The 45,124-nt window shown below is 62.3% G+C and carries 39 protein-coding genes (1 of these 39 only partly in view); 25 read left to right on the forward strand and 14 right to left on the reverse strand.

The genetic code is table 11. The features are described from left to right. The 8 genes from pheT to yidD all read left to right on the forward strand — a co-directional run. Positions 1-608, forward strand: the end of a protein-coding gene (gene pheT, locus ACR65W_RS06695; protein WP_434497883.1) for a phenylalanine--tRNA ligase subunit beta. 1,807 nt of this gene lie to the left of the window's left edge; only the last 608 of its 2,415 coding nucleotides appear in the window; its start codon lies beyond the left edge, outside the window; it ends in the stop codon at positions 606-608. After that, positions 584-997 (forward strand): hypothetical protein, encoded by a 414-nt coding sequence (locus ACR65W_RS06700; protein WP_434497884.1) that lies wholly within the window; start codon positions 584-586, stop codon positions 995-997. Before pheT ends, ACR65W_RS06700 begins: the two co-directional genes overlap by 25 nt. Positions 998-1,496: 499 nt before the next feature. After that, on the forward strand, positions 1,497-2,012 hold the full coding sequence (gene rplJ, locus ACR65W_RS06705; protein WP_018407366.1) for a 50S ribosomal protein L10: 516 nt from the start codon (positions 1,497-1,499) through the stop codon (positions 2,010-2,012). Positions 2,013-2,054: 42 nt separating this feature from the next. Then, positions 2,055-2,432, forward strand: a complete 378-nt coding sequence (gene rplL, locus ACR65W_RS06710; protein WP_196401499.1) for a 50S ribosomal protein L7/L12 — start codon at positions 2,055-2,057, stop codon at positions 2,430-2,432. 180 nt (positions 2,433-2,612) lie between these two features. Further along, on the forward strand, positions 2,613-6,752 hold the full coding sequence (gene rpoB, locus ACR65W_RS06715) for a DNA-directed RNA polymerase subunit beta (RefSeq protein WP_434502407.1): 4,140 nt from the start codon (positions 2,613-2,615) through the stop codon (positions 6,750-6,752). Positions 6,753-6,909: 157 nt separating this feature from the next. Further along, positions 6,910-11,091, forward strand: a complete 4,182-nt coding sequence (gene rpoC / locus ACR65W_RS06720) for a DNA-directed RNA polymerase subunit beta' (protein WP_434500215.1) — start codon at positions 6,910-6,912, stop codon at positions 11,089-11,091. Positions 11,092-11,192: 101 nt separating this feature from the next. Continuing rightward, positions 11,193-11,690 (forward strand): AAA family ATPase, encoded by a 498-nt coding sequence (locus ACR65W_RS06725; protein WP_434500214.1) that lies wholly within the window; start codon positions 11,193-11,195, stop codon positions 11,688-11,690. A 127-nt stretch (positions 11,691-11,817) separates the two neighbouring features. Then, positions 11,818-12,174 carry a membrane protein insertion efficiency factor YidD gene (gene yidD / locus ACR65W_RS06730; protein ID WP_434500213.1) on the forward strand — a complete coding sequence of 119 codons (357 nt, stop codon included), beginning with the start codon at positions 11,818-11,820 and terminating at the stop codon, positions 12,172-12,174. On the opposite strand, the gene ACR65W_RS06735 is transcribed toward yidD, so the two are convergent. The 6 genes from ACR65W_RS06735 to ACR65W_RS06760 form a co-directional block, all read right to left on the reverse strand. Then, positions 12,171-12,740 (reverse strand): L,D-transpeptidase, encoded by a 570-nt coding sequence (locus tag ACR65W_RS06735; protein WP_434500212.1) that lies wholly within the window; start codon positions 12,738-12,740, stop codon positions 12,171-12,173. The genes yidD and ACR65W_RS06735 overlap by 4 nt on opposite strands. A 102-nt stretch (positions 12,741-12,842) precedes the next feature. Beyond that, positions 12,843-13,514: a phosphoribosyltransferase gene (locus tag ACR65W_RS06740; protein WP_434500211.1), complete on the reverse strand. Its 672-nt coding sequence runs from the start codon at positions 13,512-13,514 to the stop codon at positions 12,843-12,845. Positions 13,515-13,521: 7 nt separating this feature from the next. Further along, positions 13,522-14,586, reverse strand: coding sequence for a hypothetical protein (locus ACR65W_RS06745; protein WP_434500210.1), 1,065 nt, complete (start codon positions 14,584-14,586; stop codon positions 13,522-13,524). 15 nt (positions 14,587-14,601) lie between these two features. Then, positions 14,602-16,032, reverse strand: a complete 1,431-nt coding sequence (locus ACR65W_RS06750) for an RtcB family protein (protein WP_434500209.1) — start codon at positions 16,030-16,032, stop codon at positions 14,602-14,604. Between the two features lie 15 nt (positions 16,033-16,047). Further along, positions 16,048-16,491: an archease gene (locus tag ACR65W_RS06755; RefSeq protein ID WP_434500208.1), complete on the reverse strand. Its 444-nt coding sequence runs from the start codon at positions 16,489-16,491 to the stop codon at positions 16,048-16,050. A gap of 10 nt (positions 16,492-16,501) precedes the next feature. Further along, a complete protein-coding gene (locus ACR65W_RS06760) occupies positions 16,502-17,065 on the reverse strand; it encodes a cold shock domain-containing protein (RefSeq protein WP_434500207.1) in 564 nt (187 codons plus the stop codon). A 147-nt stretch (positions 17,066-17,212) separates the two neighbouring features. Here ACR65W_RS06760 and ACR65W_RS06765 point away from each other — a divergent pair, with 147 nt between their 5' ends. From ACR65W_RS06765 to ACR65W_RS06775, 3 genes are read left to right on the forward strand one after another with little or no spacing between them, the layout of a single operon-like run. Continuing rightward, positions 17,213-17,869, forward strand: a complete 657-nt coding sequence (locus tag ACR65W_RS06765; RefSeq protein WP_434500206.1) for a dienelactone hydrolase family protein — start codon at positions 17,213-17,215, stop codon at positions 17,867-17,869. A 39-nt stretch (positions 17,870-17,908) separates the two neighbouring features. Next, the gene (gene prs / locus ACR65W_RS06770) at positions 17,909-19,420 is read left to right on the forward strand and encodes a ribose-phosphate diphosphokinase (protein ID WP_434502409.1); all 1,512 of its coding nucleotides are present in this window, start codon (positions 17,909-17,911) and stop codon (positions 19,418-19,420) included. A gap of 51 nt (positions 19,421-19,471) precedes the next feature. Then, positions 19,472-20,314: a GNAT family N-acetyltransferase gene (locus ACR65W_RS06775; protein WP_434500204.1), complete on the forward strand. Its 843-nt coding sequence runs from the start codon at positions 19,472-19,474 to the stop codon at positions 20,312-20,314. On the opposite strand, the gene ACR65W_RS06780 is transcribed toward ACR65W_RS06775, so the two are convergent. Together ACR65W_RS06780 and ACR65W_RS06785 are read right to left on the reverse strand one after the other, a co-directional pair. Beyond that, the gene (locus ACR65W_RS06780; protein WP_434500203.1) at positions 20,284-21,027 is read right to left on the reverse strand and encodes an SOS response-associated peptidase; all 744 of its coding nucleotides are present in this window, start codon (positions 21,025-21,027) and stop codon (positions 20,284-20,286) included. The two genes, ACR65W_RS06775 and ACR65W_RS06780, sit on opposite strands and share 31 nt — an antisense overlap. Before the next feature lie 18 nt (positions 21,028-21,045). Next, positions 21,046-21,348, reverse strand: coding sequence for a hypothetical protein (locus ACR65W_RS06785; RefSeq protein ID WP_434500202.1), 303 nt, complete (start codon positions 21,346-21,348; stop codon positions 21,046-21,048). A gap of 352 nt (positions 21,349-21,700) precedes the next feature. Here ACR65W_RS06785 and ACR65W_RS06790 point away from each other — a divergent pair, with 352 nt between their 5' ends. Genes ACR65W_RS06790 through ACR65W_RS06800 form a run of 3 tightly spaced genes read left to right on the forward strand, consistent with a single transcriptional unit; the run spans position 21,701 to position 22,868 of the window. Beyond that, positions 21,701-21,943, forward strand: a complete 243-nt coding sequence (locus ACR65W_RS06790) for a hypothetical protein (protein ID WP_434502411.1) — start codon at positions 21,701-21,703, stop codon at positions 21,941-21,943. A gap of 32 nt (positions 21,944-21,975) precedes the next feature. Next, complete coding sequence (locus tag ACR65W_RS06795; protein ID WP_434500200.1) at positions 21,976-22,281, forward strand: antibiotic biosynthesis monooxygenase family protein; 306 nt, start codon at positions 21,976-21,978, stop codon at positions 22,279-22,281. Positions 22,282-22,310: 29 nt separating this feature from the next. Beyond that, on the forward strand, positions 22,311-22,868 hold the full coding sequence (locus ACR65W_RS06800) for a peroxiredoxin (RefSeq protein WP_434500199.1): 558 nt from the start codon (positions 22,311-22,313) through the stop codon (positions 22,866-22,868). Here ACR65W_RS06800 and ACR65W_RS06805 read toward each other — a convergent pair. Next, positions 22,852-23,808 carry a dimethylarginine dimethylaminohydrolase family protein gene (locus ACR65W_RS06805; protein WP_434500198.1) on the reverse strand — a complete coding sequence of 319 codons (957 nt, stop codon included), beginning with the start codon at positions 23,806-23,808 and terminating at the stop codon, positions 22,852-22,854. The two genes, ACR65W_RS06800 and ACR65W_RS06805, sit on opposite strands and share 17 nt — an antisense overlap. Further along, entirely contained in the window at positions 23,805-24,869 is a 1,065-nt protein-coding gene (locus ACR65W_RS06810; RefSeq protein WP_434500197.1) for an ornithine cyclodeaminase, read from the reverse strand. Before ACR65W_RS06810 ends, ACR65W_RS06805 begins: the two co-directional genes overlap by 4 nt. Before the next feature lie 134 nt (positions 24,870-25,003). On the opposite strand from ACR65W_RS06810, the gene ACR65W_RS06815 reads away from it, so the two are divergent. Continuing rightward, on the forward strand, positions 25,004-25,420 hold the full coding sequence (locus ACR65W_RS06815; protein WP_018407344.1) for an Lrp/AsnC family transcriptional regulator: 417 nt from the start codon (positions 25,004-25,006) through the stop codon (positions 25,418-25,420). A 96-nt stretch (positions 25,421-25,516) separates the two neighbouring features. On the opposite strand, the gene ACR65W_RS06820 is transcribed toward ACR65W_RS06815, so the two are convergent. After that, the gene (locus ACR65W_RS06820; protein WP_434500196.1) at positions 25,517-26,956 is read right to left on the reverse strand and encodes an ATP-binding protein; all 1,440 of its coding nucleotides are present in this window, start codon (positions 26,954-26,956) and stop codon (positions 25,517-25,519) included. Beyond that, on the reverse strand, positions 26,953-27,672 hold the full coding sequence (locus tag ACR65W_RS06825) for a response regulator (protein ID WP_434500195.1): 720 nt from the start codon (positions 27,670-27,672) through the stop codon (positions 26,953-26,955). The genes ACR65W_RS06820 and ACR65W_RS06825 overlap by 4 nt, the downstream gene beginning before the upstream one ends. 275 nt (positions 27,673-27,947) lie before the next feature. Here ACR65W_RS06825 and ACR65W_RS06830 point away from each other — a divergent pair, with 275 nt between their 5' ends. The 8 genes from ACR65W_RS06830 (at position 27,948) to ACR65W_RS06865 (ending at position 38,923) form a co-directional block, all read left to right on the forward strand. Further along, the gene (locus tag ACR65W_RS06830; protein WP_434500194.1) at positions 27,948-29,738 is read left to right on the forward strand and encodes a SulP family inorganic anion transporter; all 1,791 of its coding nucleotides are present in this window, start codon (positions 27,948-27,950) and stop codon (positions 29,736-29,738) included. Positions 29,739-29,800: 62 nt separating this feature from the next. Next, complete coding sequence (gene hyfB, locus ACR65W_RS06835) at positions 29,801-31,798, forward strand: hydrogenase 4 subunit B (RefSeq protein WP_434500193.1); 1,998 nt, start codon at positions 29,801-29,803, stop codon at positions 31,796-31,798. Further along, positions 31,795-32,748: a respiratory chain complex I subunit 1 family protein gene (locus ACR65W_RS06840; RefSeq protein ID WP_434500192.1), complete on the forward strand. Its 954-nt coding sequence runs from the start codon at positions 31,795-31,797 to the stop codon at positions 32,746-32,748. The genes hyfB and ACR65W_RS06840 overlap by 4 nt, the downstream gene beginning before the upstream one ends. Beyond that, the gene (locus ACR65W_RS06845) at positions 32,748-33,410 is read left to right on the forward strand and encodes a hydrogenase-4 component E (RefSeq protein WP_434500191.1); all 663 of its coding nucleotides are present in this window, start codon (positions 32,748-32,750) and stop codon (positions 33,408-33,410) included. Before ACR65W_RS06840 ends, ACR65W_RS06845 begins: the two co-directional genes overlap by 1 nt. After that, positions 33,407-34,855 (forward strand): hydrogenase 4 subunit F, encoded by a 1,449-nt coding sequence (locus ACR65W_RS06850; RefSeq protein WP_434500190.1) that lies wholly within the window; start codon positions 33,407-33,409, stop codon positions 34,853-34,855. The genes ACR65W_RS06845 and ACR65W_RS06850 overlap by 4 nt, the downstream gene beginning before the upstream one ends. A gap of 17 nt (positions 34,856-34,872) precedes the next feature. Further along, the gene (locus ACR65W_RS06855) at positions 34,873-36,390 is read left to right on the forward strand and encodes an NADH-quinone oxidoreductase subunit C (protein ID WP_434500189.1); all 1,518 of its coding nucleotides are present in this window, start codon (positions 34,873-34,875) and stop codon (positions 36,388-36,390) included. A 12-nt stretch (positions 36,391-36,402) separates the two neighbouring features. Beyond that, a complete protein-coding gene (locus ACR65W_RS06860) occupies positions 36,403-36,918 on the forward strand; it encodes an NADH-quinone oxidoreductase subunit B family protein (RefSeq protein WP_434500188.1) in 516 nt (171 codons plus the stop codon). A 256-nt stretch (positions 36,919-37,174) separates the two neighbouring features. Beyond that, a complete protein-coding gene (locus ACR65W_RS06865; RefSeq protein ID WP_434500187.1) occupies positions 37,175-38,923 on the forward strand; it encodes an OprO/OprP family phosphate-selective porin in 1,749 nt (582 codons plus the stop codon). A gap of 950 nt (positions 38,924-39,873) precedes the next feature. Here ACR65W_RS06865 and ACR65W_RS06870 read toward each other — a convergent pair. Further along, on the reverse strand, positions 39,874-42,156 hold the full coding sequence (locus tag ACR65W_RS06870) for an HWE histidine kinase domain-containing protein (protein WP_434500186.1): 2,283 nt from the start codon (positions 42,154-42,156) through the stop codon (positions 39,874-39,876). A gap of 165 nt (positions 42,157-42,321) precedes the next feature. Between ACR65W_RS06870 and ACR65W_RS06875 the strand changes: the two genes are divergently transcribed. Continuing rightward, the gene (locus ACR65W_RS06875; protein ID WP_434500185.1) at positions 42,322-43,092 is read left to right on the forward strand and encodes a hypothetical protein; all 771 of its coding nucleotides are present in this window, start codon (positions 42,322-42,324) and stop codon (positions 43,090-43,092) included. 91 nt (positions 43,093-43,183) lie between these two features. Beyond that, positions 43,184-44,014, forward strand: coding sequence for a class I SAM-dependent methyltransferase (locus ACR65W_RS06880; RefSeq protein ID WP_434500184.1), 831 nt, complete (start codon positions 43,184-43,186; stop codon positions 44,012-44,014). 482 nt (positions 44,015-44,496) lie between these two features. Here the strand turns inward: ACR65W_RS06880 and ACR65W_RS06885 are convergent. Next, on the reverse strand, positions 44,497-45,124 hold a 628-nt coding region (locus ACR65W_RS06885), incomplete at its 5' end, for a beta-eliminating lyase-related protein (RefSeq protein WP_434502413.1).

Raw genomic sequence — 45,124 nt, forward strand, 5'->3', positions numbered from 1 at the left:
CCGGGCGTCACTGGTCAGCGCCGGCGCGCGCGGCCGGCGCCTTCGACGCCAAGGCCGACGCCATGGCGCTGTTGAATGCGCTCGGCGTCGCGACCGGCGGCCTGCAGATCGTTTCCGGCGGGCCGGCATGGTTTCATCCTGGCCGCTCGGCGACGCTGCAATTCGGGCCGAAGACGATCGTCGGCCATTTCGGCGAATTGCATCCGCGCGCGCTGAAAATCATGGACGTCGAGGGACCCATCGCGGCTTTCGAGATTATTCTCGACGCGCTCCCCGCCCCCAAGGCGAAGCCGACGAAGATCAAGCCGAAGCTGGACATTTCCGATCTCCAGCCGGTTTCGCGCGATTTCGCCTTTATCGTCGATCGCTTAGCGGCGGCCGGCGATCTGGTGAAGGCGGCGCAGGGCGCCGACCGAACGCTGATCGCCGATGTCGCCGTCTTCGACGTCTATGAGGGCAAGGGCGTCCCGGAGGGCAAAAAATCGATCGGCCTCGCCGTCACGCTGCAGCCGCGCGAAAAGACCCTGACGGACGCGGAGATCGAGGCGGTGGCGCAGAAGATCGTGGCGGAGGCGCAAAAGAAATGCGGCGCGACGCTGAGGGGATGAGGGGCCGCCATCTCCAGCGACAGGAAGCCGTGCAGAGCCGTGAAGCGGCCGCTGGATGGCTATTTCGCGAAGCCCCTCGTCACGGCTTGACCGTGGCGATTGCGGCATTCCTTGCTGTCCTCGCTGCTCCGGCGCTCGCCGCGCCGCGAAGCATCGACGACTGCGAAGCGATCAAGGAAGCCGACGCCTACAACCGCTGCCTCGCCTCCTTCGGACCGACGCGCGGCCAGCACGGGGCGACCTATCCCGGCGTCGCCGCCGAGGGCGGCCACAGCGGGAAAGCTTCGGGCCGCGGCGCCTCTCGTCCCGCGTCGCGCTCGGGGCGCGCCGAGCTTTCGCGCGGGCGCGGCGGCCGCGTTCGGATGGAGTTCACGCCGGGGCGGCGGTAACGCCGCTGAACTGGGTGAGAAACATCGTTTTTCCCCTTGGCAAACTCCTCTACTCCCCTTAAATAGACGATCCGGGGCTGGCCAATCGACCTGCGGCCCCGTTTTCAGTTTTGAGCTTCCGCCTGACCCAAGTCCCTACAGGACCTAGGAAAAGGCGGTGGATAGGCCGGCGGACCCGGGGGTTCTCCCTCGTGTCCCGTCCGGCCATGTCCTGTCCGAGACTGCCGGCGCACGCAAGGGGTTTCAACCCTGTAGCGGCTCAATCGGCCCAAGGGAAGGCGGAGCGATCCGTCGTCTTGAAGGCGGCCTGCACAGACGGGGAAACCGGAATTTTAAAGGCCGCAAACGGGCTCCCCGCGAGCGTCCTTCGAATTTGGTTCGCGCCCCTTCAACCGCCGCGGCGTTGCGCCGTGACGGGGACAGGATCTACGGCGCCGCTCGCCTCAAGCGAGCGGCATGTCGCAACCGGCGGGATTCCCGCCAGTTAGAGAGAGCAACCGTGGACAGAGCGGAGAAAAAGGAAGCGGTCGCGGCGTTACGCGAAGTCTTTTCGAAGACCGGCGTCGTCGTCGTCGCTCACTACTCCGGCCTGACCGTGGCCCAGCTGCAAAACCTGCGCAAGCAGGCCCGCAATGCTGGCGCGACGGTCCAGGTCGCGAAAAACCGCCTCGCCAAGATCGCTCTCGATGGCGCCGACGTCGCCTCTATCGCGCCCCTGCTCAAGGGGCCGACCCTGATCGCCTATTCGGACGATCCGGTGGCGGCGCCGAAAGTCGCCGTGGCCTTCGCTAAGGACAACAACAAGTTTGTCATCCTCGGCGGCGCCATGGGCAAGACTGCTCTGAATCCGGACAGCGTCAAGTCGCTTGCGACGATGCCGTCCCTCGACGAACTGCGCGCCAAGCTCGTGGGCCTCATCCAGGCGCCCGCGACCAAGATCGCCCAGCTCTCGACCGCGCCAGCCGCCAAGCTCGCGCGCGTCTTCGGAGCCTACGCCAATCGAGACGCGGCCTAAGAGGCCGAGAACCAGACAAACCAAATTCAAAGGACGCAACAAATGGCAAATCTCGAAAAGATCGTCGAAGACCTCTCGGCGCTGACCGTCCTCGAGGCGGCTGAACTCGCGAAGCTCCTCGAAGAGAAGTGGGGCGTTTCCGCCGCCGCCGCCGTCGCCGTCGCCGCCGCTCCGGGCGCCGCCGCCGCCGCGCCGGTCGCGGAGGAGAAGACCGAGTTCAACGTGATCCTGGCCGCGACCGGCGAGAAGAAGATCGAGGTCATCAAGGAGGTCCGCGCGATCACCGGCCTCGGCCTGAAGGAAGCCAAGGACCTGGTCGAAGGCGCGCCCAAGCCCATCAAGGAAGGCGTGGGCAAGGACGAGGCCGAGAAGATCAAGGCCGCTCTCGAAAAGGTCGGCGCCAAGATCGAACTCAAGTAATTACTGCCGCCTCTGGCGGCGTCGAGATCGTCGCAGCCCCGGCGCGCCGGGGCTGCGACCAATGAAAAAAGAAGGCGCTCACGGACGCGGGACTCACGCCGCAATGACGAGCGCTTGACGGGCAAGGACCTCTCGCAGCGGGACGGTCGGCTCAACGAAGAAAGAGGCTCGAAAAGCGACATGGCTCAGACGTCGGCGAGAAAGTTCACCGGTCGCAAGCGCATCCGCAAATTCTTCGGACATATCCGCGAAGCGGCGGAAATGCCGAATCTGATCGAGGTCCAAAAGGCCTCCTACGATCAGTTCCTCCTTGTCGACGAGCCCAAAGGCGGCCGTCCCGACGAGGGGTTGCAGTCCGTCTTCAAGTCCGTCTTTCCGATCTCCGACTTCTCGCAGGTCTCCCTGCTCGAATTCGTGCGCTACGAGTTCGAACAGCCCAAATATGACGTCGACGAATGCCGCCAGCGCGGCATGACCTACGCTGCGCCGCTCAAAGTGACGCTGCGCCTCATCGTATTCGACGTCGATCCCGATACGCAGGCGAAGTCGGTCAAGGACATCAAGGAGCAGGACGTCTACATGGGCGACATGCCCTTCATGACGTCGAACGGCACCTTCGTCGTCAACGGCACCGAGCGCGTCATCGTCTCGCAGATGCATCGCTCGCCGGGCGTGTTCTTCGACCACGACAAGGGCAAGAGCCATTCTTCGGGCAAGCTGCTGTTCGCCGCCCGCATCATTCCCTATCGCGGATCCTGGCTCGACATCGAGTTCGACGCCAAGGACATCGTCTATGCGCGCATCGACCGCCGGCGCAAGATTCCGGTGACGTCGCTCCTGTTCGCGCTCGGCCTCGATGGCGAAGAGATTCTGTCGACGTTCTACAAGACGATCCTTTACACGCAGGACGGCGAGAACTGGCGCATGCCGTTCGACGCCGAGCGCATCAAGGGCGTGAAGGCCGTCGCCGATATGGTCGACGCCGACACGGGCCAGGTGATTCTCGAAGCCGGCAAGAAGCTCGCCGTGCGCGCCGCGCGCCAACTCGCCGAGAAGGGCGTGAAGGCGATTCGCGTCGCGCCCGAAGAGCTCTACGGCCAATATCTCGCGCAGGACCTCTTCGACCCCGCCACCGGCGAGATCTTCGCCGAAGCGGGCGACGAGATCACTGTGAAGACGCTGCCGTTGCTGATGGAAAAGGGCTTCGACGAGCTGCCGGTGCTCGACATCGACCACATCAATATCGGCCCCTACATCCGCAATACGCTCGCCGTCGACAAGAACTCGATCCGCGAAGAGGCGCTGTTCGACATCTATCGCGTCATGCGCCCGGGCGAGCCGCCGACGATGGACACGGCGGAAAACATGTTCCACTCGCTGTTCTTCGATCCGGAGCGCTATGACCTCTCGGCCGTGGGCCGCGTGAAGATGAACATGCGCCTAGATCTCGACGCTCCGGACACGACGCGGACGCTCCGCCGCGAGGATATCCTCGCGGTCGTCAAGGCGCTCGTCGATCTGCGCGATGGTCGCGGCGAAATCGACGACATCGACCATCTCGGCAACCGCCGGGTGCGCTCGGTCGGCGAGCTGATGGAGAATCAGTATCGCCTCGGCCTGCTGCGCATGGAGCGCGCCATCAAGGAGCGCATGTCTTCGGTCGACATCGACACGGTCATGCCGCAGGACCTGATCAACGCCAAGCCGGCGGCGGCCGCCGTGCGCGAATTCTTCGGTTCGTCGCAGCTGTCGCAGTTCATGGATCAGACCAATCCGCTGTCGGAGATCACGCATAAGCGTCGTCTCTCGGCGCTTGGTCCGGGCGGACTGACCCGTGAAAGAGCGGGCTTCGAGGTGCGCGACGTGCATCCGACGCATTACGGCCGCATCTGTCCGATCGAGACGCCGGAAGGTCCGAACATCGGCCTGATCAATTCGCTCGCGACATTCGCCCGCGTCAACAAATACGGCTTCATCGAAGCGCCGTATCGCCGCGTGCGCGACAGCAAGGTGACCGGCGAAGTCGCCTATCTGTCGGCGATGGAGGAGGCGAAATATCACGTCGCTCAGGCCAACGCGCAAGTCGACAAGGACGGCAATCTGACGGAAGACCTCGTGCTCTGCCGTCACGCCGGCGACGTCATGCTCGTGCCGCGCGAGAAAGTCGACGCGATGGACGTGTCGCCCAAGCAGCTCGTGTCGGTGGCCGCGGCGCTCATTCCGTTCCTTGAGAACGATGACGCCAACCGGGCGCTGATGGGTTCGAACATGCAGCGTCAGGCCGTGCCGCTCGTCAAGGCCGACGCGCCGCTCGTCGGCACCGGCATGGAGGCGATCGTGGCGCGCGACTCCGGCGCCGCCATCTCGGCGCGCCGCACCGGCGTGGTCGACCAGATCGACGCGACCCGTATCGTCATTCGCGCGACCGAAGAACTTGATCCGGGCAAGCCCGGCGTCGACATCTATCGGCTGATGAAGTTCCAGCGCTCGAACCAGTCGACCTGCATCAACCAGAAGCCGCTCGTTCGCGTCGGCGATCTTGTGGTGAAGGGCGACATCATCGCCGACGGTCCGTCGACCGACCTTGGCGATCTGGCGCTCGGGCGCAATGTGCTCGTCGCCTTCATGCCTTGGAACGGCTACAACTTCGAGGACTCGATCCTCCTCAACGAGCGCATCGTCAAGGACGACGTGTTCACCTCCATTCACATCGATGAATTCGAGGTGATGGCGCGCGACACGAAGCTCGGTCCGGAAGAAATCACCCGCGATATTCCCAACGTCTCGGAAGAGACGCTGAAGAATCTCGACGAGGCGGGGATCGTCTATATCGGCGCCGAAGTGCAGGCGGGCGACATTCTCGTCGGCAAGATCACGCCAAAGGGCGAAAGCCCGATGACGCCGGAAGAGAAGCTCCTGCGCGCCATCTTTGGCGAAAAGGCCTCCGACGTGCGCGACACGTCGCTGCGCGTGCCGCCGGGCGTTCAGGGAACGATCGTCGAGGTGCGCGTCTTCAACCGCCACGGCGTTGAGAAGGACGAGCGCGCCCAGGCGATCGAACGCGAGGAGATCGAGCGTCTCGCCAAGGACCGCGACGACGAACTCGCGATCCTGGACCGCAACGTCTATACGCGTCTCTGTGAAACGCTGATCGGCAAGGTCGGCATCGCCGGCCCGAAGTCGTTCAGGAAGGGCGAGAAGCTGACTCAGGCGATCCTCGACGAATATCCCCGCTCGCAGTGGTGGACCTTCGTCGTCGAGGACGACGCGCTGATGGGGTCGATCGAAGCCGTGCGCAAGCAATATGACGAGTCGAAGAAGGGGCTTGAAAACCGCTTCCTCGACAAGGTCGAGAAATTGCAGCGCGGCGACGAACTGCCGCCCGGCGTGATGAAGATGGTCAAAGTCTTCGTCGCGGTGAAGCGCAAGATCCAGCCCGGCGACAAAATGGCCGGCCGTCACGGCAACAAGGGCGTCGTTTCGCGCATTGTGCCGCAGGAAGACATGCCGTTCCTCGAGGACGGCACGCCTGTCGACATCGTGCTCAATCCGCTCGGCGTGCCGAGCCGGATGAACGTCGGACAGATTCTCGAGACGCATCTCGGCTGGGCCTGCGCCGGTCTCGGCAAGCAGGTCGGCCAGGCCGTCGACGCTTACTATCGCAGCAGAGACAGCAAGCCTTTGCGCAAAGCGTTGACGGAAATCTACGGCGACGATCCGGAACTCGCCTCGCTCAGCGAGACGAGTCTTGTGGAAGTCGGCAAGGATTTGAAGCGCGGGGTTCCGATCGCGACGCCGGTGTTCGACGGCGCGCGCGAGAAGGACATCGTCGAAATGCTGGAGAAGGCGGGACTGGCCTCGTCAGGTCAGGTGAGGCTCTTCGACGGACGCACCGGCGAGACCTTCGACCGCAAGGTGACCGTCGGCTACATCTATATGCTGAAGCTGCACCATCTCGTCGACGATAAGATCCACGCGCGCTCCATCGGTCCCTACTCGCTGGTCACCCAGCAGCCGCTGGGCGGCAAGGCGCAGTTCGGCGGTCAGCGCTTCGGCGAAATGGAGGTCTGGGCGCTCGAAGCCTATGGCGCCGCGTATACGCTGCAGGAGATGCTGACCGTGAAGTCGGACGACGTCGCCGGCCGCACCAAGGTCTATGAGTCGATCGTGCGCGGCGACGACACGTTCGAATCAGGCATTCCGGAAAGCTTCAACGTGCTCATCAAGGAGATGCGCTCGCTGGCGCTGAACGTCGAACTGACCAACGCGGAGCCGGAAGACGAAGAAGCGCCGCCGACGGCAGTCGAGGCGGCGGAGTAATCCCTGCCGATGAAGCTGCAGAACGTCATTGCGAGCGAAGCGAAGCAATCCTGGATTGCTTCGCCGTTTCGCTTCTCGCGGTGACGGCCTGAATAAGGATTTCACGGCGCGCGGAAAAAGGCTCGAAGCCGCATTCGCAGCGCCCTAGGAGAAGACCATGAATCAGCAAGAGGTCATGAATCTCTTCAATCCGGTCGTGGCGACGCAGGCCTTCGACCAGATTCAGATTTCGATCGCAAGCCCGGAGAAGATCCTTTCCTGGTCTTACGGCGAGATCAAAAAGCCCGAGACGATCAACTACCGCACGTTCAAACCCGAGCGCGACGGTCTGTTCTGCGCGCGCATCTTCGGTCCGATCAAGGACTATGAGTGCCTGTGCGGCAAATATAAGCGGATGAAATACAAGGGCGTCATTTGCGAGAAGTGCGGCGTCGAGGTCACCCTCGCGCGCGTGCGGCGTGACCGCATGGGCCACATCTCGCTCGCCGCGCCCGTCGCCCACATCTGGTTTCTGAAGTCGCTGCCCTCGCGCATCGGCCTGTTGCTCGACATGACGCTCAAGGATCTTGAGCGAATCCTCTATTTCGAGTCGTACATCGTCCTCGACGCGGGCCTGACGCCGCTCAAAGAGCGTCAGTTGCTGTCGGAAGACGAATATATGCGCGCGCAAGACGAATATGGCCAAGACACGTTCACGGCCATGATCGGCGCGGAAGCGATCCGCAAACTTCTTGAGTCGATGGACCTGGAAGCCATCGCGGCGTCGCTGCGCATCGAGATCTCCGAAGCGAAGACCGAGCTCAAGCCCAAGAAGCTGGCGAAGCGCCTCAAGATCATCGAGGCTTTCCTGCAGTCGGGCAACCGACCCGAATGGATGATCCTCAAGGAAGTTCCGGTCATTCCGCCGGATTTGCGTCCGCTCGTGCCGCTGGACGGCGGCCGCTTCGCGACCTCGGATCTGAACGATCTCTACCGCCGCGTCATCAACCGCAACAATCGTCTGAAGCGGCTGATCGAATTGCGCGCGCCGGACATCATCATCCGTAACGAGAAGCGCATGTTGCAGGAAGCCGTCGACGCGCTGTTCGACAACGGCCGCCGCGGACGGGTGATCACGGGCGCCAACAAGCGTCCGCTGAAGTCGCTCGCCGACATGCTGAAAGGCAAGCAGGGCCGCTTCCGTCAGAACCTGCTCGGCAAGCGCGTCGATTATTCCGGCCGCTCGGTGATCGTCGTCGGTCCGGAGCTGAAGCTGCATCAGTGCGGCCTACCCAAGAAGATGGCGCTCGAACTGTTCAAGCCCTTCATCTATTCGCGTCTCGACGCCAAGGGCTATTCGGCGACCGTGAAGCAGGCGAAGAAGCTCGTCGAAAAGGAAAAGCCGGAAGTCTGGGACATCCTCGACGAGGTCATTCGCGAGCATCCGGTGCTGCTGAATCGCGCGCCCACTCTGCACCGTCTCGGCATTCAGGCGTTCGAGCCGGTGCTGATCGAGGGCAAGGCGATCCAGCTGCATCCGCTCGTCTGCGCCGCCTTCAACGCCGACTTCGACGGCGATCAGATGGCCGTTCACGTGCCGCTGTCGCTTGAAGCGCAGCTTGAAGCGCGCGTGCTGATGATGTCGACGAACAACATCTTGCACCCGGCCAATGGTCAGCCGATCATCGTGCCGTCGCAGGATATCGTTCTCGGCCTCTATTATCTCACGCTCGAGCGCGACGGCGAACCCGGACAGGGCATGGCGTTCGCGAGCCAGGGCGAGATCGAGCACGCGATCGCCGCCAAGGCGGTCACGCTCCACACCAAGATCAAGGGCCGCGCCTGGACCTATGATGAGAAGGGCAAGCGCGTGTCGAAGATTTTCGACACGACGCCCGGCCGCATGATGCTCGGCCAGCTCATGCCCAGGCACGACAAGATTCCCTTCGACGTCGTCAACAAACTGATGACCAAGAAGGAAATCTCGAACATGATCGACACCGTCTACCGCAACTGCGGTCAGAAGGAGACGGTCATCTTCTGCGACCGCATCATGTCGCTTGGCTTCCGCGAAGCCTTCAAGGCGGGAATCTCCTTCGGCAAGGACGACATGGTCGTGCCGGAAAACAAGGAGGCGATCGTCTCCGAGACGCGCGCGGCGGCCAAGGAGTATGAGCAGCAATATAACGACGGCCTGATCACCCAGGGCGAAAAATACAACAAGGTCGTCGACGCCTGGATGAAGTGCACCGACAAGCTCGCCGAGGAGATGATGCAGCGCATCTCGTCGGTGAGCAAAGACGAGCATGGCCGCGACATGCCGATCAACTCGATCTATATGATGTCGCATTCCGGCGCGCGCGGCTCGCCGCAGCAGATGAAGCAGCTCGCGGCGATGCGCGGACTGATGGCCAAGCCCTCGGGCGAGATCATCGAGAGCCCGATCATCTCGAACTTCAAGGAAGGCCTCACCGTCCTTGAATACTTCAACTCCACGCATGGCGCCCGCAAGGGTCTCGCCGACACGGCGTTGAAGACCGCGAACTCGGGCTATCTCACGCGCCGCCTCGTTGACGTCGCGCAGGATTCCATCATCTCGTCGACCGACTGCGGCTCCCAGAACGGCATCCGCATGCGCGCGATCATCGACGCGGGACAGGTCGTCGCCTCGCTGACGTCGCGAATCCTCGGCCGCACCGCGGCGGAGGCTCTGATGTCGCAGGACGGCAAGACCGTGATCGTGCCGGCCGGCGAGATGATCCAGGAGCAGCACATCGACGCGATCAACGCCGCCGGCATTCAGGAGGTGAAGATTCGCTCGGTCCTGACCTGCGAGGCCAAGAACGGCGTCTGCGGCAAGTGCTATGGACGCGATCTGGCGCGCGGCACGCCCGTCAATATGGGCGAAGCCGTCGGCGTCATCGCGGCGCAGTCGATCGGGGAGCCGGGCACGCAGCTCACCATGCGCACCTTCCATATCGGCGGCGCGGCGCAGCTGGCTGACCAGTCCTTCATCGAGTCGAACTTCGAGGGCAAGGTGCATGTGCGCAACCGCCATCTCGCTCGCAACTCGGACGGCGATCTCATCGTCATGGCGCGTAACGTCGCCATCGTGATCCTCGGCCCGAACGGCGAAGAGCGGGCGGTGAACCGCCTCCTCTATGGCGCCAAGATGAAGGTCGACGAGGGCGACAAGGTGAAGCGCGGCCAGCGACTGGCCGAGTGGGACCCTTACACGCGTCCGATCATCAGCGAAGTCGACGGCGTCATCGGCTTCGAGGAACTCGTCGAAGGGCAATCGATGTCGGAGACGGTCGACGAATCGACCGGCATCACCAAGCGCATGGTCATGGACTACCGCCTCAACCTGCGTTCGGCGAGCCTGAAGCCCTCGATCCTCATCAAGGGCGCCGACGGCAAGATCGTCAAGCTGGCCCGCGGCGGCGACGCTCGCTACTTGCTGCCCGTCGACTCGATCATCGCCGTCGAACCCGGCGGCACGGTGAAGGCCGGCGACATTGTCGCGCGTATTTCGGTGGAGAGCGCCAAGACCCGCGACATCACCGGCGGTCTGCCGCGCGTCGCGGAGCTTTTCGAGGCGCGCCGTCCGAAAGATCACGCGATCATCGCGGAAATCTCCGGCACGGTCGCCTTCGGCAAGGACTACAAGAATAAGCAGCGCATCACCATCACGCCGACCGAGGAAGGCGCGGATCCGGTCGAATATCTGATCCCGAAGGGCAAGCATATCCATCTTCAGGATGGCGACGTCGTCGAGAAGGGCGATTACATCGTCGACGGCAATCCGGCGCCGCATGACATTCTGGCGATCAAGGGCGTGGAGGAGCTTGCGGCTTACCTCGTCAACGAGATCCAGGAGGTCTACCGGCTGCAGGGCGTCAACATCAACGACAAGCACATCGAAGTGATCGTGCGTCAGATGTTGCAGAAGATCGACATCGTCGATCCGGGCGACACCGGCTTCCTCGAAGGCGAGCAGGTCGACAAGCTGGAGCTCGAGGAGGCGAACGCCAAGGCGCTCGAGAATGGCGGCAAACCTGCGTCGGGCACGCCGGTGCTGCTCGGCATCACCAAGGCCTCGCTGCAGACGCGCTCCTTCTTCTCGGCCGCCTCCTTCCAGGAGACGACCCGCGTCCTCACCGAGGCCGCCGTCAACGGCAAGATCGACCCGCTCGTCGGCCTCAAGGAGAACGTCATCGTTGGCCGGCTCATTCCGGCCGGCACCGGCGCTGCGATGTCCAAGTTCCGCGCCGTCGCGGGCGGGCGCGACGAACTCATCATCGAGCAGCGCGGCGCCGAAGCGGCCGAGCCTGCGCCGGCGCTGCCGCCTGCGGAGTAAAGCCGCACACGATTGAAATTGAAAAGGCCGCCCTCGCCGGGCGGCCTTTTTTAATATAACGCCGAGTTTCGTTTTCGAATTCCGACTGGCGGATGATGATCGTGACTACGCATCAACCCACCCTCCATTTGGTCTGCGGCAAGATCGCAGCCGGCAAATCGACGCTCTGCAATCGCCTCGCCGCGGCGCCAGCGACCTTGCTGGTCAGCGAAGATAGGTGGATGAAACGCCTTTACGGTCCCGAGATGCATTCGGTAGAGGATTATATGCGTTACTCGGCGCGCTTCCGCGATGTGATGGGCCCGCATATAGAGGATGTGCTGCGCGCGGGACTATCGGTCGTTCTCGATTTCCCGGCGAACACCGTCGCTACTCGGCAATGGATGCACGGCATTTTCGAGAACGCCGGCGTCGCGCATCAGCTTCATTATCTAAAAGTTTCAGACGCTCTTTGCAGAGCGCGCATGCATGCGCGTTACGCTCGCGGCGAGCACGAGTTTCTTGTAACAGACGAACAGTTCGATTTAATCACGAGCTATTTTTCGCCTCCGGCGCAGTCTGAGGGTTTCAACACCATCGTCTATCGAGAATCGGACTGATGCATACCCGCCCAATTCCCAAGACACACGATCCTTCCCAATTCCTCCTGCGCGGCCGTCTCGCTCAGGCTCGGGAAATGTATCGCGCGCCCTTCAGATTCACGTCCGGCGTAAATAGATTGTGTTTGTGCCGACCCTCCCTTCCCTGCTGCGATCCCTCCCCGCTCGCGCCGCGCGCGCGCTGATCTTCGTCTATCGCGTCACCTTCTCGGCCTTCGCGGGGCGCTTCTGCCGCTATGCGCCCACCTGCTCCGAATACGCCGACGAAGCCATCGCGAAACATGGCTTATGGGCCGGAGGCTGGATGGGGTTCGCACGGATCTGCCGCTGCCGTCCGGGCGGCGGCGCGGGGTTCGACCCCGTGCCCGAGACTCCGCGCGCCGACGCAAGCCCGCTTACGCCATGGCGCTATGGCGTTTGGCGCCAGCGCTTGGTCTGCGAAGCCGTCGCGCCCGAAGACAGGATGAACGCCGGCCGCCCTTAATTGAGCACGACGACTTTCGTCCCGACCTTAACGCGACTGTAGAGATCGACGACGTCCTTGTTGGTCATGCGGATGCAGCCCGATGACACGGCGGCGCCGATCGTGTCCGGCTCGTTGGAGCCATGAATGCGATATTGGCTCGAGCCGAGATAGAGCGCGCGCGCGCCAAGCGGATTTTCCATGCCGCCGGCCATATGGCGCGGCAAATCCGGTCTGCGCTTGAGCATCTGCGGCGGCGGACTCCAGTCCGGCCACTCGCGCTTGCGCGAAATCGTTTTCACGCCGGACCAGGTGAAGCCCATTCGGCCGACGCCGACGCCATATTCGATCGCGCGTCCATCTCCGAGCACATAATAGAGCCGACGGTCCTTGGTCGAGATGACGACCGTGCCGCGCTTGAATTGCGGATGGCGCCAATAGACGGCCTGCCTCGGTATCGCCTGCTCGCGAAATACATTGAGGAAGTCGGCGAGCGGACCGCGATTGATCGGACTGTCGAACGCCTGCGCCGGGGCCGCCGAGAAGAGAAGCGCGGCAAAAAGGATCGATCCGCTGTTTTGGCGCATGGTTGATCTCCCAAAAGCCGCGGAAAGAGCTTTTTGGGCGATTGCGGCTGATTTCGGGTCGCTGCTATGACGAGAAAGATCCAATACGCTCCGTTCGGCCGCTCAGATCGCCTCGTTCGACGCGCCCCCGGCCTTTTTCGCGCAACGGTTGAGGATTTCGATCACTTCATCATCGCTGATCTGGCGAAAATCACGGTAGAAAAAGCCGATCGCGCCGAACGCGCGATGCGTCTCAAGACAGACAATCTCATCGACTTCAGCGCTAAGAGACTCCAGCGTATCTGGAGGCGCGACCGGCACGGCCAGCACAAGCTTCTTCGGCGCACGCGCGCGGACGGCGCGCAAGGCCGCGCGCGTCGTCGCGCCGGTGGCGACGCCGTCGTCGACGACAATGGCGATGCGCCCTTTCGCCTCCGGTCGCTCGCGGCGGCCAAGATAGAGCTGCCGGCGCCGCTCGATCTCCTCGAGTTCGCGCGCGCACACTCTCTCAAACTCTTGTTCGCTCACATCCGCCATGGCGATCACGTCCGCATTGCGCACGATCACCGGAGCGCCGCCATCCGCCACGGCGCCCATCGCCAGCTCCGGCTGGAAGGGCACGCCGATTTTCCTGACGAGCACGAGATCGAGAGGCGCCTTCAGTAAAACCGCGATCGGCTCGGCGACCGGCGCTCCGCCGCGCGGCAGGGCGAAGACGACAACATCCTCGCCCTTGAATTTCTCAAGCTCGGCGGCAAGGCGACGTCCAGCGTCGGTTCGGTCGTAAAAGGACATGGCGCCCTCACTTCCCCATCCGATTGTCGGCGGCGAGCGCCGATTGCGCAAGATTCAGATAGCGCGTCGCCAGCGGCTCCCACTTCCTTGGCTCCCGTGGCGATTCATCGAGAAGATGCGCCACAGACTGCCGCGCGCGCAGCACCGCGCGCCAAGCCGCGTAAAGCGACACCAGGCGTCGCGGGGGTTCGCAGGAGAGTCGCTGCGCCACTTTGTCGACGAGTTCGACGCCAAGCGCATTCGCGCCAAGCAGCGCACATTCGACGCCAAGATAGGCAAGCTCGTCGAAGGGATCGACCTGGCGCAGTTCGGCGTTGAACTCCAGACAGTCGAATATGGCGATGGGGTCGCGAAAGCAGATATGCTCCGGGCGCAAGTCGCCATGCCCGTCGACGACCTGGCCCTGAAAGACGCGCTCCCGCAACTCTGATCGGCTGGCCGCCAGTCTTGCGTCGAGAAGGTCGAGCAGAACGGGCGTGCGCCCATGATCGAGCGCGAAGTCCCGCCGCGTCAGAACGTCTCGATTCTTTTCCTGCTCGCGAAAAAACCGCAGCGCATAATCCTCGGCGCCGATCGAGGAGCGGTCCACGCCGCGATAGAACGCCGCCAAGGTGTCGCAGAGCGCGTCAATCTGCGCCGCGCTCAAGCGCTCTTCGGCGATCAGCCGATCGAGCATCGCGTCGCGCGGCAGGCGGCGCATTTCGACAAGCCAGTCGATGACCGCGCCATCGCCGCCAAGCGCCATGCGGCGCATCGGACCACAGGTCAACGGCGTGACGCCCAAATACACATCGGCCGCGAGCCGGCGGTTAAGGCGCACCTCCTCGCGACAATTGTGTTCGCGCGCATCGATCGTCGAGAAGTCGAGAAATGGATAGCGAACGGGCTTCTTGAGCTTGTAGACCTTATCGCCTGCCAGAAAGACATAGGACATATGCGTTTCCCGCACCGCCACCGACGCCGGAGCGTGCGGATAGGCGCCGGGCGCACTGAGAAATCGAACCTTCTCGGCAATTGAGGGCGAGTCCGCGTCGCCAATGGCGCTCGCTCCGCTATGGGGGATCGACTCCATCGTCGCGCTGCTTTCTCAGCCCTTGACGCAGATGAGCGGCTTCAGAAAGGCGACCTTTCGCGCCAATCCTGCCGCCTCGGCGGAATCGACCACCGCGCGAACGTCCTTGTAGGCGCCAGGCGCCTCTTCAGCGACGCCGCGCAGCGACGGACTCTTGACGGTGATCCCCTGTGCGCGAAGATCGTCAACGACTTGGCGTCCGCCCCAGGTCCGCGTCGCCGCATGGCGGCTCATGCGTCGGCCCGCGCCGTGACAGGCGGATGAAAACGCCTGGGGCTCGCTCGTCTTCACGCCGGCGAGAACATAGGAGCCCGCGCCCATGCTGCCGCCGATCAGCACCGGCTGTCCATAAGGCCGCAGCGCCTCCGGCAAACTTTCATGGCCGGGACCGAACGCGCGCGTCGCGCCCTTGCGATGAACGAAAAGCTGGCGCGTCTCGCCGTCGATCGCATGGCGCTCGACCTTGCATGTGTTGTGGGAAACATCAAACATGAGCGGCAAGTCTTCCTGCGCGAAAAATCTGGCGAAGACCTGTCGCGCCAGATGGCCGATGATCTCGCGATTGGCGAGCGCGCAATTGATCGCCGCTCGCATGGCGCCGAGATATTTCAGGCCGAGTTCCGATTTGATCGGCGCGCAGGCCAATTCGCGATCGGGCAACTCAATCCCGTAATTTGGCGCGGACAGCACCATCTCGCGCAAATATTCCGTGCCGATCTGATGGCCGAGGCCGCGCGAGCCGCAGTGGATCGTCACAACGCACTCGCCTTTGACGAGGCCATATGCGGCGGCGATTTTATCATCGAAGATTTCGGCGACTTCTTGCACCTCCAGATAATGATTGCCCGACCCCAGCGTGCCCATTTCGCGCCGCTGGCGCTTTCGCGCATGTTCCGACACGGCGGCGGGGTCGGCGCCCGACGCGCATCCTCTCTCTTCGATGCGATCGAGATCCTCGGGCCGCCCGAAGCCGCGCTCGATCGCCCATTGCGCGCCGCCGAGAAGCATGGCGTTCATGCCCTGCGCATCGAGGGCGATCTCGCCCTCTGAACCGACGCCAGCCGGGACATGCTCAAAGAGCGCGTCGGCGAGTTCCTGCTGAACGGAAACGACCTGCTCGCGCGTCAGATGCGTCAGATGCGTGCGTACGCCGCAGGAGACGTCGAACCCGACGCCGCCAGCGGACACCACGCCGCCTTCGTCTGCATCAAAAGCCGCAACGCCGCCGATCGGAAAGCCATAGCCCCAATGCGCGTCGGGCATGGCGTAGGAAGCGCGCACGATGCCCGGCAATTTCGCGACGTTGGTCACCTGATCGAAGACCTTGTCGTCCATCTCCGTCATGAGGTCTTCAGTCGCGTAAACGATCGCCGGCACGCGCATGCCCCCGAAGGGCGCAATTCGCCACGCCGTCTCCGAGAGTTTTTCGAAACGTGAAACGTCCATCGCATCCTCCCGCGCCTAAACGTCGATGACGCACTGCGCGCGCCAAAGTCCTGGCCTATCCTCGACAAAGGCAAGTTCGGTATAGGTCGCGCCTTTCACTTCCACGGCGGGCGCGTGTCGCGCGCGCGACACCGCCTCGCCAAGAGCGCGGCCCTTGAGACGATCGTTCTCGATCTTTACATGGAACGCGCCAAACACCATTCGACGCTCCGCCATCTCGTATATGAGCGCGTTAAGCCAGTCGACGAGCAGCAAGTCGAGGTGGGGCGCTTCGAGCGCAAAGTCCACCGTCTGCTGGAGCCGAACGGTCGCGGGATCGAGAATGGCCGCCATCATCGCGAGCGTGGCCTGCTCACAGGCTTCGTCCGGCGTCGCGCCATAGCCGCGCACGCCGATGTCGGCGTCGTGCGGGAAATGCTCCCAGCGCCCGGTCGGGACGTGATCGCCCGCAGCGGCCATCGCCGGCAGTTCAGGCGGCGTCGCGGCCGAGCGCCGTCACGCGGCTTGCTTGCGGGCCCTCTCTGCCCTCCTCCTCGCTATAGCGAACACGCACGCCGGGCTTCAACGCGTCAAATTCGGAACCTTCAACGCTGTTGCGATGGAAGTAGATCTCGCGACCGTCGGGCGCTGCGATGAAGCCGTAGCCATCCTCGGCCACCATTTTCTTCACGACGCCCGTCGGCGCGGTCTCGTGATGTTTCACCTCGCCGCGCATGCGCCGCACCTGATCTTGCAAACGGCGTCGCGCCCGCTTGAACGCGTCATTGAGTGCGAAATCGAAATCCTGGAACCGCTCATCCTGATGGGGCGTGCGCTCGATCACGACCTCGCGCTTGTTTGGAAGGACGAGATGCAGCTTGATCTCATAGAGCCCGCCCGTGTGATGATGCGCGCCCGGACCCTTCACGACGACGCGACAGGCTGTCGCACGTCCGTAGCGATCCTCGAGCTTGTCTATCTGCCACATGATTTGTTCTTGCTGGCGGGATGACGGCTCAACGCCCTGGAAATCAATCTTCGGCTGCGTTTGCATGCGAACCTCCCTCTCAGCTGAGGCGGACGAACGAGCGTCCTTAAGGGAATATGGCGAGGGCTGAGCGGTTTCTCCAGAAGAAGATTCATACTGCGACGCCATGTAGGACGCCATGTAGGCCGAAACGACTAATTGCACGAGGTCCCGATGACGAGCGACTTCACGACCGCCGACGTCGCAGTCGGCCCCCATCGATTGGAGGGATCGCTGTACCTGCCTCAATCGCCACAAGGGCTCATCATTTTCGCGCATGGCAGCGGCTCCTCGCGCTTCAGTCCGCGCAATAGATATGTCGCCGAGCGACTTGTCGCGCAGGGATTCGCCTGTTTGTTGTTCGATCTCCTCACCGCCGAGGAAGGCGAATTCCGGCGCAATGTTTTCGACATTGAACTGCTCGGCGCGCGCGTCGGGGAGGCGATCGCCTGGACGGCGGAAAGTGACGCCGCTCGCTTGCCCATCGGGCTGTTCGGGGCGAGCACGGGCGCCGCCGCCGCGCTCGTCGCCGCGGCCGACGAACCACGCGTCGCCGCCGTCGTCTCGCGCGGCGGTCGGCCAGATCTTGCAGGCGACGCGCTGCGGCGGGTGCAAGCGCCGACTTTGCTGATCGTCGGCGGACTGGACTATGGCGTGATTGAACTCAATCGCAGCGCGCAGCAGCTGCTCAGATGCCGGAACCGTCTCGACATTGTTCCCGGCGCCACCCATCTCTTCGAGGAGCCCGGCACATTGGAAAGCGCCGTCGAGCGCGCGACCCAATGGTTTGTCGAGAATCTTTGCGCGAGTCGCGGCGCGGTGGACGAATAACGTCATTGCAACGACAGAAGGTTTCAAGAAATGACGACGATGGCGCAGACCGAACCGCCGCTCAAGCGGCTTTTCGAACGTCTGGACTTCGCGCCTCAGCCGAAACGACTGGAACTCGATCTCTTACATGAGCGCTGGGAGGCGGCGCGCGCCGGCGCTGTCGCGCCTCGGCGAAGCGCGATCAGCTTCGCGCCGGAAGAGCGCGGCGCCGCTGAAACCTTGTTCGTTCATCGATTCGAGGGACCGGACGACGACGGCGTCCTGACCGAAGGCGCATCGGCCGCGGCGATGTTGCTTGGTCCCTACCGGATCGGCGACAGGCTGAGCGAAGCGGGAAATCGCCGCGGCGCGGTGCGGCTGCGTCGTCTGTTCAAGGAGGTGCGACGAACCGGCCAACCCGTGCTCGCGCAATACACCAGCGCGGAACGTGGACGCGATCGCGCCATTGTGGAAATTCTGGTGGCGCCGCTTTCGGAAGACGGACGCACGATCGACTCGGCGCTCACCGCGATTTCGGCGCATGTTCTGGACAGCGCGCCCAGACGGGCGGCGCGCGAAACAGCGGACAGCAGCCTTGCGCTATTCGCGCTCGGCGCCAGCATATCCGTTGGCGAAGACCTCGCACAGGCGCTTGGCGCTGAACTCGCGGCGCTGGAAGACCGCGAGTTCGAAGACGGCGAATATAAGATCAGGCCGCTCGAAAATGTGCGCGGCCGCGACTGCTACATCATCTTCACCCTGAATGGCGATCACATCGCGAGCAGCGCCGACAAGCTCTGCAAACTGCTGTTCTTCGTTGGCGCGCTGAAGGACGCGGGCGCTCAGCGCGTCACGGCCGTCACGCCCTATCTGTGCTTCGCGCGCAAGGACCGGCGCACCAAGCCCCGCGATCCGGTCACCACGCGCTATGTCGCGCAGCTGTTTGAAGCGCTTGGAACGGATCGTGTGGTCTGCGTCGACGTACACAACATCGCCGCTTTTCAGAACGCCTTTCGTTGCGAGACGGTTCACCTTGACGCTCAGGCGCTGTTTGCGCGTCATGTCGTGGCCAACATCGGGGACAGGCCTGTCGCCGTCGTCTCTCCTGATCTTGGCGGCGAGAAGCGCGCGGAGCTTTTTCGGCTGCGGCTTGAACGCATGCTGAAGCGACCCGTGGCCAAGGCCTTCATGGATAAATACCGAAGCGAGGGCCACGTCGTCGGCGATATTTTCGCGGGCGACGTCAAGGATCGCACCGCGATCATCATCGACGACCTCATCGCCGGCGGCGGCACGGTGGCGCGCACCGCCGCGGCCTGCCGCGCCAATGGCGCGGCGCATGTCTGGGTCGCGGCGACCCACGGCGTCTTTTCCGAAAAGGCTGCGTCCGCGCTAAAGAACGCGCCGATCGACCAGCTCATCATCACCGATTCAGTGCGGCTGCAACCATCCATGGCGGCCGCGCTTGGCGATCGGTTGATTGTGATCAGCGTCGCCGGTCTCCTGGCCGAGGCGATCAGACGCCTGCACGCAAATGGCTCCATCACGCAGCTTCTGGAGGACGAGCCCTAGCCGCCGGGCGCTCTGGTTGCGTCCTGCAGCGACTCGCGCCACAAGCCTCGCATGAACTTGGAAGACATCGTCATTCGCCGAATGTCCAAGAGCGAAGTTGATCGCGCGCTCGATTGGGCCGCGGCCGAGGGCTGGAATCCCGGACTTTATGACGCGGAGAGTTTCTACGCTGTCGATCCGAAAGGATTCTTCATCGCCGAACGCGCGGGCGAGCCACTGGGCTGCGTCTCCGCCGTCGCCTATGACGAGTCCTTCGGCTATGTCGGGCTTTTCATCGTTCGTCCGGCTCATCGTGGACAGGGCGTCGGCCTTCGGCTCTTGAACGTCGCGCTGCGGCATGTGCAGGGGCGCAATGTCGGGCTCGACGCGGCGATCGACCTTCAGCAGACTTATGCGCGCTACGGATTCACATTCGCCTATCGCAACATACGTCATCGATGCGGCGGCGGCGGCGAAGCGCCTCCCGACGTGACTGAATTGGCTGAAGTCCCCTTCGACGAGATCGTGCAATATGACCACACCGTCTTTCCGACGTCGCGACCGACTTTTCTTTCGCGCTGGATCGCTCAGCCGCGGAGCGCTGCGCTCGCCGTGGTGAAGCAAGGCCGGCTTGCCGGCTATGGCGTGCTGCGCGCGTGTCGCGACGGCTACAAGATCGGGCCGCTGTTCGCGGATGATTTACAAATCGCCGACGCGCTGTTTCAAGGCTTATGCGCGCGAGCCGCAGGCGCGCCGGTGTTTCTCGACACGCCCGAAGCAAACGCCGCCGCCATCGCGCTGGCGCAGCGACGCCGGATGACCGCCGTGTTCGACACGGCGCGCATGTATACGGAAGGACCGCCGCCAGGACGCATCGACCGCTGCTACGGCGTCACGACCTTCGAACTCGGGTGATTCGCTTCGCCGGACAGGGCGCCGAGGCGATCGATAAGATCCGAGTCCGCGACGCTCGGCGCGATCAGCGTCGGATCGTCGTCGGCGTCGCCCGAACGGTTGACGCGCGGCGACACGATCCATTCCTGCAGAGCCTCTTCGGGCGGCGCGCGAAGCAACGCCCCGGGATCCTCGCCTGTCATCCACGCGTTGGCGTCGCGCCAGTCGAGGATGACCGGCATGCGATCATGGAAGCGGCGCATCCAGCCATTCGCTGGACCGACGATGATCGTCGCGGACTCGATCTTCGCATCGCTCTCGACGTCGCGACAGCTCTCGCACAAGCCGGCGAATGCGAGCGGGCGGCCGTCGGGCGCCGTGAAATAATGCGCAGTCCTGGCGCCTTTCGCCCCGGTCCATTCATAGAAGCCCGACGCGGGGATGATGCAGCGCCGAGATGCGAAGGCCGAGCGAAACATCGGCTTTTCGGCGATCGTCTCGGCGCGCGCATTGAAGGTTGCAGGCAGTTCGCGCAGGGGCTTCTTCCACCAGGAGGGCGCGAAACCCCAACGCATCTGGACAAGCTCATGTCCCGCCGACGTCGGTCTGATGACCTCGATCATCGTCGTCGGCGCCACATTGTAGCGCGGCTGCAGATTGCGCGGCTGGCCGATCAAATCGGCAAGCCGCTGGAGCTCCTCCCAGGAAAGATGCTGCGTAAAGCGCCCGCACATAGGCGAGACCGTCCTGTCTCAGTAGTAGTAGCGCCGATGACGGCGGTAATATGGGCGCGGCGCCGTCGCGGCGCCAATGATCGCGCCGCCTGCTGCGCCGACCGCCGCCGTGGCGAGCGTCGGGCCGGCGAGTCCGCCCGAGGCAAGCGCGCCGATTCCGGCGCCGCCCAGACCGCCGATGACGCCGCCGCCGAGAGCGCGCTCCGCCGGCGTGTAGCAGCCATAAAGCGGCACTGAGGCCGTCAGAAGCGTCGCAAGGACGAGGGCTTTCTTGACCCGGCGGGGCGTGGCGATGCTGTGCATTTTCATTCCCTTATTCATTTGTCTCGCCGCGTTGGCGCTGAAGCCAAGCCTTCGCGGCGCATCGCCGAATGAACCCAGATTTGCGCCAGAACGATGGCCCCGTCGTGATGGCCCCAGCCGGCGGCGCCCGATGTCGACGCACACACTTATGTTGCGTTCCTTCTAATTGGAATATTTCGCAAATAAGAACGCTTCGGACGACGCTTTCTGAAAGATTTCCGATGAGGGATCAATTGTATTGACGCAGCAAGTCGCCTGTTAAATCTTTGCGCCATACACGCGGCGCCGCTGAGACTTTCGGCATCGAACCCTCAAGCAAAAGATCAGGGCGCGCAACCCACGCGTGGCGTTTCGAGCCCTCAAGGAGAGAATGATGTGCGAACTGGCGCGAGAGAGAAAACGCATTGATTCGATCCTCGCCGAAGCGATGAACCAAAACTCGGTTCGACTGTCGATCGATGAAGTCGAACTCGCCGGCTATGGGCTCGCGGCGCTGCGCAGCCACTATGCGCTTTCCTGTTCTGATGAGTGCATGCGCAAGAGATGTGACGAATTCGCCACGCTCGTCGCGCTGTCGCGTCGTGCGCAGCAGCATGCGTGGCAGACGCCGTGAAATATTCGGCGCCAGTAAAGAAGGAACGCGCGATGTTCATGGCCTCGAACCAGTTCAAGGTCGTCAAGGGCTGCGAAGAAACATTCGAAACGGCTTGGCGGGAGACAAGCGTCCGGCTGCGGGAAGCGGCCGGTCTTATCGGCTTTCAATTCCATAGGGGAAAGGAGTGCGGTCCGCACGTGCTCTATTTCTCAGTGACCATGTGGGAGACGGAAGAGCGCTTCATCGATTGGCGACGCGCCGAACTCTATGGCCCCCCGAGCGGCGGCGCTGGACCGCGCTGCGCCTCGAGGCTGGAGGAGTTCGACGCGACCGTCTCCAGAAGCAATCCGCAATAAGCGCCGACGGCGTTTTCTAGGAGAAAGACATGTTGGGAATTGGGGAGAGCGTACCGCCTTTCGTTGTTACTGGCGTTAAGCCGGGATTTAACGAGATCGAGGAAAACGGCGAGACAGCCTTCGAACCGCTCTGCGAGACGAGCTTTCCAGGCATGTGGAAGATCATCTTCTTCTATCCGAAGGACTTTACCTTCGTTTGTCCGACGGAAATCGCGGCCTTCGCGCGCTTGTCGAAGGATTTCGCCGAGCGCGACGCCGTCGTTCTCGGCGGCTCGACCGACAATGAGTTCGTGAAGCTTGCTTGGCGGCGCGACCACCGCGATCTGAAGAGCTTGCCGATCTGGCAGTTCGCCGACTCGAGGGGCGATCTGGTCGATGGACTCGGCGTGCGCGCGCCTTCAGGCGTCGCCTATCGCGCCACCTTCGTCGTCGATCCCGACAATGTCATCCAACATGTCTATGCGACGAATCTCGACGTCGGCCGCGCGCCGGACGATACGCTGCGCGTGCTCGACGCCTTGCGAACCGGCGCGCTTTGCCCTTGTAGCCGGCCGGTCGGCGGAGAAACGCTTATCCCCGCGGCATGACCGCGGACGCGGCGCCCGGCAACTGCAACGTCAGACATTTCGCGGCGCCGCCCGCCTTCATGAATTCCGAAAGCGGCGTGACGACGGGCGTGAATCCCGCGTCGATCAGGCGCGAACGAAGATCGTCGGAACAGGCGTTGAGGAAAACGCGCCCGGCGACTTCGACAGCGTTGCAGGCGAAAGAGAGCGCGTCTTTCTCGCCGACTTCGATCCGCTTCTCCACTGGCGCGATGGCTCGGATCGCTTCCTGTGACGCGATATCGAAGGCCGCTGGGTAATACATCAGCCAGCCGCCGCTCAGCGGGCAGAAGCAGGTGTCGAGATGATAGAAGCGCGGATCGACGAGCTTCAGCGCGACGGCGCGTAGACCGAAGATCTTTTGAAGATGCTTGGGGGCTTCCTCGCCTGAGCGCCAGCCATATCCGCTCCAGACAATGCCGCGCGCGTGATCGAGAAGCGCATCTCCCGCGCCCTCGAACGGAACGTTCTCCGGCCAGGGCGCGATCGAATAGCCTTGCGCTTCGAACCATTCGCAAAACAGGCGCTCTTCGGGCCGCCGCTCCTTGGCGTGGAATCGGCTCACGACGGCCGTATCGCCGATCGCGAGCCCCGCATTGGCGGTGAAGACCATGTCCGGCAGGCCGGGCGTCGGCGCGACGAAAGCGATATCGCTATGCGCCGCCAGCTTGCCGCGCAAGTTCTCCCACTGCGCCTGCGCGCGCGGCAGCGCTGCTTGCCCGATCTGATTTTCCATCCACGGGTTGATGATGTAATCGACGCCGAAATAGTCCGGCGCGCACATCAGTAGCGCGCGACGCGCAGTTGCAGGCCGTGGCGGCGCAGCCTCGCGCGCGTCGCTTCGCGGCGCATCGTTCCATACAGCGGCTTCAGCGTCGAAGCTCATCAGCGAATTCTCTTGGATTGAACGTCCGTCGATCATGCGGGCTGTTCCGTCCTGACGCGAGTTGCGACGTCTTCCTGCTCCGCGTCGAGCGGATGCAGCAGTGAGAACAGATCCTTCGGGTCTGCAGGTGCAGCGATCAGCTCGATCGTGCGGCCGACGCCCGTCTCCCGCGCAAGATCGCGCAACAGCCGCAACACCGAAAAATCCTCGATGGCGAAACCGACGCTGTCGAAGATGGTGATCGCGTCTTTGGAGGTGCGCCCTGTATGACCAGCGAGAATATCCCGCAGTTCCGTCACCGGATGATCCGGGTCGAGTTGCTGAATTTCGCCCTCGCTGCGCGTCTGCGGCGCATATTCGACGAAGATATCGGAACGCAGCAGCAGTTCGCGCGCAAGCTCGGTCTTGCCCGGGCAATCGCCGCCGACCGCGTTGATATGGGTTCCAGGCCGAACCATGTCGTCGGCGAGTATCGTGGCGAATTTCTTATCCGCCGTGATCGTCGTGATGATGTCTGCGCCGGATGCGGCGCTGCGCGCGTTGGCGCACCGAATGATCGTCAGGCCGAAGTCGGCCATGTTGCGCTCGAACTTCTCGACGGCGTCGGGGTCGACATCGAAGACGCGAAGCCGGTCAACGCCGAGAGCGGCGTGAAAGGCGCAGGCCTGAAACTCCGATTGGGCGCCAAGGCCGATCAGCGCCATCGTCTTGCTGTCGGGCCGCGCGAGATGCGCCGCCGCCAGCGCCGAGGTGGCGCCGGTCCGGAAGGCGGTGGCGAGCGTCATGTCGGCGATGAGCGTCGGATAGCCGGTTTCGACGTCTGCGAGGGCGCCGAAGGCGACGACGGTCTGCAGGTTGAATTGCGTGTTGCAGGGATGACCATTGACGAATTTAAAGGCGAAAGCCTTGCCGTCGCTCGTTGGCATCAGTTCGATGACGCCGCGCGGCGAATGGCTCGCGTAACGCGGCGACTTCTCGAACGCGTCCCAGCGCATAAAATCGTGACGCAGATAGTCGACAAGCCGCAACCAAAAGCGTCGCGCGCCCACTTCTCCAACGATGCGAGCGATATCTCGCGCGCTCAGAAACGTCACCATGCCTTCTCCGATCGATCCATTCGGGGAAGACTAGAACGCGGCAACGCTAATCAAAATCGCCATAAACTATCGAAATGACTGTAATTTTGTAATTTCCGTCATAGATATTGACCGTTTCCACAGAGACATAGGTCATGGACGATCTCGACCACCGACTGATCGCGCTGCTGCGGACCGACGCGCGCGCCTCCTTGTCCCAGCTCGCCAAGGCGCTCGGCGTCTCGCGCGGGACGGTCCAGAACCGCCTCGATAAGCTGATCGCGTCCGACGTGATCCTGGGCTTTACGGTTCGGCTGAAAAATCCCGCCGCATCCGATCGCATCCGGGCGATCATGATGGTCGAAGTCTCCGGCAAGAATTCCCGTCGCGTCGCTCAGGCGCTGCGGGGACTCCCGCAGATCCACACGCTTTACAGCACCAACGGGCCTTTCGACCTTATCGCGGAAATCGAGTGCGCCAATCTCGAGGAGTTCGATCGGGTGCTGTCGGGCGTGAGGATGATCGAGGGCATCGCCAGAAGCGAGACGAGCCTGCTGCTTGCGCCCGCGTGAACGCGCCTGGCGCAGTTCGGGCGCATTTCGAGACTGCTCAGCAGAGCGCCGTCCTCGCGCATGCATCAGCGGCGCATGAGGACCGTTCAATATCGTTCAGAAGAGCGCCGGCGCCGCCCTGGAGTCCGTCGGAAACAGCTTATCGTCCCCTTCCACCGCGCGGGGCAGACAGACGCGCGCGATCAGCCCGTTGGGCTCTCGATCGAGCAGCGACACGGATCCGCCGTGGTTCTCGACGAGCGAGCGCACAATCGATAGGCCGAGTCCAAATCCGCTGCGCTCGTCAAGCGTTCGTCCCGGCTGACCGCGAACGAAGGGCTCGAATGCAGTGTTCTTGCCGTCCGCTGACATTCCCGGTCCGTCGTCGACGACGTCGACCTCGATGAGCCCTCCCGGGCCATCCGCGATATAGATGTCCACGGTCTTCGCGTGATGCGTCGCGTTTTCGACGAGATTGGTGAAAATGCGCTGCACGTCGCAAAGCGATCCGAAGACCATTTGGCGCCCGCCGCCATGGTAGGTCACATGATGCCCGAGGTCGCAGAACTCGTCGGCGACAGTTTGCAGAACGCTGTCGAGATCGACCAGGGAACAGTCGGATTTGTCGTCTCCCTCGGCGCGCAAATACTGCAGATTCTTGAACAGCATTGCGTCCATGAGATCGACGTCGCGCATTATCCGCTGCTGAAGGTTTTGATCTGACACAAACTCAGTTTTCAGCTTCAACCGCGTGATGATCGTTCGCAAGTCATGACTGACCGCGGCCAGCACATGGGCGCGCGCGGCGATCATCTTGCTGATGCGCGCCTGCATGCGATTGAGCGAGCGGGTCAATTCGCGAACTTCCTGCGGACCCCGCTCCGGAAGCTGCGCTTTCGTATCGACATCGTTCGGAATCTGCTCAGCATATTTTGCAAGCCGTCGCAGCGGCGCCATGATCGCGTTCAGCGCCCAGAACACGAAGATCGCAGTGAATATGATAAAGGACAGGGCCGTTCGCGCGCCCTGAGTCAGGATGATCGGTTCGTCATCGGCATGTTGCCAAAGCCATCGCCATATCGAACCGGGAGATTTTTGATGCTCGGCGATTGAGATCGTCGCATAGCCGCCTTTATGTAATTCGACGGCGAGCACGCCGTAATCTCCGGGCGCTGAACTTTCGACCTCGAACACGTCTGCGCCGCTCCACAACAGCGAGTCGATGTGGCGAATTTCGTTTTCAAAGGCGAGATCGCCGCCGCCCGTCGAAGACGTCGCCGCCGGAGGGCGCGACTCCTGAATCTCGATACTGGCGTAGGGAACGGCGTGAGAGAGCGCTGAAATGACTTTGGCTCTCTCCGAGAGCGGCGCGACGTCCAAAGCGAGGATTATGCTCGCGATGAAATCTCCTTGGTCGACGATGTGCCGCCTGCCGAACACATGGAACATGCCGATGACGATGGTCTGGAACGCCACGATCGACACGAAAATAAGCAGCGTGATTTGCACAGCCAGTTTGTTGAGCCGGAAACGCCAGGGAAGGCGAGTAGGGTTCATGCGCGCGCCACGTGAGTGGAGAAAATATAGCCCTCGGAGCGAACCGTCTGGATGAACGCAGGCTTTTTTGGGTCGGCTTCTATCTTCTGTCGAAGCCGGCTGATCAGCACGTCGATGCTGCGCTCGAAGGGCCCGGTCGTCGGGCCATGCGTCATGTTGATCAGTTGCTCACGCGTCAACACCCGATGGGGATTTTCGCACAAGGCATGCAACAGATCGAATTCGGCGCCGGTCATGGCCACCTTTATGCCGCAAGGCGCGACGACCTCTCGAGCGAGCACATCGACGCGCCAGCCCGAGAAAAGATACGCTTGCCGTACAGCGCGCCCGTCGACGGCGTTCGGGGTTTCCATTCGCCTCAGCACGGCGCGGATGCGCGCCAGCAGCTCGCGCGAATTGAAAGGCTTGACGATGTAATCGTCGGCCCCGAGCTCCAGACCCAATATCTTGTCGATGTCCTCCGACTGCGCCGTCAGTATGATTATAGGGATGCGTCTCTCGGATCGCACCCGCCGGCAGATCGACAAGCCGTCTTCGCCGGGAAGATTAAGATCGAGGATCAGCAGGTCATAGGCCCCGGCGCTGAACGCAGCGTCCATTGCCTGGCCGTTTGCGGCCACTTTCGTCTCGATATCGTGCGCCGCGAGATAGAGCGAGATGAACTCGCCGATTTCGGCGTCATCCTCGACGATCAGAATTGAAATGGGAGGGGTCAAGGGAGGCGCAATCGCTTTCGTTGGAGTTCGTTGGAACTCGGCGCAACCTAATAATGCAGTGTTTCTAGAGTGTTTCCATCACAAAAAAGACCCCGCCCCGCGACGCTTCAGTAGCTCTGGTCTGATCTTGTCGAATTTGGGAAAAGAATCAGAAACAATCTTTGTGGTCTGAAAAACTGGAGAAACATCACGGCCACTGGCCTGTCCTATGTTGCGGCCGCGCTAACCTGTCGGCGCCAGGTTTTTTTCACTGAGCGCGATGGCGAGGACACCCTATGAAAAGCAAGGCTCAAGCTGTCACCCGCGACCTGGAAGCGGACGCGGTTGAGGCGAGCGCCTCTCAGCGCCCCAGTTCGTCATCGCAAGAATGGCTGGGCAAGGACCTAGGCGGACCCGCCGTGGATGAGAATGGCTCAGATTTCACGGGGACGCTTCCAACCCGGTTCACGCCGAAGACCGGCCTCGCCGGATTGGCCCAAAATTGGCGCGCCGACATTCTGTCCGGCTTTCTGGTGTTTCTTATCGCGCTGCCGCTATGCCTTGGCATTTCGATGGCGTCGGGTTTTCCGCCCCAGGCGGGCGTCATCACCGCCGTCGTCGGCGGCCTGCTGGTGTCACGAGTCAATGGCTCCTTCGTCACCATCACCGGCCCGGCGGCGGGCCTCATCGTGGTCATTCTGGACTCGGTGCAGGCGCTCGGCGACGGCGACGCCAAGGCCGGCTACCACTACACCTTGGCGGCGATTGTATGCGCCAGCGTCATTCAGATGCTGATGGGCGTCATGAAAGCCGGCAAGATGAGCGCCTTCTTTCCGTCCTCGGCCGTGCATGGCATGTTGGCGGCGATCGGCATCATCATTATGGCCAAGCAGATTCACGTCATGCTCGGCGTGAAGCCGGATGCGCAGACGCTGTTTGAGACGATTGGCGCCATCCCCGCTAGCCTGCGCGACATGAATCCGGAGGTCGCCATTATTGGCGTCATTGGGCTTTTGATCCTGATCGCCTGGTCGCTGGTGAAGAGTCGCCGACTAAGAATGATCCCGGCGCCGCTCGTCGTCGTCATCATCGGCATGGCGCTCGCGCAATATTACGATCTTGACGACGAACATATCTATCTCTTCCTGCCGGACTATCCGTTTCTGCCGCATCACGAATTCACGATCGGTCCGAAATTCCTTGTCTCGATTCCGCAGAACTTCCTGTCCGGCTTCGCCTTCCCGGATTTCTCGCTGATCGGCTCCCGCATGTTCTGGCAGCAGGTCTTCGCCATCTGTCTCGTTGGCAGCCTGGAAAGCCTGCTCAGCTCGGCGGCGGTCGATAAGCTCGATCCTTATAAGCGCACCTCGGATCTCAACCGCGACCTCGCGGCGGTCGGCTTCGGCAATATTATATGTGGCCTGATTGGCGGTATGCCGATGATCGCAGAAATCGTCCGCAGCTCCGCCAATGTGAATAATGGCGCCCGCACGGGCTGGGCGAATTTCTTCCACGGATTGTTCCTGCTGACCTTCGTCGCGCTTTTCCCGAGGGTCATTCACGAGATCCCGCTTGCCTCGCTCGCGGCGCTGCTGGTGTTCACCGGCTACCGGCTTGCGTCGCCGCTCGAGTTCAAGAAGACGTTGGCGATCGGGTGGGACCAGCTCACCGTTTTCGTGATCACCATCATCGGCGTGCTGGCGACCGATCTCTTGATCGGCGTCGCCATCGGCATCGCCGCCGAGTTCCTGTTCCACTTCTGGCGCAGCGTCAATTGGGGACAGGTGTTTAAGCTGCATCGCGACGTCGTGGAGAGCGCGCCCGGCGTTTATCAGGTCAAGGTCGGCGGCGCGGCCTTTTTCGCCAACTACCTCGCGCTCAAGGGTGATCTCGCCAAGCTCCCAAAGGGCAAGACGGTCATCTTTGATCTCTCGGAGTCCCGGTGCGTCGATCATACGGTGATGGAGAACCTTCATCACTTTTGCGAGGATTATGAAGCAAACGGCGGCCACGCAGAGATTTGCGGACTGGATCAACACGTCGCGACGTCAAAGCATCCTCTCGCGCCGCGCAAGCGCACCGCCTGAGTTCCCGAGCCTCGCGGGCGAGGCCGACCGACGAGGGCTACGTCGACTGGAAGGTGACACGCATGCCGCTCTACCTCGCGTTGACCTGTGTCAGCGCCCTGCTCGCCGTCAGCGTCTACGCCATCGTCGACAGGCGGAACCACGACGTCAGCCGAAATGTCTACCGCCTTTGCATCGGCCTCTGCGGCGTCCTCTTCCTCGCGGCGGTCATGCCAAGGGGCGCTCATGTCGTTTCGACGGTTTTGCCGCTCGGACTGCCGTGGATCGGCATGCATTTTCGCATCGACGTCCTGACCGGCTTTTTTCTCGCCGTCGTCAATCTGGGCGGCGCGGCGGCGAGCGCCTATGCGATCGGCTATGGCGCGCATGAGAAAGAGCCGATGCGCGTGCTGCCGTTCTATCCGGCTTTTCTCGCTGGCATGAATCTCGTCGTGCTGGCCGACGACGCCTTCACCTTTCTTGTCGCTTGGGAGTTCATGTCGCTTACGTCATGGGCGCTCGTGCTGACGCACCATCATGAGGAGGAGAACAGGCGCGCCGGCTTCGTCTATTTGTTGATGGCGAGCTTCGGCGGGTTTGCGCTGTTGATGGCGTTTGGCGTTCTCGGGGGCGTCGGCGGCGCCTATGACTTCGCCTCGATTCGCGAGTCGACCAAGGCGGGATGGACGTCGGGCCTCGTCCTGGCCCTCGCGTTAGTCGGAATGGGGTCGAAAGCCGGACTCGCGCCCTTGCATATCTGGCTGCCGCTCGCCCATCCCGCGGCGCCGAGCCACGTCTCGGCGCTGATGAGCGGCGTTATGACGAAGGTCGCCGTCTACGGCTTCATTCGGGTCGTGTTCGATTTGCTTGGGCCGCCCGCCTTCTGGTGGTCGATCGAGCCGATGAGCTTTGGCGCGGCGAGCGCCCTCGTCGGCGTTCTCTTCGCGACGATACAGAGCGATCTGAAGAAGCTGCTCGCCTACAGCACCATCGAGAACATTGGCGTCATCTTCATCGCGCTCGGACTGGCCTTGGCGTTCAAGGCCAATGGCATGGCGCTGCCGGCCGCGCTGGCCTTCACGGCGGCGCTCTTCCACGTTTTCAATCATTCGCTGTTCAAGAGCCTCCTGTTCTTTGGCGCCGGCGCGGTATTGCACGGGAGCGGCGAAAGAAGCATCGAGCGCCTCGGCGGTCTTATTCACTCCATGCCGAAAACGGCGTTCCTTTTTCTCGGCGGCTGCGTCGCCATCGCCGCCTTGCCGCCGCTGAACGGCTTTGTGTCGGAATGGCTGGTCTTTCAGGCGATCCTGCTGAGCCCGTCGCTGCCGCAATGGACCGTGAAGCTCCTCGTTCCGGCGGTCGGCGTGGCGCTGGCGCTGAGCGCGGCGCTCGGCGCCGGCTGTTACACACGCGCCTATGGCGTCGCCTTTCTGGGGCGCCCCCGCAGCGAAGCGGCGCGCAGGGCGCATGATCCGGATCGCTGGTCGCTCGCGACCATGGCGGTTTTGCTGACGCTGTGCCTCATGGCCGGTCTGCTGCCGAGCCTCCTCATCGACACGATCTCACCCGTGGCGAAAGATTTTGTCGGCGGCCGTATGCCGACGCAGGCTGAGCTCTCCTGGCTCTCGATCGCGCCCGTGGCCGAAAGTCGCAGCTCCTACAACGGGCTTCTGGTCTTCGTGTTCATTCTCTTCTCCGCCTATTCGGCGAGATGGGTCATCCACAAATTTGGCACGGCGCGGTCGCGGCGCGCGCCGGCCTGGGATTGCGGCTACATCGAAGCCAGCCCCATGACGCAATACACAGGCAGCAGCTTCGCGCAGCCGATCCGGCGCACCCTTGGCGTCATCGCCTTTTCGGTGCGGGACCGCCTCGACATGCCGGCGCCGGGCGATACGCGGCCCGCGCGCTTGAGCGTCGACATCAAGGATCGGATCTTCGATTATCTCTATGCGCCCCTCACGCGGGCGGTGGAGTCCTGCGCCACCGGACTGAACATCCTCAGTCTCCTGACGATCCAGGAATATCTCGCGCTGGTTTTCGGGGCGCTCGTCTTCCTCCTGGTCCTGGTGGCGATATGACGCTTCTTTTCAACCTCCTGGCGCAGGGCCTCCAAATGCTTTTGGTGCTTGCGCTGGCGCCGCTGCTCATCGGCTTTGTTCGAAAGCTGAAGGCGCGTCTCGTGCGCCGCAAAGGGCCGCCGATCATTCAACCCTGGCTCGATCTCATTCGCCTGCTGCGCAAGGAGGTCGTCCTCGCTGAAAACGCCTCCTGGCTGTATCGCTCGGCGCCTTATCTGATCTTTGCGATGATCTGGGTCGCCGCATCGCTGGTGCCGACGTTCGCCACGGGACTGACGTTCAGCTGGTCGGCCGATCTCATCGCTATCATCGCCTTGCTCGGCAGCGCCCGTTTCTTCCTTGCTCTCGCGGGCATGGACATTGGAACGAGTTTCGGCGGCATCGGCTCGAGTCGCGAGGCGATGTTCGGCTCGCTCGCGGAGCCGGCGATGATGATGATCGTCTTCACCGTCTCCTTCGTCGCCGGAACGACGCAGCTTTCCGAAATCGCCGCCTATATGGCCGGAAATCTGGAATTACGCGCCTCCGTCGGCATGGCGCTCGTCGCGCTCCTCATCGTCGCCATCGCGGAAAATGGACGGATTCCCGTCGATAATCCCGCGACCCATCTCGAATTGACGATGGTGCATGAGGCGATGGTTCTCGAATATTCCGGGCGCTATCTCGCGCTCATTGAACTCGCCTCCGTGCTCAAGCTGCTCCTTTATATCTCGCTTATCGCCTGCGTCTTTTTCCCCGTCGGGCTCGCGTCGCATGATGCGGGCGCGCAGGCGATGATGATCGGGCTTTGCGCTTACGTCCTGAAGCTGGCGATCGGCGGCGGCGCGCTCGCGCTGTTTGAGACGACCACAGCCAAGATGCGCATCTTCCGCGTTCCCGACTTTCTCGGCGCGGGGCTGATGCTTGGCCTGCTCGCGACGCTGCTCGTTTTCGTGACACGGAGCCTCTGATGGAGCTTCTGACAATCGACATCGCCCATGTGCTCGCGGGCGCGCTCCTGCTGACGAGCTTCATGCTGCTGTATCAGGACAGACTGTCGGGGCTGATCAATATCTACACGCTCCACGCGGTCATTCTGTCGCTGTCGGTCGCCTGGCAGGCCTATTACCAGGATGCGCCGCACCTCTATCTCACGGCCTCCATCGCGGCGATCTTCAAGGCGCTGATCATTCCCTTCAGCCTTCGCCACATCATCAAGCGCTTGCGCATCCACCGCACCGTGGAGGTCGTTGGCGGCGTCGGCATAACCATGCTCATCGGCATATTTCTCGTGGCGCTGTCGCTCGTCGTCATGCTGCCGGCGACCGCCTCCGCCGATCCGCTGTCGCGCGAGGACATCGCATTCGCCTTGGCGATCGTGCTGCTGGGGCTGTTGATGATGGTGACGCGACGCAACGTCGTGAGTCAGATTATCGGTTTCATGTCGCTGGAAAATGGCCTGGTTTTGGCGGCGGCAGGGGCGAACGGCATGCCGCTCGTCGTCGAGATCAGCGTCGCCTTTTCCATTCTCATCGCCTTCATCGTGATCGGCATCTTCCTGTTTCGCATCCGCGAGCGATTCGACAACGTCGATCTTTCTGAACTCGATCGCGTGCGCGGAGGACGTTCATGAGTTCCGATCTCCTCCTGGTATCAAACGCGCTTGTGGGCATTCCCGCCGTCGCGGCCATTGCCGTTGCGCTTGAACCGGCCTACCGACGCTCGGCGATCATCAACCTCTGCGCCTCCGGCGCGACGTTTCTCTTCGCGCTTGTGCTTCTCGTCGTCGAGCCCGAAAGCGGCGGCTATCTCTTTGTGGACGACCTCAACATCGTTTTTGTCGTGCTCTCGACCTTCATCGGCTTCACCACGAGCGTCTATAGCGCGAGCTATATCGACCATGAGATGGAAACTGGTCGGCTGACCTCGAGAAACGTCCGCTTCTATCACGCGATGTATCAGTCGCTGATGTGCGCGATGAATCTGGCGCTGCTCGCCAGCAACATCGGCCTCATGTGGGTCGCGGTCGAAGTCGCGACGCTGACAACCGTGTTGATGGTCGGCATGTACCGCACGCCGCACGCCCTCGAGGCCGCTTGGAAATATTTCATCCTCGGCAGCGTCGGGATCGCGCTGGCGCTCTTCGGCACGATCCTCATTTACATGGCGGCCGAGCCGGTGCTGGGACAGGGCTATGACGCCATGGTCTGGACGACGCTGATGCAGCAGGCGCCGCAGTTCAATCCCCGGATGCTCAACGTCGCCTTCGTGTTTCTGATGCTCGGCTACGGCACGAAGGTTGGGTTGGCGCCGATGCACGCCTGGCTTCCGGATGCGCATGCGGAAGGCCCGACGCCGATCTCGGCGGTCTTGTCCGGCCTCCTTCTGAATGTCGCGCTTTACGCGGTGCTGCGGTTCAAGATGCTGCTGACGGCCAATGCGGCGGCGATTACGCCAGGCCCGCTGATGATCACGCTCGGCCTTGCCTCGCTGATCATGGCTGCCTTCATGCTTTACCGCCGTGGCGACATCAAGCGGCTGTTCGCCTACTCCTCCATCGAGCACATGGGCATTATCGCCTTCGCCTTCGGCATGGGCGGACCGCTCGCCAACTTCGCCGGTCTGCTGCACATGACGATGCACAGCCTGACGAAGTCCGCGATCTTCTTCTCGGTCGGCCACATCGCGCAGGTCAAGGGCACGCAGAGAATCGCCGACATCCGAGGACTGACGCAGAGCCAGCCGGCGCTCGGCTGGTCCCTCGTCGCCGGCGTCGTGGCGATCATCGGCCTGCCGCCGCTCGGCATCTTCATGAGCGAATTTCTCGTCGTGAGTTCGACCTTCGCACGCCAGCCGCTCCTCGCCATTCCGCTGGTTTTCGGCCTCCTGCTGGCTTTTGGCGCCTTGCTGTTGCGGCTCACCGGGATGGCGTTCGGCGAGCCAAGCCGCGACGAAGGCGAGGTGCAGGCTTCAATGTGGCCTGTCTACGCCCATCTATCCCTTGTGCTGCTGGCCGGAATCTACCTTCCGTCTCACGTCGTGACCTGGTTCCAGAACGTCGCGCGGCTGTTGGGCTGAGCTCGAAGGATGAAAAGATGAACTTCGCCAGCAAACAGATGGAGGCCCAGCCGTCGCCGCCGACGTGCCTGCCCTGGCCGCGTGAGATCGTCGACAGAGCAGGTTGGCTCGCTTTCGCCGAAAGTCTTGCGAGAGGCGAGCGCGAACTCCTCAGCCTCTGGGGCGAAAATTCGAGCGTTCACATGGCGGTGCTCGAAGCGCGGCAGCCGCGCCTGCGCATCATCACGTTGGGGTGCCCCGAGGGCTCCTTTCCATCCGTCGGGCGATTGCATCCGCCGGCGTTGAGGCTCGAGCGCGCGATCCGCGATCTTTATGGCCTGCGAGCCGAAAACGCGCCCGACGAGCGGCCCTGGCTCGATCATGGCCGGTGGGGCGTGCGTCATCCCTGCAGCGCGCCCGAAAAGATCGACTCCGCCAGTGACAGCTACGCGTTCCTTCCCGCAGAAGGCGAACCGCTCCACCAGATACCGGTCGGACCCGTGCACGCCGGCATTATCGAGCCGGGCCATTTCCGCTTTTCGGCCAATGGTGAAACCATCGTGCGGCTTGAGGAGCGGTTTGGCTTCACGCACAAGGGCGTCGATCAACTGATGGTCGGCGCCTCGATCGAGCGCGCCGCGCGTCTCGCGGCGCGCGTGTCCGGCGACAGCACGGTCGCCTACAGCCTCGCCTTTTCGCAGGCGATCGAAGCGGCGTTCGACGTCAATGTTCCGCCGCGCGCGACATATCTGCGCGCTCTGATGGCTGAACTCGAACGGCTCGCCAACCATTTCGGCGATATCGGCGCCATCTGTAACGACGCGGCCTTCGCATTGATGCATGCGCAGTGCGGCATCGTCCGCGAACGCATCTTGAGAAAAGCGGCAAATTGCTTCGGACACCGCCTGATGATGGATCGCATCGCGCCGGGCGGCGTCCTCGTCGATTTGGAGCAAGAGAACGTCACGGCGCTTTTCACGCTGATCGAGTGGATCGAGCTCATGACTCCGCGCCTGGTCGCGCTCTTCGGCGACACGACGTCGCTGCAGGATCGGACCGTCGGAACCGGCGTCGTCAGTGAGGCGCTCGCAAAGCAATATGCGTGCGGGGGCTATGTCGGACGCGCCTCCGGCCGGACATTCGACGCGCGCAAGGCGATCGGTTACGCCCCCTACCCGCAGCTGACCTTCGAGATCGGCGGCTCGAAGGAAGGCGACGTCGATGCGCGAGTCTGGGTCCGGTTCGATGAAATCAGAGCCTCGCTGCGAATCGTCAGACAGATTCTCGACGAAGCGCCGGAGGGTCCGATCATCGCCGCATGGGCGCTGCCGAAAGACTGGACGCGCGAAGGCGCCGCGCTCGTCGAAGGCTTCCGCGGCGATATATTTGTCTGGCTGCGCATTCGCGCTGACGGCGTGGTGCAGCGCTGTCATTTGCGCGATCCGTCCTGGTTCCAGTGGCCGCTGCTCGAAGCGGCGATCAAAGACAACATCGTCGCCGACTTCCCCCTCTGCAACAAATCCTTCAACTGTTCCTACTCGGGACATGATCTCTAGGACACGCGCGCGATGCAGAAATTCTTGCTTCAGGGCCTGCTCCGCCGCGCTCTGACCGAAAAGGCCCCCATTCCGGGTCCGACGTCGATCGCGGAACTTGGCTACACGCTGGGGCGCACCGCGCGCCAAAAACTGGGCCGCAGCCTGTCGATCCGCGAAGTCGACGCGGGCTCCTGCAATGGCTGCGAATTGGAGATCCACGCGCTCAACAACGCCTATTACGACCTCGAGAGATTCGGCCTGCGCTTCGTGGCGTCGCCACGTCACGCCGACGTCTTGCTCGTCACCGGACCGGTGACGAAAAACATGCGCGAAGCGCTTGAGCGAACCTATGCGGCGACGCCGGATCCAAAATGGGTGATCGCCGTCGGCGACTGCGCCTTTGACGGCGGCGTTTATTGCGAGAGCTACGCATGCGTGGGCGCCGTCGCGAACGTCGTCCCGGTCGATCTCCATATTCGCGGCTGCCCGCCTGATCCCACAACGCTGCTCAAAGGACTGATCGCCTTCGTTGAAACGATGAGCTGAACGACTCGGCCAAGGGCCCCTCGGCCGCGAATGTGGCGACGCGCTGTCGCCCGGCCGATTCTCGAAACGCGCGAGCAATATTTCCTCGCACGAGAAAAACTCGGGAAAAACCTGCGTACGAAAACTTGGCTAGAACGAGAGCGCGCTTCGCGCTTCGCATATGAGAGTCGCGGCGTTCAACGCGATGAACTTGCTGTCTTGATGCGCGGCAAAGCGCTCGCCGCTCACGCGAATAAAGACGCAAGCGGGGCTAGTCATGAATCTCCCAGGCTGGAAGCATGTCGCGGCAAGCGGACTTGTCGCGTTTTTCTCGACAACGGCGGCGCATGCCGCCTCAGGCGACGCGATTGAGGCGAGGCTGCGAGTGCTGGAGGCGGAGATCGCAAAACTGCGGCGAGAGGCTCGCCAGGCCAAAGCGGAAGCCCAGCAGGCGACTCAGTCCGCTCAACGAAGCGCGGCGAAGGCCGAGGCGGCGCATACCGCGGCGCCGCTCATGCCGCCGGCTTTCGTCGCGTTCAAGAACGGCCTGTTTGTCGAGAGCGCGGACAAGGCTTACAGCTTCAAAATCGGCGGGCGCATGCAGTTTGATGGCGGCGGCGCGGCGCAGCCGCTCAATGGCTGGTCAGGCCAGGCCGGCGTTCGCCAGGTGCGTCTCGAAGTGGAGGGCACGGCTGCAAAATACTGGTTCTACAAACTGCAATATGATTTCGCCGGCTCGCAATATGGCACGCCCTTCAATGCGCCCGTGCAAGGCGGCATTCGCGACTTCTATCTTGGTCTGCAACATCCCCTTCTCGCGCTGCCATTCACGAAGAACCCAGCCTTCATCCATATCGGCAGCTATTTCGAACCCTTCAGCCTCGAATTCACCGCGTCCTCGCGATTCCGCGACTTCATCGAACGCGCCATGGCGGTCGAAGCCATTGCGCCCAGTCGTCACCTCGGCGCGGCGATCGGCGCCTATGGCGACAACTGGACCGCCAAGGGCGGCATCTTCACCACGAGCTTCGAAGATTTGAACACAAACCCAGCGGTCGGCGCGCCGCCATTGATCGGTATTCCGGCGCGCGCCGGTTGGTTCCCTACAGGCGGCGGCCAATATTTCGAACTGACCGGCCGCGCGACCTATGCGCCGATCATGACCGAACATGATCTGCTGCATGTCGGCGTGTCCGGCCGCTATCACCAGCCAAACAGCGCCACGGGATTGTCGGACGATCGCGTGCTGCGGATCGGCAACCGCATTCGTTCGGAAGCCTATATTCTTAACCAGGGGCTGCTTGGAACGCCGGATCTTTCCTGCGGAACCGTCGCTCTGCCGGGATGGACGTCGGCAGCCGCCGCGCATTGCGTCAACAACGTGCAGTCCTTTGGCGTGGAGCTGTCCGCGGCGCATGGGCCATTCTCGCTGCAGGCCGAATATCTGGGGCAGCGCGTCAATCGCAACACCACCAATATCGCGCGCGCGCGCCTCGCAGGCGCTTTCGCGCCGGGCGGCGCCTCGCATTATTTCAGCGGCTTTTATCTCTACGGGCAATGGTACCTGACCGGCGAGGAGCGCGCCGCCGCATATGACGTGACGAACAAACTCGGCGCGAACTTCAATCAGATCACGATCAAGCATCCGATGAGCGCCGGCGGCTTTGGCGCACTTGGGCTCGCCGCGCGCTACAGCGCGCTCAATCTCAACAGCGGACCCTATAGCGGCTCAAGCCTCTACAACATGCTCGCCTATACGACGCTCATCGCGCCCAATCCAGCCGCGGCCTCCTATATCGCCAACGCTGGCGTGGTCGGCGGCCGCCAGCAAAACGTCACTCTGGGACTCAATTGGTATCCCGAAAACGGATTCCATTTTCAGTTCAACTGGGTCCATGTGCTGCAGGCCTCCGCGCCGCTCAATGATTACGCCTTGTTCGCAACCGGCGTTCCGACGCGGCAGAGCCCCTATTTCAACGGCGCCCATCCCGATCTCTTCGAGGCGCGCGCGCAGGTCTATTGGTAGGCGATCCGCCGACGCGCACACGGTTCTTCAGTCCGTAGGAGGAACGGGCGCTCAAGACGCACGGCGTATCGCTGCTTTGGAGCGCGCTTCCCCATGCGCTTCATTGTTCGAAAGCCCATATCCGGCTTCAATCGCTTTTCATGCTGATGACGAACCAGCCGTGCCGCTTCGCCTCGTCATGCAAAGACTGAGGAAAAGCCCCAATTCTCGTGTCGGGCAATCCGAGCGCCGGACCATAGGCGTATTCGCGCTGGGCGTCGCATGTCCACGCTAGCGAATGCTCGACGATAGACGATGGGCGGGGCCATTTATAAGCGATTTGCATGATCATCGATTGTAATTGCCATCCCCGGCGCAACATCAGTCGCCTTCGAGCGCGGCGCCTCGACTTTGGGAGCAGCTGCTTCGCGCCGAAGATCTCTTGAGAGCCATAAGCGCCGCGACAAATTTGCAACGCTTGGCGCAATTCGTCGACGAAAGACGCGAGAATGTCGGAACAGAGCTTGATTTCATTCGTTGTTAGGATGACGCTGTTAAATAGGTTGTTCAGTGGTCCGTCTCTAAAGAAGGAGATTTCCAATGACCACCAGGAAGCTTCAGCGAAGGCGAAGCGCGATCAGGTCGCTTCTCCAGAACCTCGAAACTCGCCCGTTCTGCGGGGATCATTTGCCGCACTCCGGCGGATGGTTGAGTCAGCCTCGGCCGAAGCTGTCGCGCGGCTCGTCCAGCGTCGGCGGTCAAGATCGCCGATAGATATTTGCGGCCGATAGAGATTTGCGGCGGCGGATCCTGTGAGCGCCTCAGCCGCACCGGCATTGAACGCGGACAGCGTTCCGCAAGCGGACGCCCCGACCGTGGATGTATCGGCGGGGCGTTCTGCATCAGCGGCAAAGGTCGCATGCAGCCTCGATAGAGGGTCCTTGGAGGCGGCGGCGGCTGTTGCTGCGGCGTTACTTTTCGGCTCGGGGGGATTCCGGCGCCTCCAGCACATTCTCAATCGGGCAGTCGAAGTCCCAGACGACGCCTGCGCTGTCGTATTGGAGGCTTGCATCCCCTCTCAGGTTCAGTCTGATCATGTCACGAATGACTGTGGACCCGAAGCCGTTGCGCGCGGGCGGAACGACCGTGGGACCCTCCGTCTCACGCCAGCGCATCGTGAAGCGCCGGCCTTCGCCATCGTGCTCGCGGACGCCCCATTCGATGTCGACGCGGCCATCCGAATTGGACAGAGCGCCATATTTGACGGCGTTGGTCGCCAGCTCATGTAGCGCCATGCTGAAAGATTGCGACGCCGCGGCCGAGATGATCAGCGGCGGGCCCTTTAGCGCGATGCGATCGCCGATCAAATCCTCCAGATGAGCGAGCTGCGAGCGCACGAGATCGCTTAGCGGGACGCCTTGCCAATCGCTGGCGACCAGCAGGTCCTGATTGGCGGCGAGAGACAAAATGCGCTCCTGAAATGTTTCCTCGAAGTCGCGTCCTGAATTGCCCGCGGTCGCTCGTGCGATGGCCAGCACGATGCTCAACATGTTTTTCGAGCGGTGATTGAGCTCGCGCATGAGAAGAGCGCGCTGTTCCTCCGCGCGCACGCGCTCGGTCACGTCCCTCGACAGCACGGCGACTCGTGGGCTTTCCGCTTCCTCGACGCGGAAGACAAAGGCGTCGTAGATCTTGCCGAGCGCGCGCGCTCTGCGGACGACGCGTTCGGCGTTCCCGGACACCCCGACTCTGCCGATCGTATCGATCCAGTCCTTTTCCAGGCTGGGCGCAAGCGCGCGACCGCTCCGCCCTTCAACGTTCTTCAGCCCGGTAATCGCCTCAAATGCTGGATTGACTTCAAGGAAGCGGTAGTCGACCGCATGACCTTCCTCGTCATAAAGCGGCTCGACCACCGTGAAGCTTTCGTCAATGGATTCGAACAGCAGGCGATACCGCGACTCGCTGTTGCGCAGCGCCTCCTCCGCGCGCGCCCGCTCAATCGCCGACCACGTTCGCTCGGCGACATCTTCGGCGACCGCCGCCTGAGCGGCGCTCCACGTCCGCGGTCGCCGCGAGTGAACGGTAACCACCGCGACCAGCCGGTCGTCCTTGACCAGCGGCGCGGCCAGAAAAGCGGAAATCGAACGGCTTTCGAATGACCTTAGGGTCTCAGGCGCCGCCGTGCGCGGGTCGTTGCGAACGTCGCTGACGACGATTGTTCTGCCACGCTTGAGGTCTGCGATCAGGGCCTCTCCCCAACTCTCGAGACGATGGCGCCCGGCGTTGCTTGGCGCCGCGCCGTCGTTCCAGTCGTGCTGAACAGTTGCGTAGTCGCCGGTCTCGTCGATCTCCGCATAGGCCGCTTGGGTGGCCTTGAGATGTCGGCCCAGGACCTCGCTGGCCGCAGCCTGAATCGCCACGGGATCCGCCAACGGGCGCAATCGGTCATTCAGATCGATGAGGAGATTTTGCCGAACCTCGCGGTCCCGACGGTTCACCTCGCACGTCAGTTGCTCCATCGTGTCACTTATGGCGAGAACGATCAGGTTAAGCTGGTCGAGCCAACGGCCGTTCACCAGCATCACCCGAGGACCGAGGTCTTGGAACACGTGTTCGATCTGGTAGTCGTCGAAACTCTGGCGGCGAGGGAGGATATCCTCAAGCAGCCGTCGCAGCTCCGGGGTGTCCCACTGGCCATTGTCCAGCTCGTAAACGAGACGTCCTTCCGTCTCCTTGGGGTCTCCCCCGAAGAGTCGATAGAAGGGCCGATTCGCCGAGTGAACCGTGAGGTCCGCGTGGAGAACCAGCAGCGCTTCACGCACGCTGTCGATCAGTTTCTCCGAAAATTCGATCCGGCCTTCGAGTTCATGACGAAGCCGCTCACACTCGCTCTCGTCGAATATCGCAAGCAGGATGCAATCTTTTTCATCCGGCCTGCGGATGCGCTTGGCGTTGAGCCGCATGATGCGACGGCCGACACGTTCGAAGTCATGTTCGACGCGGCAATCCTCGACCGTACTGCTTCGCTCAACAATTTGCTCTAGCAGCCGGCGCAGCTCCGAGATGTCCCACTGCCCGTCGCAAAGCTCATAAACCGGCCGGCCGACTGTCTCCTCGCGCGTCATCCGAAACTGACTGAGGAACGCGTCATTAGCGAACTCGACCGTGAGTTGTGAATCCAGCGCCAGCAGCGGCAAGCCCACGGTCTCCAGGATCGAGCTCGCATAGGCGGAAATGTCCGTCTCGGTTGACATGCCTACCGAACTCAGATCGACGATCGCCCTCGCGAAAGGTAAGGCGTTTTGGCGCGAGAGGAACCCCGTAATGCGAAAGGCATGCGCGCAAGGGGGTGCGATCGTCTGGCGAATCTCGATTATGATGTCCTTCAATCGCCATTAACTATCGATTCGAGGGGAAACGTGCTTTTAAAATTCTGGATGTCGCAGACGACGCTCGTCATGGCGCTCATGCTCACATTCGCCATGGCCGCAGTCGCGCTTTTCCTGTGCTGGCTTAGCTTCGCCTCGCGCTTTGCCGCCTATGCGCAGAACTGGAAAGGCGTCGTGCCGCCCTTCGTCGCCGTTCCGGCGACCCTGTTTGGCCTGCTGATGACGTTCCTCTCGCAGGACGTCTGGGACGCAAATCGCAGCGCCTATCGCGCCATCGCCATGGAGCGCGAACAATTGGCGACGCTCGCGGCGCTTTCGAGCAATCATGGAGTCAACGCGGAAGATATTCCACGCGCCGTGCGTGACTATGTGGAGACCGCCGTTGGCCTCGAATGGAAGACCATGGAAGACGGCAAAGAATCGCCGGAAACCGAGGCGGCGCTGAACAGACTCACACGCGCGGTCGCCAGCGCGAGAATCGAGCCGGCCTTCCAGCGCGCGCTCGTCGATACGGTGATGCGTTTGCGATCGGCGCGGGAACAACGACTCGCGATTGCGGGGGCCTTTCCCGACGATCGCAAATGGGCGGCGGTGATCATCATCGCCTTCATCACGCAAATCGCCCTGGCCGTCGTGCATCTCGACCGCCCGAGGCCTCAGCTTCTCGCGCAGGCGATTTTCGCTTTGGCGGCGATCGTCCCGATATCGCTGGTCGCATCCGTGGACGAGCCCTATTCGCCGCCCAATGCGGTGAGTTCCGAGCCGCTTGCGCAACTGCTGGAGCGCTATCCGCAAAAGTGACCGGGCCGCCCCTTTGATAGCGCCCTGCAGGCGCAGCTAAGAGTTAACCTTCAACGAACGCCGGAACGCGTTTCTGCGCCGAGACAGCCAAATGGTCGAAATTCAAAAGGTAGTTGGAACCGCTTTTGTCGTGGCGGAATTCCGCAATGACGAAAACAAGCAAGCTCATCCGCTCTATCGCGATCCCTTCGTCCACCTGTTCCTCAATCAGGAATCGAAAGAGGCGGCGGATCGCATTTCCCAGTCGTTCCCGCCGATAAGGAACAATGTGCGACTGAGGACCCGCTACTTCGACGACCGGCTTCGTCTTCAGATCGACAAAGGGCGCCGACAAATCCTCATACTTGGCGCCGGACTCGACACAAGGCCGCAGCGGATCGCGGCCGAAGGCGTCGCCTATTTTGAAATCGACGCTCCAGCAACCCAGGCGTTCAAAAAGGCGAAGCTCGAAGCAAGCGATGTTGATCCCAATACGAAATATATTGGGGCGGATTATGTGACGGATGGAATGATCGGTCTCCTTCGTCGAAACGGATTTGATTTCAAACTTCCCACGCATGTCATATGGGAAGGGAACACGATGTATTTGGATGAAGCGGCGGTCTGCCAAATCTTGACGGACCTCATGCGCCATATCGAGAGCTGCTCGGTGTCCTTCGACTATTTCGCCGAGGACGTGATCAAGAACGCAACCGGCGATCCTGAAATCACCAGCGTCGTTGAAAGATTCGCCGCAATGGGCGCCCCTTGGACGTACGGGATCGAGAATCTTGCGGAGCAAGCCGCGCGATGCGGGGCGAGCGTGCTCGATCGTTGCACGGTCGCCGACCTTCATCGGACCTACTGGCCGGATCAGCCGTTAGCGTCGCCCCTATACGGGCGATATTCGCTTTGCACGCTGCAGAACGCGATGGCGTCGTAATACGCGCGTCGCGGCCCGCGCCGGGGAACGAACGTAAACGCCGTAAAGATCGTCAGGAAGACGGCCCAGCGCTACATGAATATCAAAGTCGTAAGACAGGAGACCCCCATGCCAAAAGGCATTCTGTTCACCGGCGATTTTGAGGTATCTGCGATGCCCGCGCTCATTCCTGGCAGCTGGTATATTGGATTTGCGTGCAAACAGTGCCGACAACGCTTTGCTTTTCTGAGCGAGCTGACAGGCACGGGCGCTCTGGAGATATCCGGGCCCGCCACATTTAAGGTGACGTGTCCGAACTGCGGAGCGCGCGGAGAATATTCGGCCACCGAGGTCCTACAGTTTCAGGCCGCTCAGGGCGGCCCATCGTCGACCGCCTAGAGCGCTTATCGATCACATGGAATCATGTGATCGATAAGGGCCGCCTCTAAGGCGAGTTACGCCGCCCTCACGTAACACTCACTTGCCGCCGCAGCGCTCGAGGCTCAACCGACTCGTTCGTAATGGGCGGTGAAGTGCCGCAGAAATGGCGCTTGTTGAGTGATCCGGTAGGCTTCGATTGACTCGCGCTGGCGGCCAATGGCGTCCAGCACTTCAATCAGATAGTCAAAATGGCTCTGCGTATAGACCCGGCGAGGAAACGCCAACCGCACCAATTCGTGCGACGCTGCGATTTCCTTTCCCCCCTCTGGCGCAGGCTTTCCGAACATGACGCTGCCGAGCTCGACGGCGCGAACGCCGCCTTCGAGATAAAGCGCATTGACGAGCCCGATGCCGGGATAGTCGCTGGCCCTCAGATGCGGGCAAAACGCGGCGGCGTCGATGAATATGGCGTGGCCGCCGGCCGGGCGCACGATCGGTATGTCGCGCGAGATCAGCGCCGACGCCACATATTCGACGGTCGCATGCCGATAGCGCTGATAGTCGTATTCCAATGCTTCCAACAGGCCGACGGAGATTGCCTCCAGATCCCGGCCGGCGAGACCGCCATATGTCGGAAATCCTTCCGTCAGGATGAGCAGGTTGCGGAAATCATCTGCCCAAGAATCATTGTTGCAGGCCAGAAATCCTCCGATATTTGCGAGCCCGTCCTTCTTTGCGCTCATCGTCGCC

Origin of the sequence: Methylocystis sp. (genome assembly GCF_051062815.1) — a bacterium.
Lineage (GTDB): Bacteria > Pseudomonadota > Alphaproteobacteria > Rhizobiales > Beijerinckiaceae > Methylocystis.

What these genes read in the sequence shown, in the direction of transcription:
- ACR65W_RS06785 (WP_434500202.1), bottom strand. Translation starts at nt 21,348, where the DNA reads ATGAATAAGGGAATGAAAATGCACAGCATCGCCACGCCCCGCCGGGTC.
- ACR65W_RS06810 (WP_434500197.1), bottom strand. Translation starts at nt 24,869, where the DNA reads ATGGTGACGTTTCTGAGCGCGCGAGATATCGCTCGCATCGTTGGAGAA.
- ACR65W_RS06735 (WP_434500212.1), bottom strand. Translation starts at nt 12,740, where the DNA reads ATGCGCCAAAACAGCGGATCGATCCTTTTTGCCGCGCTTCTCTTCTCG.
- ACR65W_RS06870 (WP_434500186.1), bottom strand. Translation starts at nt 42,156, where the DNA reads ATGTCAACCGAGACGGACATTTCCGCCTATGCGAGCTCGATCCTGGAG.
- ACR65W_RS06815 (WP_018407344.1), top strand. Translation starts at nt 25,004, where the DNA reads ATGGACGATCTCGACCACCGACTGATCGCGCTGCTGCGGACCGACGCG.
- ACR65W_RS06755 (WP_434500208.1), bottom strand. Translation starts at nt 16,491, where the DNA reads ATGGCCGCTGCGGGCGATCACGTCCCGACCGGGCGCTGGGAGCATTTC.
- ACR65W_RS06775 (WP_434500204.1), top strand. Translation starts at nt 19,472, where the DNA reads ATGAACTTGGAAGACATCGTCATTCGCCGAATGTCCAAGAGCGAAGTT.
- prs (WP_434502409.1), top strand. Translation starts at nt 17,909, where the DNA reads ATGGCGCAGACCGAACCGCCGCTCAAGCGGCTTTTCGAACGTCTGGAC.
- ACR65W_RS06795 (WP_434500200.1), top strand. Translation starts at nt 21,976, where the DNA reads ATGTTCATGGCCTCGAACCAGTTCAAGGTCGTCAAGGGCTGCGAAGAA.
- ACR65W_RS06750 (WP_434500209.1), bottom strand. Translation starts at nt 16,032, where the DNA reads ATGGACGTTTCACGTTTCGAAAAACTCTCGGAGACGGCGTGGCGAATT.
- ACR65W_RS06805 (WP_434500198.1), bottom strand. Translation starts at nt 23,808, where the DNA reads ATGATCGACGGACGTTCAATCCAAGAGAATTCGCTGATGAGCTTCGAC.
- ACR65W_RS06855 (WP_434500189.1), top strand. Translation starts at nt 34,873, where the DNA reads ATGAACTTCGCCAGCAAACAGATGGAGGCCCAGCCGTCGCCGCCGACG.
- hyfB (WP_434500193.1), top strand. Translation starts at nt 29,801, where the DNA reads ATGCCGCTCTACCTCGCGTTGACCTGTGTCAGCGCCCTGCTCGCCGTC.
- ACR65W_RS06800 (WP_434500199.1), top strand. Translation starts at nt 22,311, where the DNA reads ATGTTGGGAATTGGGGAGAGCGTACCGCCTTTCGTTGTTACTGGCGTT.
- ACR65W_RS06760 (WP_434500207.1), bottom strand. Translation starts at nt 17,065, where the DNA reads ATGCAAACGCAGCCGAAGATTGATTTCCAGGGCGTTGAGCCGTCATCC.
- ACR65W_RS06860 (WP_434500188.1), top strand. Translation starts at nt 36,403, where the DNA reads ATGCAGAAATTCTTGCTTCAGGGCCTGCTCCGCCGCGCTCTGACCGAA.
- ACR65W_RS06765 (WP_434500206.1), top strand. Translation starts at nt 17,213, where the DNA reads ATGACGAGCGACTTCACGACCGCCGACGTCGCAGTCGGCCCCCATCGA.
- ACR65W_RS06850 (WP_434500190.1), top strand. Translation starts at nt 33,407, where the DNA reads ATGAGTTCCGATCTCCTCCTGGTATCAAACGCGCTTGTGGGCATTCCC.
- ACR65W_RS06845 (WP_434500191.1), top strand. Translation starts at nt 32,748, where the DNA reads ATGGAGCTTCTGACAATCGACATCGCCCATGTGCTCGCGGGCGCGCTC.
- ACR65W_RS06865 (WP_434500187.1), top strand. Translation starts at nt 37,175, where the DNA reads ATGAATCTCCCAGGCTGGAAGCATGTCGCGGCAAGCGGACTTGTCGCG.
- ACR65W_RS06840 (WP_434500192.1), top strand. Translation starts at nt 31,795, where the DNA reads ATGACGCTTCTTTTCAACCTCCTGGCGCAGGGCCTCCAAATGCTTTTG.
- ACR65W_RS06780 (WP_434500203.1), bottom strand. Translation starts at nt 21,027, where the DNA reads ATGTGCGGGCGCTTTACGCAGCATCTTTCCTGGGAGGAGCTCCAGCGG.
- ACR65W_RS06820 (WP_434500196.1), bottom strand. Translation starts at nt 26,956, where the DNA reads ATGAACCCTACTCGCCTTCCCTGGCGTTTCCGGCTCAACAAACTGGCT.
- ACR65W_RS06745 (WP_434500210.1), bottom strand. Translation starts at nt 14,586, where the DNA reads ATGGAGTCGATCCCCCATAGCGGAGCGAGCGCCATTGGCGACGCGGAC.
- ACR65W_RS06700 (WP_434497884.1), top strand. Translation starts at nt 584, where the DNA reads ATGCGGCGCGACGCTGAGGGGATGAGGGGCCGCCATCTCCAGCGACAG.
- rpoB (WP_434502407.1), top strand. Translation starts at nt 2,613, where the DNA reads ATGGCTCAGACGTCGGCGAGAAAGTTCACCGGTCGCAAGCGCATCCGC.
- ACR65W_RS06740 (WP_434500211.1), bottom strand. Translation starts at nt 13,514, where the DNA reads ATGTCCTTTTACGACCGAACCGACGCTGGACGTCGCCTTGCCGCCGAG.
- ACR65W_RS06830 (WP_434500194.1), top strand. Translation starts at nt 27,948, where the DNA reads ATGAAAAGCAAGGCTCAAGCTGTCACCCGCGACCTGGAAGCGGACGCG.
- rplL (WP_196401499.1), top strand. Translation starts at nt 2,055, where the DNA reads ATGGCAAATCTCGAAAAGATCGTCGAAGACCTCTCGGCGCTGACCGTC.
- rpoC (WP_434500215.1), top strand. Translation starts at nt 6,910, where the DNA reads ATGAATCAGCAAGAGGTCATGAATCTCTTCAATCCGGTCGTGGCGACG.
- ACR65W_RS06790 (WP_434502411.1), top strand. Translation starts at nt 21,701, where the DNA reads ATGATGTGCGAACTGGCGCGAGAGAGAAAACGCATTGATTCGATCCTC.
- ACR65W_RS06880 (WP_434500184.1), top strand. Translation starts at nt 43,184, where the DNA reads ATGGTCGAAATTCAAAAGGTAGTTGGAACCGCTTTTGTCGTGGCGGAA.